The following is a 42,161-nucleotide window of genomic DNA, read 5'->3' as shown; positions in this document are numbered from 1 at the left end:
CCCGGGGGACGCGGAGGACCGCCGATGCCGGGAGGGCCGGGGGGACGAGGGCCGCCCATGGGGCCGCTCGAAGGCGGGAGGGGGTCCCGCTCGCCGACGTCCATGTACACGATGGACTGGATGCGCGACAGCAGCGAGCGCTTGGCGGGGGCGGGCTCCTCGGGCTCGGGCTCGACGACGGGCGGGGGCTTGGGGGTTATCTTCTCCCCGGTCCACTCCAGGAACTCGCCGCAGGACCCGCAGAACGAGTCGGCGTCCTTGTTGTGGAAACCGCAGCTCCGGCAGACGATCACGACGCAACCACCTCCACCCTGTGCACGACGTGCGCCGGCTTGGCGGCGGACACGACGGCGTCGACGGCACTGACGGACACGGACGACGGGTCGGCGACGGAGACCCGGACGGCCAGGCGGGGCTGGTCCTGGCCGGGGAACTCGGCGCCGGGGGCCATGGACCAGGCGACGCCGCCGCTGTCGGCGACACGGACGCGGCCACCGGTGAGGACCTCGAGATTGTCCTGAAGCCCGGACACGGTGCCACGCATGCGATACATCTGAGCGGCCTGGGCGATGGCGGCGCGCTGCCGCTCGACGGGCCAGCTCTCGTCCAGCTCCAGACCGACCCACCCGGCCAGCCAGGCCAGGAAGTCCTCGGGGGCCAACGCCGGATCCAAATAGGACGACAGATTATCCAAAGTGGACAGAACCGGGGCCAGGACGTCGTCGAAGCCGGCGACGAAACGAACGGTGAAGGGGTCTTCCTGGAAGATGCCGGGAAGCATCGCCGACAGCGGAACGGCGGTCGGCAGCCCGGGCACGGTGCCACGCATCAGTGCTGCTCCACTCTCACCTGGTGCTCATAGGAAAAGGCGAGGCTGCACGGGTCGAGCTCGATGCGCTGGCTCTCCCCCTCACGCACGCCGGTCACGGGGTTGGCCCCGAACAGGCGCACGTCCTCGACCATGTCGACGCCGCGAACCCGTTGCAGCAGACCGAAGATCTCACCGGAGGCGACGGGGCGGCCGAAGGGCCAGCCGGCGCCGTCGGGACCACCGCTGATGGGATTCAAGTAAGCGTACAGAGCAGCCAAGGCGTCGGTGCGGATGCGGGCAACATCGGTACGGGGACGAGCGACCAGGCGAGTGACGACGGTGATGCCACGGTAGCGCGGGGGCTCGACCAGGACACGGGTGCCGATGAGGCGCACCTGGTCGAGGTGGTCGGCGATCCGGCGGAGCATGGCTTCCTCGGGTACCAACTCCCCCAGCTTGATCCCGCCGTCCTCGGACGCGGCCGGCACGACCAACACCCGAACGGCCCCGGCCTGCACGTCGTCCTCGCCGGCGGTGACGCAGCGGACCCGGGCCAGCTCGGGGGCGATCTCCCGGACGATGGCCTCATAGTCCTCGGCGGTGACGGCACGGCTCCTGGTACGTAACAGGATCGGCCCGCGGGCCTTGGCCTCGTCGATGGTCTCGGCGTCCACGCCGCCCTTGGCGAAGTCGAGGTTCTCCACCCGGTCCACGAAAGGAATCGACGACTTCAGGGTACGGATGGTGCCGCGGCCGACGTTTCCGTGGCGGCCGCCGCCGGTGGCGTAGCGGCGAATCCGCACGGTCTCGCCGGCCGGAGGCACGGCGCCGTGCTGGCGGACGCTGCCGTCGACGTCACGAACAGCGGGGCCGAAGGTGACGGTGCCGGCGACCTCGTCGAGCACGTAGTGCTGATCGGAAGCGCCGCTCCAGGCGAAACCGCTGACCGGACGCCATTCCTGCCAGCCATCGTCGGAGCTGACCTCCACGGTAGGCGTGGCGACGCCGCCGAGCAGCGGGGCCCGTGACACACGGAACTGTTGCCCGGAAACGCCTTCGGTCATGCCCAGCAGCTCGACGTCGACGATCTCGGCGTGGATGGCCTCCACGGTGCCGCCTACGGTCGAGGCGGACAGACCCATGATCACCGGAGAGTCGCTGTAGGTCGGGAACTCGTCGGGAACGGCGATCACCCGAGCCCGTAACCAACCTGCCCGCTGTCCAACCAGGACCGACGCCTCATGGGTGTCCGGCACGTGCACGAGCACACCGCCGGCCTTGTTCAACGCGGCGGTGCCGTCGCTGCTGACCAGGCACTCGGTCCAGCCGTTGCCGGTCCACGCCTCCCATACCAGCGGCGGCTGATCGGGATGAACACCGACACCCTCGACGTGGCAGTCGAAGTCCAACCGCACGACGCACGAAGGCACCGGATCAGTGAGGCCGACCAGCAGCACGTCATCCACCTGAGGCGCGGGGCTGAAGGACCCGAAGTGTCGGCCCAGCTTGAGTTCCTCGGTCCGATCGACCGGGGAGTCGTCCGAAGTGGACTGGGTGGCGACCTGGCTCAGGGCGCAGGGCACGATCTGGAGATCACGCCGGGTGCTGAACAGGATCGACTCCTCCAGGTCGGTGCGAGGCGTCGCGACGCTGGTCCCCATGGCGACGCCGACCGAGGTGATCGCGGGCGCCGACAGCCAGAAGGTGACCGGGACCTCGGCCGGGGTGGCGGGAATCAGCCGCAGGCCGATCATGTCCAGGAACTTGACGTACAGCCGGTCCGGCACCTGGTTGAGGCGGAACAGCAGCTGGTCGGTCATGTACGCGAAGGTCTCGATCAGCGTCACACCGGGGTCGGACACGTTGTGGTCCGTCCACTCCGGACAGCGGCGCATGACCATGCGCTTGGCGTCGTCCACCAGGTCCTGGAACCGGCGGTCGTCGAGGTTGGGCACCGGCAGCGCCATCAGTAGTCACTCCCGTCCTCGGGGATGGTGTAGAACGGGAACACCAGGTTGCGGCGGTCGTTGGTGTGCTTGACGCGGTAGCTGATGTCGATGTACAGCACGCTGCGGTCGTCGCGGTCCGGCCGCACGTCGACGAGTTCGATGTCGACCCGGGCCTCCCAGCGCAGCAGCGCGTTGCGGACCTCCTCGGCCAGCTCGGCCGCGGTGGCGGCGTCGGCCGGCCGGAACACGAAGTCCCGCAGCCGGCTGCCGAACGCGGGCCGCATCGGCCGCTCGCCGGGATAGGTGGCCAGGATCAGCCGCATGGCCTGCTCCAGCTCCACCTCGCGGCGGACCAGCTCGATGCCGCCGCGCGGCGACACGTTGAGCGGGAACGCCCACCCGGCGCCGACGAAGTCCTGTGACACCACTGCCTCTTCTCAGTTCAGCTTGATCATCTGGCCCGACACCTCGACCAGGGCCGGGCTGGAGATCTTCACGCCGGCCTGGCCGGACAGCTCCAGCTGCCCGTCGCTGGTGAGCTTGAGCCCGCCGGCGCCGGCCTTGATCTCGATCTTCCCGGCGCCGGAGCAGTCGATGGTCAGCGTGCCGGCCGGGGTGCGGCTGGCCGGCGGGGCCGGCTTGCACGTCAACGTCACGGTGCCGCCGACCTGGTCGATGGCCAGCCCCAGGTTGCCGTCGCCGGTGCCGAGCGTGATCGACGACGTGGTCGGCGGGGCGGCCCCGGGCGGCCCGGGCGGCAGCTCGTCCTGCAACTGCAAGCCGTTGCCAGCCGGCGAGGTGATGCCCCGCTTGACCACCGCCCCGGAGCCGTTGACCGCGGAGCTCAGCGGCTCGTAGGAGGAGTTGTCGTTGGTCAGCCCGCCGATCACGTACGGCCGCCGCGGGTCGCCGAACTCGAAGCCCAGCAACACTTCGTCGCCGACCTCGGGCACGAACACCAGCCCGCTGCGGCGGCCGGCCCCGAGCTGCACGACCCGGGCCCAGTCGGACTCGTAGTTGGGCGACAGCCACGGCAGCGCTACCTTCACCTTGCCCTTGCTGTCCGGGTCCTTCGAGTTCGTCACGACCCCGCACACCAGGCCGGACATGCCCGAATGTGCCTGCCCGGAGCCGGAAGCGAGCTTGAACAGCGACCGATCCTGCCGCCCGCTGACGTAGAAGCGGGTGTGGTAGCCGTTCTCCGACGGGTCGAAGACGTGCTTGGCGTTGGTGACGGTCCAGCTGCCGGCGAACTGCTTGGGCACGCTGGCCACGGTCACCTTCACCCCGGCCTGGATGCGCGGGTCGCCGACGGCGGTTCCCTCGGCCTCGGCGAACGTGCTGGAGATGTGGTCGGCCAAGCCCTTCGCGGCCTCCTCGGCCGCCGAGTCGGCGTCCGATCCGGTCGCAAGTGGACGGTCCACGACCACGTAGGCGGTGTTGGACGGCGAAGAGCCGAAGTCGATGCGGGGCAGGCCCGGGATCGGCGGCAGCGCCGGGAGATGCGGCAGGGGCGGCATCAAGCCGTCGGTGAAGGAGTTGGCCAGGTCGGCCGGCGCCTCGCCGTCGATCGTGGCGGTGCCAGTAGAGGCCGACGCGGAGCCCACGGCCACCCGCGCCGACTTGGCGTCCCACACGCGGACCTCCACGTCCGGTGTGAGGTTGGCGGCGGAGATCCGGGGCAGGAAGGTGATCAGGTTGTCCTTGAACGTCAAGGTCGGACCACCCCCGATGCCGACCGCTGCGGCCAGCGTGTCGAGCAGGCCACCGCCGCTGGGCTGGCCGGATGCCTTGCGGAAGAAGAACTCCCCGCCCACGACGCCGGTCTCGAAGCCGATCTCCCGGGCCCGCGCGACCAGGAAGTCCCAGTCGGTCTGGGCGACCTGGGCGATATGCGTGTGGGTGGTGCTGGACTCGTCGACCGTGCCGACGTCGAGGCCGGCGTGGTTGGCCACCTGCCGCGCGATGTCGGAGTCCTTCATGTTGAGGAAGGTCCGGGTGCGCCGGGCCCGCTGGAGCCGGTGCGCCTTCTCGTAGCCGCGGATCACGGTGTATATAAGGGATTCCGCGCAGATCGCCTCGATCGCCGTGACCTCGCCCTTGAGCAGCGACGTGGTGCTGGTGCTGGTGGCGTCGCCGGCGAGGATCTCCACGGCGGTGCCGATGGACAGCCCCGCGTCGTCGGTGACGGTGCCGGACTCGTCGATGAAGGTCAGCTCGAACATGTCCGGCAGGTGCAGGTGCGTGTCCACGACGGCACGCACCAGCTTGCTCTGCACCAAGGGGGACAACGGCATCCCCATCACGGCACCGATCTTGATCGTGGGCCAGACGATCGCGGTGGCCTGGCCGTTGAGGCCGCCGGGCATCATCGCGGGCTCCCGGCCGTCAGCTCGTCGCCGTTGGGCAGGTAGATGGTGCTGCCGGGGCGCAGGCGGGTCGGGTCGTCGATGCCGTTGACCTCGGCGATCCGCCGCCACAGCGCGGGCGTGCCGTAGTTGGCGGTGGCGATGGACTGCAGGGTCTCGCCCTGGCCGACGGTGTGCGTGCGCCGCCCCGGCTGGCCGCCCGAGGTGGGGTTCATCGGCAGGCTGCCGAGCAGGCTCGGCACCTCGCGGAAGGTCAGGTTCAGCATGGCGCGGATCGGGATGCCGGCCGAGGTGAACCGCTCGTAGCTGATCTTGCAGTTGGTCATCCGCACGCTGTACATGAAGCCGATCATCGGCGGACCCCACTGGAAGGTCAGCACCGGCGGCTCGGTGGTGAGGTTGGCGCCGGCCAGCGCGGCGACCATGCCGACCAGGTTCAGCGCGCTGCCCGGGGCCATCCAGCCCAGCAGGGTGTCGCAGCGCATCTTGGTGGTCAGGCCCTCCAGCTTGACCTCGGAGATGGTGATCTCGGAGTTGCGCACGTTCTGCGTGACCATGGCGTTGCTGCTGCCGTTGGTCGCGGTCGGCGTGGACCGGTTGCCGTACGAGCCCTGCCGGGACATCTCGATCTTCTTGGGGTTGAAGTCGAACGGCACGATGCCGAAGTTGGCCGGGTCGGTGCAGCGCAGCATGGCCGGCACGCGCGCGCCGGCCAGCGCCGCCGCGCCGATGGCGACGCCGGCCGCCATGTCGACGGCGCCCGCGGCGCCGCCGAGCGCTCCCAACGCCCCGGTCATAGGAACCCCTCATGCACGAGTTGCAGGCTTTCGATGGCCACGCCGAGGGTTCGGGCGTCCAGCTCGGGGCCGTCCCACTTGCTCGGGTAGACGTTGCGCAGCGACCAGCTGGCCACCTTCTGCGCCTTGGAGTCGAACAGCGTGATCTGCGCGGTGCCCCCGCCGCCGCTGGAGTCGGCGTTCACCCAGCTCTGCGCCTTGCCGCTGAGCCACGCCTGCACGCGCGGCGTGTCCTGCGCGTTCATGGCCCGCTGCAAGGTGATCGGCGGGTACTCGATCTGCCCGGGCAGGTAGGTCGGGTGCTGGTAGTTGCCGCCCTCGTACCAGACCTCGGGCTTGAAGTCGACGCTCAGGCCCGAGCATCGCGCCCAGCCGCCGAGGTCGACGCCGTCGACCGTGACGTGGAAGCGGGTGACCAGGCCGAGCATCGCGGCCGCGTTCATCGGCATGCGGCTCAGCCCCCGTAGCTGACGTCGTCGTCGAGGAAGCCCTCGTGCACCAGCTCCAGCGTCTCGATGGCCACGTTGCTGCCGCCGGCCTCGAAGTTGGCGATGGCCCACTTGGCCGGCATGGCGTTCTTCAGGTGCCAGTCCAGGACCTTCTTGGTCGACGAGTCGTAGAGGGTGACCTGGATCTCCTGGTTGGCCTGGTTGTGGAAGGAGGTCTTGCTCAGCCAGTCCTTGACCTTCTCGGAGTCGCCCTGCGAGGCGGCCCGGGACAGCCGGACGTGGCTGTACTTGGTGTTGCCCGGGAAGAACCAGCGCTGGTTGCCGCCGTCGCCGGCCCGGTAGTCGGCCACGTCCCAGGTGACGTCCAGGCCCTCGGCCTTGGTCCAGCTGCCCAGGTCGTGGTCGCCCGGCGTCACCTTGACGGTGAACCGGTTCGCGAGACCGATGACCGACTGGTCGTTGAGTGGCATGACTTCTCCCCTATCGGTAGTCGGTCAACTGGCCGGCGCGTTCCCGGTCGACCAGCAGCTCCAGGCGCAGCCGGCTGCGCAGGCGGCTGTAGAGCCGGGCGGACAGCTCCTCCAGGTCGAGATCGTTGATGTCGACGTGGTGGTGGGCCGGCGCGGCGGTGGTGCTGGCCCCGGTGGTCGCCGCGTGCTCGGCGCCGTGCTGGGCGGTCGGCGACGAGGAGCCTTGGGATTGGCTCTGGGCCTGGGTTTGCGGCGTCTGGGACTGCTGGTCGTGGTGCGGGGTGTCGCGATGCAGGTGGTGTCCGTTGCGGCTGAGCCGGCCGAGGACCGCCGCCTCCAGGTAGCCCGAGGTCGGGTCGGGCTGCTCCTGGTCCTGCTGCTGTTGCTGCGTGCCCTGAGCAGTGCCCTGGGCCGTGCCCTGCGACGACTGCGGCTGAACCGTTGCCGCGGTGGTCTGCGACAACGGTCCTTGCTGCGTCTGGGTTGTCTGGGTCGTGCCCGGCGGGGTCGGTGGCGCGTGCCGGGCGGCCGAGGGTCGCAACCGCGACAACACCGCCGCTTCGAGGTAGCCGGCGGTCGGATCGGGTTGGTCCTGTTGTTGCTGTTGCTGGGTTTGTTGTTGCGTCTGTTGCTGTTGCTGTTGGGTGGGCAGGCCGAGGGCGCGGCGTTGTTCCGCGGTGAGCGACGGGTTCTGCCATTCCTGTTGCACGACGCGACGAGCGGTGTCGGTGGCCACGCGGTCGACCTCCTCGCGCACGCGGGCGTCGATCACCTGCTGGTGTTCCGACGACGACGGGGTGGAGGTCGAGGTGGCGGGGGTCGAGATCGGGTCGAGCTGGGTGTGCGACTCGGCGGCGTAGCCCGGCAGCACCGTGACCCGCGGCGAGTGGATCAGCGGCCGCGGGGGCGTGGCGGAGGACTCGCCGGCGTAGAAGTGTTCGACAGCAACGGCTTCGGCCTCCAAGGCCTGGCCGTGGTCGGACGACGGCGACGGCAGCCCCAACCCGAGGGTGCGCTGCTGGACGGCGTGCACAAGCTCGTGAGCGATGAGGCCACGGGCCCTGGGGGACGTCACCGGGCCGGCCTCGTCGGGCAGATGCACCTGGCCGCCGCGGGTGAACGCCCGCGCGCCACGGGATCGGGCCTCGTCCGACACGGCCTTTCCGCGCACGACAGGCACATCGGCCACGTCGACGTTGTGGGTCTGCCGCATCGAGGCGGCCAGATCGGTCGGCACCGACTCGTGAATCAGCGGTGCCGGCTCTTCGGCGAGCGGCGGCGAGACGGGGGTGACGACCGGCAGCGCAGGCAACACGGGCAGGGCAACGGCTGGGGCAGGCTCCTCAGGAGCCGGCTCTTCCTCAGCGGACGGCTGCTGGGGAATCGGCGCGCCCAGCCCGAGACGACGGCTCTGCGCCAGGTTGGCCCGCCGCTCCGGCCGCGGCCGCACCACCGGGGCGGGCGGCGGCGGGGCCGGCGTGTCCATGATCGGCAGGGGCAACGGCAGCGGCAGGTCCGGGAGGCCCGGCTCCTCGTTCTGCGGCATCGCCCAGGGCGGCGGGCTGTAGCGCAGCCACGCCGGGGCCCGGTGCGGAACCCTGGCCTCGCGGGGCTCCTCGACGTGCTGTTCGTCCACATAGGTCAGTGGCTCGGGCTCCGGGGCCGACGGCAACACCACTGCGCGGCGACGCGGCGGCCGGTGCACGACATCCGTTGCGGCGCGGTCGAACTGCACCGGCTTGATCACGGAAGCGATGCCCTGCACCGAACCGCGCAGCACCGGCTCGCTGGTCGGCAGCGGCTCGCGCCGGCCGGGCAGCGGCGGCAGCACCGGGGCGGGGCCGATCACCAGCGGCGCCTTGGCGCCGAAGGTGCCGGGAAGAGGGGGCAGCGCAGTCCACTCGCGCGCCTGCGGGCGTTCCACCGTGACCGACTCGGCAACTGCCGGGTCGGCGTCAGCGGTCCGCTTGCGGAACGGCCAGCGCATCTGCCCCTCCCCTTCCCCTACATCTCGTTCTGATCCGACAGCTGGGTGTGGATCTTGCCTATCTCGCTGATCATCCGCTCCCGCACCGGGTGTTCCAGGTCGAGGATCGACTCGAAGGTCCAGTGCAGGTAGTAGGCCACGTACGCGACTTCCTCCCAGATCCGGTCAGCCGCGCACGTCAGGATCCCCCCGGCGCATCACCGGCGATGTCGACCCCGAAGTCCTTGCCGCAGTGCGGGCAGCTGACGGCGACCTCGGTGTGGCCGTCCTGGTTGATCCGCCGGTACAGGTCCTGAAGGAACGCCAGGTCCGAGGCGAACAGGTTCTCGATGACGAACGTGTCCACTGCGGACAGATCGCCGAGCTCGGTGACCGTGCGCTCCAGCAGCAACACCGTGAGGTACGCGGGATTCTGCTTGGCGCGCTGGTCGGCCTGCGTGGTGATCTCGTCCCGGGCGGTGGCCAGGCGCATGACCCCGTTGCGGTGCAGCCGGCCGTTCTCATCCACATAGCCGCGGGGCAGCGAGAACGGGTACTCGGTGCGGAGGGTCTCCTGCACGGCAGTCACGGCGCCACCCGCTGGATGTGCTCGCAGACCAGCGTCACCGTCTCCATCAGCACCTCGCTGGCGCCGGCCTTCAGGCCGCCGATCTCCAGCTTGGACGGCCACGCGTGCTCAAGGTGGTAGCGGGCCACCGGCTTGCCGTCGGTGGAGTACATCACCAGCGAGCAGCTCTTGCGGGCGGCCACGATGTCGCCGTTGAGCACGGCCTCGTGCCACGCCCACAGCTCCATGCTGGCGTTCTTGCCCCGCTTGAGCACCAGCGTCGGCGGCTTGACCTTGCCGGGCAGCTTCTTGAGCACCACCGACTTGTCGGTGGACTCCATCAGCTCGACCGCCTCGACCTCGGTGGTGATGCCGAGCAGCTCCGCGAACGAGGCGATCTCGTAGCCGTCGATGGTGATGGAGAAGCGGGCCGCGGTGAGCGCGTCGCTCGGCTGGTTGGGACCGAGTCCGGAAGGCATCGTCGTGTCTCCTTTGTGGACAGTATGCGGGGACTACTCTTCGAGCGAAGCGCCCTCGGAGAACTGGGAGATGCGGAACACCACGAACTCGGCCGGCTTGACCGGGGCGATGCCCAGCTCCACGGTGAGGATGCCGGCGTCGCGGTTCTCCGGCGGGTTGTTCTCCTCGTCGCACTTGACGAAGAACGCCTCGGCCGGGGTGCGGCCGAACAGCGCCCCGTCCCGCCACACCCGGCGCAGGAACATGGTGATGGTGCGCTTGACCGAGTCCCACAGCTTCGGGTCGTTGGGCTCGAACACGACCCAGTTGGTGCCCTGGAGGATCGACTTCTCCACGTAGTTGAACAGCCGCCGCACGTTGAGGTAGCGCCACTCCGGGTCGCTGGACAGCGTGCGCGCGCCCCAGACCCGGATGCCCTGCCCGGGGAAGGAGCGGATGCAGTTGACCGACACCGGGTTGAGCGTGTCGTGCTCGCCCTTGGTGATGTTGAGCTCCAGCGTCACCGCGCCGCGCACGACCTCGTTGGCCGGGGCCTTGTGCACGCCGCGGGTGCTGTCATTGCGGGCCCAGATGCCGGCCATGTGGCCGCTCGGCGGCACGAAGACCTGCTTGCCGGCCACCGGGTCGGCGACCTTGACCCACGGCCAGTACATGGCGGCGTACTTGGAGTCGTAGCCGGTGAAGTCCATCCGCCATTCCTTGACGCGCTGGGCGTTGAGGCCGGGCGGGGTGTCCAGGATGGCCACGCGGTCGGACATCAGCTCGCAGTGGGCGATCATGGCCAGCTGCACGGCCTTGACGTCGTCCAGCGAGATCTTGCCGTGCTGGTAGGCGGCCATCAGGTCGGGCACGGCCAGCATGGTGACGTTGTCGATGGCCTCCAGGCCGCCGAAACCGGTGCGGTCGGCCGAGTTGCCGACGTAGTCGCCGGCGGAGACGACCTCGGCCCCGCCCGCGGGCAGGGCGACCTCGCCGATCTGCGGCACGGCGACCACGCGGCCGCCCTTGGTGTCCTCGACGGTGATCAGCTCGGACTGGGCCCGCACGACCGTGACGACGTTGTTGGCGCCGCGCTTGGTGGTGACGTTGTCGAAGGTCTCGACCGGCTGGCCGGCCCGCTTGACCACGAGCTTGAAGGTGTCGTCGGTGGGCTCGCCGGCCGGCTGCACCTCGACGCTGATGCCGGACTCGGCACGCTTGGCCGAGACGGTCAGCGCGGCGCGGCCGTCCACCGAGGACGGCAGCTCGGCCACCGGCGCCGCCCCGTCGCCGCCGGACGCCCCGCCGACGCGCACCACGTACGCGGTGCCGCCGCCGTTGAGGAAGTAGCCGTAGACGGCGTGCGCGAGGTAGTAGCCGTCGACGAAGTCGCCGAAGGCGCGCTTGAACTGGGTCCAGCTGGTGACCAGGACCGGCTCGTTGACCGGCCCCTGCTCGGCGAATCCGACGAAGGCGGCGACCGCGGTCCCGACGGCCTCGATCGGCCGCGAGCCCGATGAGACTTCCTCCATGTACACGCCGGGCGCGAGGTAGCTGCTTGGCATCGGGCCCTCCCTGACAGACACTTGCGACCACGTCATCCTGTCCAATCAGGGGGACAGGAGGGCAGCGGCTGCGGGGCGGGACGAAGGGCGGGCAGGTCTGCCCCTAGGGGCGAGACCGATGGGTCCGAAAGGACGCCTGTCCGCCACTGCGGCCGCCGGTGTCCGACACGGACACTCGATGCTGTGATCCCAGGAGTTGACCAGTCGCTGCGCGACCTGCTGCGGAAGCGGCTGCCGGACGGTACCGCCGTTCTGCTGGCCGCGCCCGACGACAGGCAGCCGGCCGTCTCCCTCACCCTGTTCGGGCTGCGGGACGACACCGGCGGCCGGTCGGCCGGCTGGGACGACGTGCGGGGCGCGGACGGCACGCTGCTCGGTCGGCGCGCGCCGACCCGCCGCTACCAACTGTCCTATGTGGTCCAGGCCCACGCCGCGGATCCCGAGGCCGAGCACGAACTGTTGGGGCAGGCCCTGATCGCCCTGACCGACGAGGACACCGGGCTGGACCTCAAGCTGGGCCAGGCCATGCCGTGCGAGCTGGGTTTCCCGCCGGTGGCGTCGTTCGTGCTGACGGTCAACGCGCTGCACACGCCGGCGCTCGACACCGAGCTGGCCAAGCCGGCCGAGGCGGTGCACCTGGGCGTGGCCAACACCGTGCGGCCGCTGCCGACCGCGTCGAACGGCAAGAAGCAGTGGTCCCGCAAGCGGATCGAGGAGACGTCATGAGCTTCGGGGCCAAGCAGGGGGACCAGGTCGTCGGCACGGACGTGCACATCGTGATGATCCCGTCGCCCGGCGGCCCGGTGCCGACGCCGCTGCCGAGCCCGTTCGCCGGCAAGATCACCGGCGGCTGCAGCACCAACGTGACGATCGGCGGCATGCCGGCGGCGACCGTGGGCAGCACGGCCACCAACTCGCCGCCGCACGTGCCGCAGGGCGGCCCTTTCCAGGTGCCGCCGACCAATCAGGGCACCGTCACCCAGGGCAGCTCCTCGGTGATGATCAACAACAAGCCGGCCGCCCGCGTCGGGGACCCGGTGACCACCTGCAACGACCCAGCGCCGTCGCCGACGAGCTCCATCGTCGGCGCGGGCACCGTGATGATCGGCGGTTAGACATGACAGAACCGTGGGAGCCGTTCAGCCACAGCGAGACCGTCGGCATGGTCTACCAGCACGACAACACCAGCTGCTGGGCCGCGGGCATCGCGATGCTGGTCGGCTCCGACCTGGACAGCGTGCTCGGCGAGAACCGGGACGTGGCCATGACCTGGGACCACATCGAGCCGATCGCCATCCAGTGGGGCGTGCGCGAGGTCTACCCGGCCTGCGGCTGGCCCTCGTACTGGGTGACCGAGCTGTCCGACCACGGTCCACTGTGGATCGTTATCAAGCAGGGCATGACCGGCCACGTCAGCCACGCCGTCGTCCTGTACGGCATCTACTCGGACGGCACGACGGCCGGCACCTGGATGTACTACAACGACCCGATCCACGGCCCGCAGCAGCTGGACTACGAGACGTTCGAGCGCTCGTTCGAGCTGGGTGCGAACTCGCGCGCCAACATCTTCGCGACCCGGTAGGAGACAACCATGACCGACACCACACCCCAGGTCAGCCAGAGCGACTTCGAACAGGCGCTCCAGGCCGACGAAGGCAGCTTCGCCGTGTACAACGCCAGCGACCAGCTGGCCGGCACCGGCCCGGGCGAGGAGACCATCGGCGGCGACAGCGCCGTCGACACCATCGTCAACGTCGGCAAGACCGTGATCGACCTGCTGCACAACTCGGCCAGCATCAACGCCACCGAGTACGCCAACGCCGTGCCGGCCGGGGTCGACCCGATGACGCTGACCGGCTGGGCCTCCGAGCCGGGCAACATCAGCCGGCACTACAAGGCGTCCAGCGAGTGGTGGCGGGTGTGGCAGGCCGACTACGACTTCCAGGTCGGCGTGTCCTACTACTACGGCGCCAGCCACAACGGCGTCGGCCGCTACCTCGACTACGTGGCGCCGTGGATCTCGGTCAGCTACCTGCCGCCCGACTTCTCCGTCGACGTGCGGGTGATCGTGCCCAACCACGCGATGAACCGCGGCGACGCCAACTCGGGGCCGATCGCCGCCCTGCCGATCCAGCTCAGCGTGACGCTCAACGGGTTCTTCTCGCACCTGGTGAGCTGGAGCCAGCACTACAACGCCGAGGTCGTGGGGACCGGCGCCGGGTACTGGCACTGACCCGGAACACGCTTCGAGGGGCGGCCGTCCGCGCCGCCCCTCGAAGTGTGCAAAACCCTGATCAGATAAGGCCTTCACGCAGCGCGTAGGCCACGGCGTGCGGGCGGTTGCGCAGGTGGAAGCGGTTGGTGATGTCGTGCATGATCGCCTTCACGGTGCGCTGCGAGTAGCACAGCTGCTCGGCGATCTCCTTGGTGGAGAAGCCTTCCGCGACCAGCCGCAGCACCTCGATCTCCCGGGCGGAGGTGCCGCCCAGGTGCAGGCCGCGCGGCTCCAGCACGTTGCGCTGCAGGCGGGCGACCCGGTCCAGCAGCCGGCCCAGCCGGTCGGGCGGCAGCGCGCCGTCGCCGGTGGCCACGGCTGGGCCAGCCGCACCAAACTGGTGGGCCCAGAACATGGTACCAGAGAATCTCTGTGACTCCCCCGGACATCCCGACAACTCAAAGAGGCGTGTCTGTTTTTACAGCCTCGGGGTGATCGATCGGGCACATCTAGTGTACAGAGATAAGCGGAAATGCTACTCCTTACGCTGTTAAGAAAGTGGTGCCTCCAAGCTCGATTTCGGCGAGTAAGGGCAAGCAGACCCCGTTCTCGACCGCGGTGAGGATCTCGTTGTCGTCGATCTGCCCCGCGATCAGCGCGACCTTGCTGTGGCCGCCGCACTGCAGCGTGCGCAGCAGCTTGACGGCCTGGTCGTCGAGCCGGTCGGCGACCACGAACACCACCGCCGATCTCGCCTCCGCGCTGTCCTCGTCGACCAGCCAGACCTCCGGCCGGGTGCGCAGCGTTACGGCGACCCCGCCCTGCAGGATCGGGTCCGTGGCCCGCACGAGCACCGGGACCCGGGTCAGCGTCGTTGCCGCCGTGTCAAGTTCCATATCGCCTGTCTCCTTCGGCTGTGGAGTGCGGACGCTCACAGGAGTGGGCTTCCGTTGCTGGGAGACCTGGGGAGATCGAGGAACAACAACTTTTTCCCAGAAAATTTCTGCGACTTCTCTGCGTCACGAGATGACGGGCCAAGTTGCACTCACGGTGATGCTCTGGCCGCCGGTGGCGGTGAAGGTCAGCGTGGACCCGCCGGAGCTGTCGAATGCCGTCTGCGCCACGGTGACGGTCACCGACCCGTTCGTCGCAAGGGTTCCGCCGCCGGGCGAGACCGTGACATGGGGGTTGGAGCTGCTGACGCTCCATGTGAGCGGTCCCCCCTTCGAGGTGATGGTGACGGAGGCCTTGCCCGAGTCGAGTCGGATCTCGCGTGGCGTGACGTTGAGTGCGCCCCGGGGGACGCTGCTCGACGACGTCGGCGGGGTTGTCGTGGTCGTGGTTGTCGTCGTGGTGCTGGTTGTCGTCCTGGTTGTTGTCGCACCGGTCGTGGTGACGCCCCTGGGCGGCGCGGCCGTTCGCGACGTGGTGGTCGCGGTGGTCGTCGGGTCCTCGGTCGTCGTGACGGTGGTGCTCGTCTCCCCGGTCGTGGTGAAGGGCGGCGGAGCCGACCCGGGATCGCTGGTGGCCAGCGGGGGCGGCAGCGCCTCTTTCTGGTCGGCCTGGATCGGCGCCAGGAAGGCGTAGGCGGCGAGCACGGCGATGCCCGTGCTGACCGCGGCGATGGTGACCCACGGCGGCCGACGCCAGAGCTCGTTGCCCACCGGGAACCCGTTGCGCCGGAACGTTCCGGCTCGGTCGGCCAGGTCGCGCCGGTAGCTGACCAGCTCGGGGTTCTCGATGTCCTGTGTGGTCCCTTCGAGGAGCTCGGCCCCGGCCACCAGCAACGGGATCAGCGTGAGCAGCTGCTTGGCGTTGACCCGGCGCTTCTTGTTCTCGCCGCAGGTCTCGCAGTTCTCGATGTGCCGGGCGATTCGCTTGCGCAGCAACGGAGTCAGCTGGCCGTCCCAGCCATGCAGCATGTCGTCCAGCACCGCGCAGGCCTCCCGGCCGGTGCGGGCGACGATCAGCGCGGCCAGCGACTTCTCGAACTGCTGCCGGGCCCGGGACAGCAGCGCGTTGGCGTGGTTGCCGGAGACACCCAGCGCCAAGGCCAGCTCGGGGCCGGACAGGCCGTGCGAGCCGGCGAGCTGGAGCACCTCGCGCTCGCTGGGGTTGAGCCCCTCGACGGCGTCGCGGACCAGCCGGCGCGTCTCGTCCAGGCGCAGCCCGGTGTCCACGTCCTCGACGGGCTCCGGCACGTCGCCGGCTTCCTCCAGCGCGACCAGCCGGCGGAGGCTGCGCCGGCGGCGGTGGCACTCGTTGCGGGCGATCGCGTACAGCCAGGGGCGCAGCCGCTCCGGGTCGCGCAGCTGCGACGCGCGTTCGGCGGCGACGATGAGGGTGTCGTGCAGGACGTCGGCGGCCGCGTCCCGATCCTGCAACTGAGCGACACAATAGGTGTAGAGGGGGTCGGCGTACCGCTGGTAGAGCTCGGCCCACCCCTGCCGGTCACCTTCGACGATGGCGCCGACAAGCTGCGCGTCCTGCACAATCTAGAACCGTAGGGGCGAAACGCGTGATTGACGATCAGCCGGGCGGCCCCATCGAATGCGGCCGAATCGCCGTTAGGGAAATCCCTATACAAGTGTTCAAGGGTCTCCGCTGAGCGACAGACCTGTTGACAGTGCCCATGCCGCGCGTCCCGCGCGGGGCGAGGCCGCTCGAACCCGACGCCTTCGCTTGCCGGATTTCGCCCGCCGCATCGGCTCCGGTGGTGGCTTGCGTCGAGTGGCGGCGATCGAAATCCGCCAACCACTCCAGGCGCCGGCGCGGCCTCGCGAAAGCTACCCAACGACTACGCGGTGACGAGGCCGGTGCGCCAGGCCCACGCGGCAATCTCCACCCGATTTCGGGCACCGATCTTGTGCTGCACGGAGGCCAGGTGGGTCTTCACCGTGGACAGGGACAGGAACAGCGCCCCGGCGATCTCCGTGTTGGTCAGGCCCCTGGCCACCTCCCTGACCACGTCCTGCTCCCGTTGGGTCAGCAGGTCCAGCTCAACGCTGGGCCCGGTTTCCGCCGTCGGACGGGTGAAGTGCTCAAGCATCCGCAGGGTGATTTCCGGGGAGATCAGGGCGTTGCCGGCGGCCGCCGCCCGCACCGCCTCCACCAGCAGCGCCGGCCCGGCGTCCTTGAGCAGGAAGCCGCAGGCCCCGTTCTCCAGCGCCGCGTAGACGTACTCGTCGAGGTCGAAGGTTGTCACCACAACTACTTTGACCGCCTCGGCCACCCCGCGGCCGGCCAGCTGCCGGGTGACCTCCAGGCCGTCGATGCCGGGCATGCGGATGTCCACCAGGCACACGTCCGGCCGCAGCTCGCGGGCCTTGGCCACCGCCGTGATGCCGTCCGGCACGTCGGCGACCACCTCGATGTCCGGCTGGTTCTCCAGGATCATCCGGAACCCCACCCGGACCATCTCCTGGTCGTCGGCGATCAACACCCGGACCTTGGTCACTTCTTCTCCTTCAGCGGCAGCTCGGCCAGCACCTGCCAGCCGCCGTCCACCTCGCCCGCCGAGAACAGGCCGCCCAGCAGCTCCACCCGTTCCCGCATGCCGATCAGACCGTATCCACCCGACCCGCCGACCGGCACGACGCGTCCCCCCTTGCCGTCGTCTCGCACCACCAGTCTCAACGCCTCGGGTGTACTGGTGAGTTCAACTGCCACCTCGGTGGGCTCGTTGGCGTGCTTGTGCACGTTGGTGAGCGACTCCTGGACCAGCCGCAGCACCGACCGGCCGACCTCCTGCGGCACGGTGTCCGGCAGCTCTATCAGCAGCCGGGCCGGGATCCCGGCCTGTCGGGCTCGCTCCACGGCGGCCCGCACGTCGGCGTGCAGGTCGGTGGTCGCGGTGTAGAGGGACTCACTTTCCCGCAGCGTGCCGACCAGCCGGCGCATGGCCGTCAGGGCGTCGGTGCCGGAGTTGACGATGCCGGGCAGCAGCCGGTGCGCGGCCAGCGGGTCGTTGTCGGACACGGCCATCGCGGCCTGGGCCTGCACCACCATGCCGGTCACGTGGTGGGCGACGACGTCGTGCAGCTCGCGGGCCAGTTCCACCCGCTCGGCCCGCTGCGCGTCGGTGACGGCGGCGGTCAGCTCGCGCTGGCGCATGCCGGCCCGGGCCCGCAGGTAGATGCCGACCAGCACGAAGATGGCCACGACCGCCACGAACAGCGCCATGTCGAGCTGGTTGGCCCGCGAGTACAGGCTGATGTCCCCGCGGAAGACCAGCGCGAACACCGTGGCCAGGGCGAGCAGGCCGAGTTCGATCACCACGGCGCCGGGCTCGGCGACAAAAACCACCGTGATGACGATGCACAGCAGGGCCAGCGTCTCCACCGGCGTGAGCGGGCCCAGCAGCGCCGTGTCGTCGGCGCGGAGCAGCCGCAGCACGACGGTGGTGACGCCGATGTCGATCGAGGCGATGACCACGGCCAGCACGGGGCGCTTGGCGCAGATCACCGCGGCCACCACGATCGGCAGCACCAGGACCTGGACGAGCAGGTGGCTGCGCGAGCCGTAGACCAGGATCGGCGCCGTCAGGAACACCCACACCGCGCCCAGTCCCAGCGCGATGAACAGCGGCACGCGCAGCGCAGTCAGCAGTCGGTCCACGAAGGACACAGTACGGCCGGACACCGGCTCACTGCCTCGGCCGACCGGCTCGGCGCGGCATCGGTCATTCGGCCGATGGACACCCGAGGTTGCGTGCTGCTCGGCCGAGGTGGCCGGGGGCCGCGCTGCGGCACCGTCTCATCCCGACGAGTTGAGGATCGATCGGGAGGCGACGGTGACACCGGTGCTCACAGGGCGGGGCCTGACCAAGAGCTACGGCGGTGTGCACGCGCTGGACGGCGTGGACATCGCGATCCAGGGCGGCGAGGTGCTGGCCGTGGTCGGGCCGTCCGGCTCCGGCAAGACCAGCCTGCTGCACGTGCTGTCCGGCATTCTGCGGCCCGACGGCGGCGATGTGTTCCTGGACGGGCAGTCCGTGGGCACGCTGTCGGAGTCGGCGCGCAGCGAGCTGCGGCGGACCGCGTTCGGTTTCGTGTTCCAGTCCGGGATGCTGGTGGCCGAGCTGACCGCCGAGGAGAACGCGGCGCTGCCGCTGCTGCTGGCCGGTATGCCGCGCCACCAGGCGGTTTCCACCGCTCGGGAGTGGCTGCACAAGCTGGGGCTGGACGGGTTGGCCCAGCGGCGGCCGGGCGAGATGTCCGGCGGTCAGGCACAGCGGGTGGCCATCGCGCGGGCGCTGGCCCACCGGCCTCGGGTGATCTTCGCCGACGAGCCGACCGGGGCCCTGGACACCCGCACCGGCCAGGACATGATGTCCGCCCTGCTGACTTCGGCCGCCGAGTCCGGCGCCGCCGTCGTCGTCGTCACGCACGACGCCGCCATTGCCGCTCGGGCCCGGCGTGTTGTCGAGCTGAGCGACGGCCGCATCTTGCAGGAGGTCTACTCGTGAGCGAGCTTGCGAGCGAACCATTCAACACTGCAGTGTGGACGCTCGCGTTGCCGACGAAGGAGGCAGCGTGAGTGTGCTGCGTATCGCGCTCGCTGTGCTGCGTAACGACTCTCGCAGCCGGGTAAGCGCAATCCTGATCTCCGTGGGCGTGGCCATCGGGGTGTCCCTGGTGCTGTGGCTGGCGTCGGCGCCGCACGCGTTGCAGCAGCGGGCCGACCGCATTGCCTGGCGGGAGAACGACAATGCGGTGAGCCAGAACGACAACCGCGCGCAGGTCGTGGTGGCCGAGAACAAGGACCAGTTCGACGGCCGCGTGATCTCACGCTTCGACGTGACCCGGGCCCACATCGGCGGTTTCGTCTCGCTGCCGCCGGGAATTCACACTTTCCCGGAGCCGGGCCAGATCTTGTTGTCCCCCGCGCTGGCGGACCTGGTGCGGGCCACGCCGCCGGAGCAGTTGGGCGACCGGTTCCCGGGCCAGCCGGTCGACACGATCGGCGAGCAGGCGCTGGAGTACCCGGGCGAGCTGGTGGCGATCGTCGGCCACCAGCCCGGCACGATCGACGGCACGGCCCGGAGCGGGCTCGGCGGCAATGCCGGCTACGCCGCCGACAACGCCGAGATGCTCTATCTGCTGACCCGGATCGGCATGGTGGTGCTGATCGTGCCGTGCCTGGTGCTGGTGGCCTCGGCGGCGCGGCTGACCGCGACCCGCCGTGAACGCCGGCTGGCGGCCTTGCGGCTGGCCGGGGCGACGCCGGCGCAGGTGATCGGCATGGCGGCCGTGGAGACGGTGGTCGGGGCCGTTCTGGGCAGCGTGATCGCGGTGGTGGCGGCGGAGCCGTTGAGTCATCTGACAGCGCAGATTCCTTGGGGCGGCGGCACTTGGCTGGCCGGGGACTTCACGTCCGGGCCGCTGTTCGTCGGCTTCGTCGCCGTGGTGGCGCCGGTGCTCGTGGTCGCCGCGGCGGTGCTGGGGCTGCGCCGCGTCGTCGACAAGCCCTTGGTGGCCGCGGCGGAGCAGTCGCGGCGCAAGATCAGCCCGGCCCGGCTGCTCGGGCTGGTCGTGGCTGGCGGTGTGTTCGTGCTGGGCCTGTCCATCGCCACCAGCGGTTACGGCGGGCGGGACCGGTTCACCGTCGTGCTGGTCGGCCTCGGAGCGGTCGGGGTGGGGCTGGTGCTGGCCGGGCCGATCGTGACGTCCATGGTCGGGCGGTATTTCGTGGCCCGGTGGCGTAAACCGTCCACACTGCTGGCCGGCCGGCGGCTGCTCGGCGATCCGGTGGCGTCGTTCCGTGCGGCGGCGGGCGTTGTGGTGGCGGTGTTCGCGGGGTCGATGGCGTTGACTATGCTGCCGGCCTTCGACAACGCCATGCCGGTGTTCAGCGGGCCGTGGCGGGACTCCGCCGTCGTGGCGGAATCGCTGGGCCGTAACACCGACGCCGTCGGGGAGCTGCGGGCGGAGCTGGACCGTCGCAAGCTGGACGCCCAGGTCGTTCCCCTCGTGGGCGGCAGTCTCCGGTCCACTTCGGACAAGTACCAGAGCAGCTACGAGGCCGTGATCGCGCCGTGCAAGGATGCCGCGAAGGTCCTGTCAGGACTGTCCGCAAGCGATTGCGTCGAGGGTCCGGCCGTGTACGCGCCGCGGGGCTACCAGGACATGCTGCACGACGTTTCGTTCGCCCTGGAACAGCACGGGCCCGACGCGGTGCAGGCGACGACGCCACTGCCGGCGACCGTGCCGATACACGAGGTGGGCAACGGTCTCCAGCTGATAGTCATCGATCCGGCGGTATTCCCCGCACTGGCCACCAAACCGACCGGGGCCGCCGCCACCACGACACCGTCCACTCGGGACGCCGTGTACACCGCGGTGGTGCGGGTGATGCCCGATGTCTCGGTGTCGGACAACCTTCGGGACATCGCCCGGGATGACACCCTCATGGGCGATCTGCGCCGGGCCACCGCCATCGGGCTGGCGTTGATGGCACTGCTCAGCGGGGCCAGCGCGGCCGTGGCGGCGGCCGGCTCGGTGATCGACCGGCGACGCACGTTCGGTGCCCTGATCGCGGCCGGCACACCGGTTCGAGTGTTGGCGCGGGCGTTGCGGCGCGAGGTCGTGCTGCCCGTGTTGGTGGCCACACTGGGCGCCTGCCTGGCCGGCATGCTTGTCGGGATAGGGCTTCTCACCGTGGCGCGCAGCATCTCCGGCCATCTCGACACACTGCTCAGCCCGTGGATTCTCGCGCCGGCCGCCGCCGGTTTCGTGGTGGCGCTGGCCGCCGCGGCCGCGTGTGGACCTGCGCTTCGCACGTTCAGCGCCAAGGACTACGCGTCCGAGTGACACGCATCACACCCAAACGGTGCAACACCACCACCATGCCGTGACTCAAGTCCACGTGGGGGTCGTCAGTCGGGGGAAGGAACTCGAATGTTGCTCAGGATCGACCCGGTCCAAAGCTGGCTGGTGGCCAACGCGCGCACGGTGTTCGCCGTGGCCGTGGCGGCCGCCCTCGTGATGGGCGTGCTGTGGCCCGGCGGTGGACTCATCGACATGCGGGTCTACCAGGCCGGTGCACAGACTTGGCTGCAAGGCGGGCCGTTGTACTCGCAGCCGGTGCTCGGGCCGATGGAGTTCACCTATCCGCCGATCGCGGCCGTGCTTTTCGCGCCGTTGGCGGTGCTTCCCCTGCCCATGCTGTGCGTGGTGTGGGTTCTCGGCAACGTTGCTCTACTGTGGATGATCGTCAAGCGCTGCGTGGAGGCCGTCGGCCTACCGCCGCAGCTGGCGTTGGTGTTCGCCGCGGCGGCGCTGTGGCTGGAGCCGGTGCGCACCAGCCTGTTGCTGGGGCAGATCAACATCGTGCTGCTGGCGCTGGTGGCGTTCGACCTGTGCCGTCGCAGGAGTTCCAAGTGGACTGGTGTCGGCGTGGGCCTGGCCGCCGCTGTGAAGCTGACGCCGCTGTTGTTCGTGGTGTACCTGCTGTTCGCGCGTCGCTTCCGTGAGGCCGCTGTGGCCACTGCGACGTTCGTGGCGACTGTCGTGATCGGACTGTTGATCGTGCCCGAGGCCGCGCACTATGACCGGTAGCTGGCTGGTGGCCAACGCGCGCACGGTGTTCGCCGTGGCCGTGGCGGCCGCCCCTCGTGATGGGCGTGCTGTGGCCCGGCGGTGGACTCATCGACATGCGGGTCTACCAGGCCGGTGCACAGACTTGGCTGCAAGGCGGGCCGTTGTACTCGCAGCCGGTGCTCGGGCCGATGGAGTTCACCTATCCGCCGATCGCGGCCGTGCTTTTCGCGCCGTTGGCGGTGCTTCCCCTACCCATGCTGTGCGTGGTGTGGGTTCTCGGCAACGTTGCTCTACTGTGGATGATCGTCAAGCGCTGCGTGAGCGTCGGCCTACCGCGCAGCTGGCGTTGGTGTTCGCGGCGGCGCTGTGGCTGGAGCCGGTGCGCACCAGCCTGTTGCTGGGGCAGATCAACATCGTGCTGCTGGCGCTGGTGGCGTTCGACCTGTGCCGTCGCAGGAGTTCCAAGTGGACTGGTGTCGGCGTGGGCCTGGCCGCCGCTGTGAAGCTGACGCCGCTGTTGTTCGTGGTGTACCTGCTGTTCGCGCGTCGCTTCCGTGAGGCCGCTGTGGCCACTGCGACGTTCGTGGCGACTGTCGTGATCGGACTGTTGATCGTGCCCGAGGCCGCGCACTACTGGCTCGGTGGCGTGTTCGGCGACTCCACCCGGGTCGGGCCGGTGCTGAACTGGTCCAACCAGTCGATCCACGGCATGTTGGCGCGTCTGTTGGGCGAGCCCGAGTCCAAGCTGCCGTGGATGCTGCTCGGCGGGGCCGTCGCGGTCGCCGCCACGTTCCTGGCCGGCGTCGTCGACCGTCGGGGCGACCGGGTGCTGGCCATCGGCCTGGCCGGCATGACCGCGTGCGCGGTGTCGCCGTTCTCGTGGGAGCACCACTGGGTGTGGTTCATCCCCGTGATCATCGCCCTGGCCGCCCGCGGGCTGCCGTGGTGGATTCCCGGCCTGGTGTTCCTCGCTGGCCTGGCCATGCCCACCCAGCTGCCGCCGGTCGACTTCGGGCACGGCATGAACACCGGCTTCCTGGCCTGGGACTGGCTCGACGGGTTCGGCGCCTTCGCCGTGCGCAACATGTACGTGTGGGTGTTGCTGGCGCTGCTCGTCGGGATCGGGATGCGCTATGGTCGGAGGCGGCTCGCAGGGAGCCTCCGGTCCGCGGAGAGGGTTCAACCCGCCTGAGCGGTTCCCTGGACGTGTGCCGACACCTCCTTTCAGCCTGGCTTCGCGGACGGCAGGCTCTGAAAGGAGGTCTCGGTGCCTTCGCTGCCCGATGACCCCAGTTTCGAGCACCTGCGCCACCAGGCGCGGGCCCTGCACCGTGCCGTCGCCGCCGGTGATTCCGAGGCCCTGGCCCGGGTGCAGCGGTCCTTCGGGACCTTCGACCGCTTCCCGCTGGCCACCGCCCAGCTCGTCGTCGCCCGTGAGTACGGGTTCGCCAGCTGGGCCCGGCTCAAGGAACACGTGGCGGTCATCGACCGCTACCGCTGGCCCCGGCGCACCGGGATGCCGGTGGTCGACTCCCCCGCCGACGAGTACTGCCGGTTGGCCTGCCTGAACTACACCTCCGACGACCCCGCCTCGTGGGCCCGGGCCGTGCTGCCGCCCGAGCCGCACATCTGGGCCGCCGCGGCCGCCGGCGACACCGCCCGCGTCGCCGCGTTGCTGGCCGCCGACCCGTCGTTGGCTCGTCGTGAAGGCGGGCCGCACCTGTGGGAACCGCTGGCCTACGTGGCGTACTCCCGGACCGGGCGGGGCGTGCCGCTGCTGACCGCCCGGCTGCTCTTGGACTACGGGGCCGACCCCAACACCGGGTACCTGTGGGGCGGGCTGACCACGCCGTTCACGCTGCTCACCGGCTGCTTCGGCGAGGGCGAGCAGGGGCCCGTGCGGCAGCCCCGGCATCCGCAGTCCCTTGAGCTGGCCGAGATGCTGCTGCGGGCCGGGGCCGATCCCAACGACGGGCAGGCCCTGTACAACCGCATGTTCGGCACCGACGACTCGCACCTGCGGCTGCTGTTCCGCTACGGCCTCGGCCGCGGTACCGGCGGTCCTTGGCGGGCCCGCCTTTCCCTGGCCTCGCCGGCCGAGTTGTTGGCGGCTCAGCTGCGTTGGGCCGTCACCCACGACCAGCGGGATCGGGTTCGGCTGTTGGTGTCCGAGGGCGTCGAGTTCCGTACCGGCTACGTGGAGTTGGCTCTGGTCAACGGGAACACTGAGATCGCCTCGTTCTTGCGCTCTGCCGGCGCTTCGGAGCCCGCATTGGATCCCGTGTCGGCTTTTGTCGCCGCCGTGCTGGTCGGCGACTCGTGGGACCCCGCCGTTGTCCCTTCCGCCTTGGCCGCCCGCCCCGGTCTGGTCGTGTGGGCCGCCGCCAACGGACGCCTCGACGCCGTGCGCCGCCTCGTGTCCCTGGGCTTCGACGTCAACGCCCTCGGCCGCGGCGACACCCCCATCGAGCAGCCGTGGCAGACCGCCTTGCACCAGGCCGCCGGCGACGGCAACTTGGCCATGGCCGAGCTGTTGCTGTCCCTCGGCGCGGACCCGTCCATTCGGGACAAGCGGTTCGATGCCACTGCACTGGGCTGGGCCGAACACCAGGGTCACCCGGAGCTCATCGAACTGTTGACTCCTTAGTCGCTCGCTCGGCGAGGCCCTGCACGAATCCCTCGGTGATCCGTTGCAGGGCCCGCCGGTAGAGCCATCCCATGCCGGGGACCTTGGCGCGGAAGGTGGTGTGCCAGTGGATGTCGGTGCCACCGTCGGACGGCGTGAGGTCGACGTCGGCGCGGTAGTCGCGCAGCGCCAGCCCGGACAGCAGGGCGTAGCTGAAGCGGCGGTCGGGCACGATCTCGACGATCTTCTCCCGCATGAGGTAGCGGCCGGTGCGGAAGTTCCGGATGGCGCCGACGCTTTCGCCGCCGTCGGGGCCTTCACGCTCAAGCGCGAAGGTCTCCACGGTGCCCCACTCCGGCCACGTGGCACCGTCGCGCAGCAACGCGTGCACGGCCGCGGGGCTCGCGGCGGTATGCGCCCGGGCGTCGATCTGCTGGACCATGAACCCACCCCCTCGTGTACCAAGTGGTACATGTACCATCTGGTTCAATGGAACGCAAGGACCCTCGACGCGACCTGCTCGAACGGGCCGTCGACTACCTGTCGGAGCACGGCGTCATCGCGCGCAGCCTGCGGCAGCTGGCCGCCGAGCTGGGCACCAGCCACCGGATGCTGATCTACCACTTCGGCTCCATGGAGGGCCTGCTGGTCGAGGTGGTGCGCGAGGTCGAGGCCCGGCAACGCGCCGTGCTGGCCGACCTCGACCCCACCGGCAGCCCCGCCGACGTGGCGAAAGCCTTCTGGCGACGGTTCACCGACCCGGCGCTGTATCCCAACGAGCGCCTGTTCTTCGAGCTGTACGGCCAGGCGCTGCAGGGCCGCCCCGGCACCGAGGCCCTGCTGCCCGAGGTGGTGACCGCATGGTTGGGGCCGCTGGTCGCCCTCGGAAAGAGTCACGGCCTTTCCGAGCGGGACGCGCTCGTGAATGCGAGGCTGGGCATGGCCGTCACCCGCGGACTGCTGCTCGACCTGCTCGCCACCGGCGATCTCGAGGCCGTGAACGAGGCCATGGACCGGTTCGTGGACACCTACGTGGCCGGGCTGCCGTGACGATGTCTCGGTTTACCCACGCCGCATGGGTAAGTTGACCCATTTTGTGAACAAGGTATGGCGCGGTCCCGAACGGTCACGTCAAGCTGCGAATCATGGGGAGCATTTCCGTCGTTCTCGCCGACATTCACGATGTGGTGCGCAGCGGCCTGCGCGTCCTGCTGGCGTCCGACACTGACATCCGGGTCGTGGCCGAGGCCGACGACTCCGCCGAGGCCGTGCAGACCGTGCTGCGGCACCGGCCCGACCTCGTGGTCATGGACCTCGACGCCGCCGCCGTCCGCGAGGTCCTGCGGGCCCTGCCCGGCGTGCGTGTGCTGGTCTTCACCCTCTCCGACGACGATGACGCCATCTACCAGGCCATCCGCGCCGGCGCCCGCGGCTACCTGCTCAAGTCCGCCCAGCAGGCCGAGATCGTCCGGGCCGTGCGGGGCGTCGCCGCCGGCGAGGCCATCTTCGGCGAGGGCGTCGCCGACCGGGTCACGGAGCTGCTGACCGCCCCGGCCCATCGGGCCGAGGACGCCTTCCCGGAGCTCACCCGCCGCGAGCGGCAGGTCCTCGACCTCATCGCCGACGGCCGCTCCAACTCCGTCATCGCCCGCCAGCTCCACCTGGCCCCCAAGACCGTCAGCAACCACATCTCCGCGATCTTCACCAAGCTCCGCGCCGCCGACCGCGCCGAGGCCATAGCCCGTGCCCGCGACGCCGGCATAGGCACCCGCCACCGCCACCTGACCTCAATAACCGCCTAACCCACTCGTGAGAGCGCTCTCTCAACCCCCGCGAGTCACGCTCTCCGGCACACCGAAATACGGTTTCAGGCAGACTGCCGCACCCGATTCCCTGGATCGGCGACGTCGAACACCGTTGCCGCGACGGCGAAGCGGGGGTCGAGGCAGGCCCAGAGCTCGGCCAGAAAATCCTTCCCCGCCCGCCGACGTGCGGAAGCGCCGGTGACGGGGCGCGGTAGCGACGGCATCCCCGTCGGACTCGTACGTGGTCATCAGCGCGACGTCGCCGACGGCCAGGGAACCCACCTCCACCGCGCTGACGCCGTATCCGGGCCAGGGCGACGACCCGGCCCGGATACGGCGTCAGCGTCACGAACTGAAGGCGGAGTCGAAAGACGCCTCGGGCGGCTCGATGCGGGTCATGGAGCGCACGAAGGCCAGGGCGTCGGGGGCGCCGGTGAGGCGGTCCATGCCGGCGTCCTCCCATTCCACGGAAATGGGGCCGTCGTAGCCGATGCTGTTGAGCATGCGGAAGCAGGCCTCCCACGGCACGTCGCCGTGCCCGGTGGAGACGAAGTCCCAGCCCCGGCGGGGATCGCCCCACGGCAGGTGGGAGCCGAGCCGGCCGTTGCGGCCGTTGAACCGCTTGACGGACTCCTTGCAGTCGACGTGGTAGATGCGGTCCCGGAAGTCGTAGAGGAAGCCGACGGGATCGAGGTCCTGCCACACGAAGTGGCTGGGATCGAAGTTCAGGCCGAAGGCGGGGCGGTGACCGATGGCCTCCAGGGTCCGCACGGTGGTCCAGTAGTCGTAGGCGATCTCGCCGGGATGGACCTCGTGCGCGTACCGGACGCCGACCTCGTCGAAGACGTCGAGGATGGGGTTCCACCGGTCGGCGAAGTCGGTGTAGCCGCGCTCGATCATCGAATCGGGCACGGGCGGGAACATGGCCAGGGTGTGCCAGATGGAGGAGCCGGTGAAGCCGACGACGGTGCTGATGCCCAGAAGTGCTGCGGCGCGGGCGGTGTCGGCGATCTCGGCGGCGGCCCGTTGGCGCACACCCTCGGGATCGCCGTCGCCCCACACGCGGGGATGCAGGATGTTCTGGTGCCGCTCGTCGATGGGATGGTCGCAGACGGCCTGGCTGGTCAGGTGGCACGACAGCGTCCAGCACTGAAGGTTGTGCCGCGCCAGGGTTTCCTTGAACCTGGGGATGTACGAGCCGTCGGACAGCGCGGCCTGCACGTCGAAGTGATCACCCCAGGTGCAGACCTCCAGGCCGTCGTAGCCCCAACCGGACGCGAGCCGGCAGACCTCCTCGAACGGAAGATCGGCCCACTGACCGGTGAACAGCGTCACGGGACGAGCCATCACACACCCCTCAGTGAAATGCCCTGTTGCACGGCGTCGAGCACCCGCTGCACCTGAAGTCCCTCCTCGAACGACGGCGAGAGCTCCGTGCCCTCGACCACTCCGGTCACGAAGTCCCGCACCTGGTGGATGAACGTGTGCTCATAGCCGATGATGTGCCCGGGCGGCCACCAAGCGTCCATGTACGGATGCGTGGCCTCGGTGACGAGGATCCGCCGGAAGCCGGCGGTGCGAGGGTCCTCGGCCCCGTCGTAGAACCGCAGCTCGTTCATCGATTCCTGGTCGTACGACAGGGTTCCGAGCGAGCCGCTGACCTCGATGCGCATGGCGTTCTTGCGGCCGGTGGCGAACCGGGTCGCCTCGAACACACCGATCGCGCCGCCGTCGAAACGGGCCGTGAACAGCGCGGCGTCGTCGACGGTGACGGGACCGCGGCCGGAGCCGTCCGGTCGGGGCCGCGAGTCGACGAAGGTCTCCAGCAGGCCGCCGACGGCGGAAATCCGTTGCCCGGTCAGGAACTGCGCCGCGTCGATGCTGTGCGCGCCGAGATCCCCGAGCGCGCCGGAGCCGGCGCTGGCGGCGTCGAGCCGCCAGGTCAGCGGGAAGTCGGGGTCCACCAACCAGTCCTGGAGGTACTGGGCTCGAACCTGGTGCACGGTGCCGATACGGCCGTCGGCGATGAGCTGCCGCGCCAACGCCAGGGCCGGGACGCGGCGGTAGTTGAACATCACCATGGACCGGGCGCTGGACGCCTTGGCCGCGGCGGCCATGCGGGACGCCTCCTCGACCGTGTTGGCCAGGGGTTTCTCGCACAGCACGTGCTTGCCGGCTTCTAGCGCGGCGATGGCGATCTCGGCGTGGCTGTCGCCCGGCGTGCAGATGTCGATCACGTCGATGTCCGGCCGGTCGACCACCGCCCGCCAGTCGGTGGCCGAGTCCTGCCACCCGAACTTCGCCGCCGCGGCGGCGACCTTGTCGGCCGAACGGCCGCAGATCACCGCCATTTCGGGGCTGGCGGGCAGGTCGAAGAACCGGCCCGCGGTCCGCCACGCGTGTGAGTGCGCCGCCCCCATGAAGGCGTAGCCGATCATGCCGATCTTCATGCCGTCACCGCCGCCGGTCGCTCGCAGGTGCTGCCGATCACCACGGACGTGCCGGTCTCGGCCGCCCGCAGCAGGCATTCCATCACGTCGAGCACGTGATACGCCAGATCCCCGCTCGCCCGGTGCGGCGTGCCGTCCACAATGGACCGAGCCATGTCCGACAGGCCGACGCCGCGCCCGGCGTCCGGATATCCACCCAGCACCGGCAGGTCGACCCAGTCGTCACGGAAGATCTGCACGGTGCCGTCGAAGTTGTTGGGATCCGGCACCGACAGGCTGCCCTCGGTGCCGTACACCTCGATCCGCGGCAGCTGTGCGCCCCGGATGTCGAAGCTCATCATCAACGTCGACAGCTCGCCGCCGACATGCTCCAGCACACCGGTCACATGGGTGGCCACCCGCACCGGAAACGTGGTGCCCACCCGGGGTCCGCTGCCGATCACCCGCGTCGCCCTCGGCGCCGACGACATGCCCACCACCCGCCGCACCGGCCCCAGCAACGTGACCAAGGCCGTCAGGTAGTAAGGCCCCATGTCCAGCAGCGGGCCACCGCCGGGCTCGTAGTAGAACTCCGGGGACGGGTGCCAACGTTCGTGTCCGGGCGTCGTCATGAACGCCGTGGCCGCCACCGGAACGCCGATGTCGCCTGAGTCCACACTGGACCGTGCCGTCTGCACACCTTCACCAAGCACGGTATCCGGCGCGCATCCGACCACAACACCGGCCGTCATAGCCGCCTCCAGCACGGACTTGGCCGCCACAGTGTCGGCCGCCAAAGGTTTCTCGCCGTACACGTGCTTGCCAGCGGCGATGGCGGCCAAGGCGACCTCGGCATGGGCCAAGGGAATAGTCAGGTTCAGCACAATGTCCACATCGGACGCCGAGAACAGCTCCGAAGGCGCGCAAGCTGGTACATCGGCCTGTGCCGCCAACGCGGACGCCTTGGCCGGGTCGATGTCGGCGACTCGGGTCAGCACGACATTGTCCAGGCGCGGCAGCGTCTTCACGTACTGGCCGCTGATGTTGCCGGCGCCGACCAGCCCGATCCTCAACGCGTCGCCCATGTCAGCCCCTCGGTGATCATCCGGTCCACTTCCGGCACGTCGAAGTCGTCCACCTTGTGCCCGATCGTCGTGACGAAAACCCGGCCGGAGCCCCACTTCCGGGTCCACGTGACCGGCAGCGTGGTGCCGTCCTCCACGAAGTCGGTCACGGCCAGCACCTCGATCGCCGGATCGGTGTGCACGTAGTACTGCTCGGTGTGCACCGTGAACGAGGAACCGCCGGTGCGCACCGAGTATTCGACGAACTCCGCCGGGTGGTACACGAACTGGCCGCCGGTCATCAGCTGGTACCGCGTCTCGTCCCGGAACGAGTCGACGATTCCCCCGTGCCAGCCGGCAAACCCGGTGCCGGCCCGGACGGCGGCCGTCAGACCCTCCACCTGGGCCGAGGAAATGGACCCCATTGTCCAACACTGCACGATGAGGTCCGTGCGGGCCAACAGCTCGGCGTCCAGATAGCTGTCCAGGCTGTCCGATACGGTCACCTCGTAGCCGAGGGAACGCAGCTCCCCGACATAGCGGTCGCTCGCCTCGACGGGCACATGCCCGGGCCAGCCACCACGAACCACGAGCGCGGTCTTCATGTGCCCCCAATCGTCGGACGCCACTGGTGCACGGCCGTGAAGCCCAGCAGGTCCTGGCTCAGCTCCAGGGAGAACGGTACGGCGAACCCGTCGAGAGGGCCATCCAGCCGCGTCGTCGGATGGAACCGCCGCATGAGCTCGGCCGTCGGAACCGGCGACGTCGTGTCCGGCGCCGCCACGTTGACCAGGGCATATCCCTCGACCGGCGACGTCAGCGCGGCGATCACCGCCCGGACCGCGTCCCTGGTGTCGATCCAGCTCCACAGCGACGCCCGGTCCGCGCCGGGATCCCCCCGCACGTGGTCGAGCTGCCGCTGGAGCCGGTCCCCGCTGCCGATGAACGGGAACCGCAGGCTGATCACCTCGCTGCCCCACCGCCGGCTCACCGTCTCCCCGATGAACTCCCCGACCAGCTTGGACAGCCCGTACACGTCGTCGCCGACGTACGGATGCCCCTCGGTCACGGGCGCGAACAGCGGCGACACCGGCCGCGACGACCAGGCCAGCCCGAGCGCGGAAAGGCTTGACACGTAGACGATCCGCTTCACCCCGGCCCGGCCGGCCGCATCCAGCAGGTGGAACGTGACGTCCACGTTGTTGCCGAACACCACCGGCTCCGCCGCACTCAGCGGGGACGGTAGGGCGGCGGCGTGGACCACCGCATCCACACCGTCCAACAGCGGCTCCACCTGCGCTCGATCCCGCAGATCGCCGACGTTCCGGTCGTGGGCCAGGACTTCGTGAGAGCCGGACAGCTGCTCGGCGATCTCCGAGCCGAGCATGCCGCCCGCCCCGGTCACCAGAATCCGCATCAGCCCTTCACCGCGCCCTGCAACCCGTTCACGAAATACCGTTGCAGCAGCACGAAAAGAATGATCACCGGGATGACGATGATCAGCGAGGCGGCCATCAGCACGTTCTCCTGCGGTGAGGTCGAGGAATTGAGGTTCTGCAGGGCCAGCGGCAGCGTGTACTGCGCCGCGTTGTTCAGCGAGACCCGGGTGAGCACGTACTCGTTCCAGGTCGGCACGGCCGTGAGCAGCGCGATCGTGATCAGCGCCGGCCGGCCGACCGGCAGGTAGATCGACCAGAAGGTACGCAGCTCCCCCGCGCCGTCACAGCGGGCCGACTCCTTCAGCTCGGCCGGCACGACCCGGAAACTGTTGGTGAGCAACATGATGGACAGCGGCGCGGTGCCGTTGACGAACGGCAGGATGATGCCGGGGAAGGTGCCGATGAGCCCCAGCTTCTGCTGGAGGATCACCACCGGCAGCAGCATCGTGATGCCAGGCACGAACAACAGGGCCAGGAACATGCCGTAGAGCACCCTCCGCCCGGGGAACCGCAGCACCGCGAAGGCGTAGCCGGCCAGCGAGTAGACCACCAGCACACCGACCGTCGTCAGCCCGGTGACGATCAGGCTGTTGCCGAAGTAGGTGAAGAAGTGCAACTCGTTCCACGTGCGGGCGAGCGTGGACAGCGTCGGGTCGGACGGGATGAGATGCCCGTCCAACCGGATCTCCGCGGCGTCCTTCAACGCCCCGGACACCATGAGCAGGAAGGGATACAGGCTGAGCACCGCGTAGGCGGTGAGCAGCGCGTACACGATCACGCGGGCCTTCACGCGCGGCTCCGCAGCAGTCGCAGGTTCAGCGCCGCCAGCAGCAGCGCGACGACGAACAAGATCCAGCCGAGCGCGCTGGACAGGCCCAGGGTCGGTTTGAAGCCGCTGACGAAGGCCAGGTTGTACGACTCCAGCCCGAGCACCAGCGTGTGCCCGCCGGGGCCGCCGTTGGTCATCAGCAGGAAGGTCTGGAAGTCCTGCAACGCGAAGCGCAGATTGAGCATGACCACCGCGCCGGTGATGGGCAGCAGCAGCGGCCAGATGATCGAGGTCATGGCCCGCAGGCCGCCGGCGCCGTCCACTTTGGCCGCATCGAGCACCGACTGGTCGATGGACTGCAATCCGGTGAGGTACAACAGCATCGCCACCGGCACCGAACCGAGCACCATGACCACGATCAGCGTCGGCAGCGCGGTGCCGGGATTGCCCAGCCAGCCCTGGGGCTGGGCGATGGAGCCCAACCCCAGGTGGCGCAGGATGTAGTTGAGCGAGCCGTCCGGCTGCAGCGCGTACGTCCAGGCGTAGAACAGCGCGATGCCGGCGGTCACCTGCGGCAGGAAGAACACCGTGCGAAACGTGGACCGCAGGCGCGTGATGTGGTTCAGCGCCGCGGCCAGCGGGAAGCTGACCAGCACGGTCAGCACCGGCACCGCGATCATCACCACCAGCGTGCGCAGCGCCGCGCCCTGCACGACCGGAGCGATCGCCGGGTCCCGGTAGATCAGGTCCAGGTAGTTGCCCAGCCCCACCCACGTCCAGGTCGGCGTGAACCCGTTCCACCGGGCGAAACTCAGCGCCAGCCCGTAGCCGACGGTGTAGAGGCCCATGATCGCGAACAGGGCCACCGCCGGCAGCACGAACGCATAACCGGTCAAAGCCTCCCGGCTGCGGAAACGCGACGCCACCGGCTACTGCCCGCTGTGCACGCTGTTGTTGTAGACCGCGAGCTGCTGGTTGGTCGCGGCCGGGTCGAGCTCCTTGAGCGGCGACATCTTGACCAATATGTCGCCGGCCACCTGGATGTCCCAGGTCGAGCCCTTGAACGTGCTGTCGCCCGGGTTCCAGGCCGAGTCGCCGGCGCCGAACGCCGCCTCCATCGAGCTCAGGTACGGCCCGACCAGCTTCTCCGCGTTCGCGCCGAGGTCGGTGCCCGGCAGGTCCAGCGCCGACTGCGCGAACGCGCCGGCCTGCTCCGGCTGGGTCAGGAAGTCCAGCCACTTCAGGGCGGCGTCGCGGTGGGGCGTCTGCGCGGACACGGCCAGCCCGGTCAGCGCGAACGGAGCGAGCTTGAAGTCCTTGGCCACACTGCCTTCCGGCGCCGGGATCGGGAAGGACAGGATCTTGGCCGGGTCCATGCCGTTCTGCTGGATGGCCGAGATGGTGAACGTGCCGCCGATGTCGAAGGCGGCCTTGCCCTGCGCGAAGGCGCGGTCGGCGTCGTCGATGCCGAGCGTCTGCGTGCCCGGCGTCCAGTACGGCGTGAGCTGGTTGTACTGCTCCAACACCTTCTGGCCGTTGGCGCTGCCCCACGCCTTGGACTTGTCGGCACCGTATAGGTCATGGAAGGCCTGCGGGCCCAGCAGGGCGAAGGCCAGCGGCTCCATCGCCCAGTCCAGGCCGGTGGACGAGCTCTTCAGGCCGATGGTGATGCCGCCGTTCTGGGCGTCCTTGGCGTGCGTGGCCGCCAGCCAGGAGATCAGCTCCTGCCAGCTGGCCGGGGCCTTGCCGGGGTCGATGCCGGCCGCGGTGAGCAGGTCCTTGTTGGCGTAGATGACGCCGAAGGTGCCGGCGGTGAAGGGGATGCTGAGCAACTGTCCCTTTTGGACGCCGGGGTCGGTCGACTTGGGCTTCAGCGAGTCCTGGTACACCTGGTCGGTGATCAGGCCGGTGTCCGCGGTGCCCTTGAGGAACCGGCTCTTGTACTGGTCGTTGACGTCGCCGGCCAGGTCGCTGGTGATGCCGGCGCCGCCGAGCACCCGGTCCTCGCCGGCGGCGTGCACCTCCAGCACGTCGGCCACGTTGTGGCTGGCCGCCGCGCTCTGCACCTTGCTGGTGAAGGTGTCGTCGGGGGTGTAGGCGCTGACGTTGACCGTGATGCCGGTCCGCGCCTTGAACTTGGCCGCGGCGGCCTCAAGGGCCTTCACGTGGGTCTGTTTGAACGTCCACATCGACAGCGTGGTCCCGTCGCCGGAGCCAGTGCCGCCACCGCACGCGGTGGTGACCATGGCCAGCGCCGCCACGACCGCTAAAACTCTTCCGCCGCACCACTTTGTGCCCATGCCGTCCTCCGCCAAGTCGGCTGCCGGGTCGAGTGAGCCAGACCATAGGCGCGGCCGTTTAATAGGTCAATAGGCCAAACTATGTCGGTCCAGTACCGGTCAAGGCCGGCCTCACGGCGGGTTGGACATGTTAAAGTGGCCCGGTTCCAGCCAGGTGATCTCGAAGGGCGAACCGGGATGGCAGCGGCGACCGGCGGCGACAAGCCCCCGCTCTACCAGCAGGTCAAGCACGAGCTGCTGGCCGCGATCGCCGCCGGCGAGTACGCGCCCGGCCGGCCGTTCGTCACGCAGCGGGAGATCTGCGAGCGCTTCAACGTCAGCCACGCGACGGCCGTGCGGGCCCTCAACGACCTGGCCAACGAGGGCTACGTGGTGCGCCGCCGCGGCCAGGGGACCTTCGTCGCCGACCGGTCGCCGGCCGCGCCGTCGCCCGACCGGACCATCGCCTGCGTGCTGCAGAACCAGGGTCCGCACGTGGGCCAGATCCTCACCGGCATCGAGGAGATCTGCGCCGACCTGGGCTACCGGCTGTTCCTCAACCACTGCGAGAACGACCCCGCGCGCGAGGAGAAGGTGTTGTGGGGCGCGCTGGAACACCAGGTCAGCGGCATCATCGTGTATCCGGCCGAGGGATCCGTGGCGATCGCGCCGTACGCCGAGGCGCGGCGGCGCGGTGTGCCGCTGGTGATGGTCGACCGGTACCGGCCGGACCTGGTCGCGGACGCGGTGGTGGCGGACAACATGGCCGTCGGCCGCGAGCTGACCCGGGCGTTGATCGAGTCCGGGCACCGGACGATCGCCACGCTGTGGGACGAGATCGACGTGACCAGCATCCGGGACCGGCTCGCGGGGCACGTGCAGGCGTTACGAGAACACGACATTCCGGTCCGACCGGACCTGACGGTGCTGCGCCGCTACCGCGATCAGCCGACCGAGGCCCGGCGGGCCATGCTCAGCGAGCTTCTGCGTGGCAGCCAGCCGCCGACGGTGTTGTTGTGCTCCAACGGTTACGCGCTGGCCATGGTCGCGCAGGACCTGGTGGCACTGGGCCTTGAGGTGCCCGGCGACATCGACCTGGCCTGCATGGACGACGCCGGCCCGTTCGACGTGCTCCCGCTGACCGCCGCGGCGATCTCCCTACCGGCGCGGGACATGGGCCGGCAGGCCATGACGTTGCTGCACCAGCGCGTGATCGGCACGGCCACCGAGACGCAGCTGATGGTGCTTCCGGTGACCATCCAAACCAGACAGTCGTCGGTCGGCTACATGCGCATTTCCCGGTTGGAACAGGGGGCGTCGTGACGGGGTTGCCGGAGGTTCTGCCGCCGTGGGAACCGCGTGACTCGGTCCGAGTCACGGGGGTGCGGGCGATTGTCACAGCCCCGGAAGAGATTCCGCTCGTCGTCGTCCGCGTCGACACGTCCGAGCCCGGCCTGTACGGCCTCGGCTGCGCCACCTTCACCCAGCGGTTCGCCGCCGTCGCGGCGGCGGTGGACGAGCACATGGGGCCGCTGGTGGTCGGCCGCAGCCCTGCGGACATCGAGGACATCACCCGGCTGATCCACTATTCGGCCTACTGGCGCAACGGTCCCGTGTTGAACAACGCGCTGTCGGGCATCGACCAGGCGCTGTGGGACATCATGGGCAAGCGGGCCGGCATGCCGGTGCACGAACTGCTCGGCGGCCGCAGCCGGTCGGCGATCGAGGTCTACTCCCACGCCGCCGGCGCGACGATCGACGAGACCCTGGCCGGGGCGGAAGCCCTGATAGCGCAGGGGTATCGGCACGTCCGGCTCCAGGTCGGCGGTCCGGGGCACGGCACGTACGGAGCGCCGGGAACGCCCGGCGGCTATCCCCGGTCGCCGCATCCGGATGGCTGGGACGTGCGGCAGTATCTTCGTGATGTGCCACGGTTGTTCGCCGCCGCCCGGGAACGGCTCGGCCCCGATATCAGCCTGATGCATGACGTGCACAGCCGGTTGACGCCGAAACAGGCGATCGTGCTGGCCAGGGCGCTTGAGCCGTACGGTCTGTCCTTTTTGGAGGACGTGATCCCGCCGGAGCACTACGACCAGCTGCCGGCCGTGCGGGCGGCCTCGCCGGTGCCGATCGCCGTCGGCGAGCAGGTCGGCTCGGTCACCGATGCCGCCCGGCTGGTCAAGGACGGCGGCGTGGACCTGTTGCGGCTGCACACTTCGGCCATCGGCGGCCTCACGCCGACCCGGAAGCTGGTGGCCCTGGCCGAGTTGCTGGGCGTGCGCACCGCCTTCCACTCCCCCGGCGACGTCTCACCGGTCGGCGTGGCCGCGAACCTCGCGGTGGACGTGTCCACGCCGGCGTTCGGGTACCAGGAGTCCCACACCTACAACGACGCCACGCACGAGGTTTTCCCCGGCACGCCGGTGGTTCGCGACGGCCACATGACGCCGTCCGACCGGCCCGGCTGGGGCGTCGACCTCGACGAGGCCGCGGCGGCGAAGTTCCCGCCGACGAAGTTCCGGCACGAACGCTGGTCGGCGCGGGTGCGCCGGCCCGACGGAGGTCTCGAAGCGCCCTGACCCGCCGGTATGGAGGGCACCCCGCATGCACGACGACCGCAAGGCGGCCGAGGAGCGCGTCGCGCGTTTCCTCGCCGAACGGGTCCGCCCGGCCGTGTACTCGGAGCGGATCGCGATGGACGTGTCGCCGCTTCAGGTCGGCGACACGTGGGGAAGTCCGTGGTCCACCACCAGGTTCGAGGTCGCCGGCCGGATTCCCTCTCGGTGGACCGGCCGCGTCGAGGCGGTGTTCGACCTGGGCTTCGACCCCACGCGAGGTCCGGGCGGACAGGCCGAAGCGCTTGTCCTTGACCTGGACGGCAATCCACTTCAAGGCTTGCACCCGTACCACCGGAGCCTGCCGGTCAGCGGCCCCGAGGTCCGGCTGGTGGTCGAGGCCTCGGCCAACCCACCGATCGTCGCCAGCGCTGGCCGCGGTACCCACTTCGGTTCGCCGGACACTGCCGGCGACGAGCACCTTTATGTGCTGCGACAAGCGGATCTGGGCCTGCGCGACGAGGACGCCTGGCATCTCATGCTCGATGTCGAGGTGCTGGTCTCGCTGATGCGCACGTTGCCGCCGGAATCGCCGCGCCGGCACCATATTCTCCGCGTGCTGGACAGCTGCGTCGACCTGCCCTTCGCCGAGGCGTGCGGATTGACCTCAGGGTTGTTGTCCCGCAAGGCCCACGATTCCGAGCACACCGTGGTCGCGGTGGGCCACGCGCACATCGACTCCGCCTGGCTGTGGCCGATCCGGGAGACGATCCGCAAGTGCACGCGGACGTTCACCAATGTCCTGGCCCTGGCCGAGGAGTATCCGGAGCTGGTGTTCGCCTGCTCGTCGGCCCAGCAGTACGCGTGGATCAAGGAGCATCAACCCGTTGTCTACGACCGGATCCGGCAGGCGGTCAAGGCCGGCAACTGGGTCCCGGTCGGCGGCATGTGGGTCGAGGCCGACGCCAACCTGCCCGGCGGGGAGTCGCTGGCCCGTCAGCTCGTGCACGGCACCCGGTTTTTCCTCGACGAGTTCGGAGTTGGTCCCGATGGCGTCTGGTTACCGGACTCTTTCGGCTACACCGCCGCCTATCCGCAGCTGGCCCGGCTGGCCGGGGCCGAGTGGTTCCTGACCCAGAAGCTGTCCTGGAACGAGACGAACCGGCTGCCGCACCACACGTTCTGGTGGGAGGGCATCGACGGCACGCGGATCTTCACCCACTTCCCGCCGGTCGACACCTACAACGCCGAGCTGACCGGCGAGGAGCTGGCCCATGCGGTCGCCACCTACGCGGAGAAGGGCGTCGGCACGATGTCGTTGGCGCCGTTCGGCTTCGGCGACGGCGGTGGCGGGCCGACCCGGGAGATGCTGGAGAAGGCCCGGCGGCTGCGTGACCTGGAGGGATCGCCGAAGGTCCGGATCGCCGCGCCTTCCGACTTCTTCCGCGAGGCCCGGGCCGAGCTCCCGGACGCCCCGGTGTGGCGGGGCGAGCTGTACCTGGAGACCCACCGCGGCACCTACACCAGCCAGGCCCGGACCAAGCGCGGCAACCGGCGCAGCGAGGCTCTCCTGCGGCACGCCGAGCTGTGGGCGGCCTCGGCTGCGGTCCGCCTCGGCACGCCTTATCCGTACGAGGAGCTGGACGCGCTGTGGAAACGCGTGCTGCTGCACCAGTTCCACGACATCCTGCCCGGTTCCTCCATCGCCTGGGTGCACCGGGAGGCCGAGACGGCGTATACGGAAATCCACAGTGGACTTTCCGATCTGATCTCCGCCAGCGCCGGGGACGGCGAGTCCCTGCTCAACGCCGCGCCGGTCGAGCGCCGCGAGGTGGTGATCGTCAACGAGTCGCCGCCGGTGGTCGGGCAGCGCCTGTCCGACGGCCGCCACGCCGCCTTCGGCCGGGCACCGGCGCTCGGCGTCGGCGGATACCTGGAGTTCAACGCCCATCCCGTGCGCGCCACCGGGGCATTTGTGCTGGACAACGGCCTGATCACCGTGCACGTCGACGCTGACGGCCTGGTGCGGTCGGTGCGGGACCACGCCACCGGCCGCGAGGCGATCACCCCCGGCGCGGCCGGCAACCTGCTCCAGCTGCATCCCGACGATCCGGTGAAGTGGAGCGCCTGGAACCTGGACGCGTCCTATCGCCGCCACCGCCGTGACCTGGACGCCGCCGTGTCGGTCGAGCTCGTCGACGACGGTCCGCTGCTGGCCGCCGTGCGGGTGGAGCGGCGGACCGAGCGATCCGTGATCGTGCAACAGCTTCGGCTGGCCGCGGGTTCGAGATTGCTGGAGGTCGACACCGACGTCGACTGGCAGGAGCGGGACACGGTGCTGAAGGCGGCGTGGCCACTGGACGTGCTGGCCACGGAGATCACCGCCGAGATCCAGTTCGGGCACGTCAAACGGCCGACGCACGAGAACACCAGCTGGGACGCGGCGCGGTTCGAGGCGTGGGCGCACCGTTTTGTGCACGTCGGCGAGCACGGCTGGGGTGTCGCCCTGATCACCGATTCCACGTACGGCTACGACGTCAGCAGTGACGGCCGCTCCACCACCGTGCGGCTGTCTCTCCTGCGGGCTCCGCACAGCCCCGATCCCGTGGCCGACCAGGGCCGACACCGCTTCCGATACGGCCTGCGGCCGGCCGCCGACATCGGCGACGCGATCACCGCCGGCTACACGTTCTCACTGCCGCTGCGACCGGCGTCCGACCGCCTGCGCGGCAAGCCTCTGGTGTCGGTGGACAATCCGGCCGTGATCGTCGAGGCGGTCAAGCTGGCCGATGACCGGTCCGGTGCGGTGATCGTCCGCCTGTACGAGTCCCGTGGCGGCCGCGCCCGGGCCGTGCTGTCTGCGGATTTCCCGGTGACCTCGGTATCCGAGGCAGATTTGTTGGAACGGCCGTTGCGGCCCATGGCTTCGGGGCGCAACGCGACGGCGTTGTCGTTGCGGCCCTTCCAGATCATCACGCTGCGTTTGGAGAGGTGATCGTGCTTCCTGCCCCGTCCCGTGCCGAGTGGGAACGCCTGGCCGACTCGATGCTGCTGGCCGTGCGGCCCTGGGCCACCGACACGCACGCGCTGCTCCACCTGCCCGGGCCGATGAGCGCCAGCGGTCGGTGGAGCGACGGGCTGGAAGGCTACGCGCGGACCTTTCTGCTGGCGGCGTTTCGCCTGGCCGGGGCGCCGGGCGACGATCCACATCGGACGGCAGAGTGGTACGCGCAGGGCCTGGCGGCCGGCGTCGATCCGGCCAATCCCGACCGCTGGCCCCGGTTCGGCGAGTGCGGGCAGGCCAAGGTGGAGGCCGCGTCGATCGCCCTCGGGCTGCACCTGACCCGACCATGGCTGTGGGATCGGCTCAGCTCGCGCACGCAGCAACGGCTGCTGGACTGGCTGGCGCCGATGGTCGGCGACGACATGCCGCAGAACAACTGGCTGTGGTTCCAGGCCGTCACCGGCGCGTTCGCCCGCAGTGTGGGCGGGGCCTGGAGCCAGGACGATTTCGACCACGCGATCGACTCCACCGACCGTTGGCACGCGGGCGAAGGCTGGTACTCCGACGGCCTGTCCGGCGGCTCCCACCGCAATTTCGACCACTACAGCGGCTGGGCCATGCACTTCTACCCGCTGCTGTTCTGCGACATCACCGGGGACGCCGAGCTGGCACTGCGCTACCGCAAGCGCTTGCGGTTGTGGCTTTCCGACTACGCCCGGCTGATCGGCGGCAACGGCTCGCCGCTGATCCAGGGCCGATCCCTCACCTACCGGTTCGCCGCCCTGGCTCCACTGTGGATCGGCGCCCGGTGCGACGCCACGCCACTGGCCCCGGGGCTGACCCGGCGCATCGGCGGCCTGATGCTCGACCACTTCGTCAACGCCGGGTCGATCGACTCCGACGGCCTGTTGACCTTGGGCTGGCACCGCCGGTTTCCGGCCGTCCGGCAGGTGTATTCCGGCCCGGCGTCGCCGTACTGGGCCAGCAAGGGCTTCGCCGGGCTGCTGTTGCCGGCGGACCACGAGGTCTGGACCGCGCCCGAGGCGCCGCTTCCCGTCGAGGAGGAGGACTTCGAGTTCTACCTGCCGGCACCCGGTTGGACGGTCTCCGGCACCCGGTCCGACGGCGTGGTGCGGGTGCTCAACCATGGCAGTGACCACATCGATCCCGCCGAGTTGGCGACCGACGATCCCGCCTACGCCCGGATCGCCTACAGCACCCATGCCGCGCCGGAGATGACACCGCCGTTGGACTCCTCGGCGACCTTGGTCGACGCCGACGGCCGCGCCGCCCACCGTCGCCCGCTGTCGGCGCTGGAGCCCGGGGTGTCGCGCAGCCGTGCGCATTGGCCCGCCGATGAACAGTGGAATCCCTTCCACAGTCCCGAAACCACGTATAGGCTGGGCCCTTGGATCACCGCCGCCTCGGTGATCCAAGGCGCGACCGAGGTTCGGATCGTCCGGGTCGACGAGTCGGACGAGGCCACCCATCCCGGGCCGTGGCGGCTGCGGATCGGCGGCTGGGCAACGGTTCCCGACAGTGGGCTGCATTCGTCGCTGGTCGGTCTCGCCGGCCTGGAGGTCGCCGAGACCGTGCTGGGCAAGGACACCAATCCTCTGGGGCCGGTGTCGTCGGTCCCCGTGCTGTGGAGCGCGGGCCCCGTCGAGTTCGGCCGGATCTATGCCGCCGCCGTGCATCTCGGCGGCTCCCCGCTGACCGCGTTGCCGGAACTGGACATCACCACCGCCGCCGTGGACGTGCGGTGGCCGGACGGCCGTGTTGACCGGGTGGCGATGCCGCCCGTCTGACAGCGTGGCCAAACAAATCTGGGAGGTCAACGATGACCCGCCGCTTATGTGTCCTGTTAGGACTGTTGCTCGCGTTGGTCGCCGCGCCGGCCGTGCCGGCCGTCGCCGCGCCCGTGCTCTATCCGAACGGGGTCGGCGCCGATCTCGGGCCGACCCCGCTGACGCTCGGCGTCACCGCCACCGCCGGTGACAACGCCGCCGGCCTGCGCACCGGCAGCGTCGACG

41 protein-coding genes and 3 pseudogenes are annotated in these 42,161 nt (G+C 69.8%); 17 read left to right on the top strand and 27 right to left on the bottom strand.

Going from position 1 to position 42,161, the window contains the following annotated elements; translation table 11 throughout:
• The 13 genes and pseudogenes from KUTG_RS62230 to KUTG_RS40635 form a co-directional block, all read right to left on the bottom strand.
• Window positions 1–293 (bottom strand): annotated as a pseudogene (locus tag KUTG_RS62230) (hypothetical protein); the annotation flags it as partial.
• Window positions 290–829: a phage tail protein gene (locus KUTG_RS40685; RefSeq protein ID WP_043724673.1), complete on the bottom strand. Its 540-nt coding sequence runs from the start codon at window positions 827–829 to the stop codon at window positions 290–292. The pseudogene KUTG_RS62230 and the gene KUTG_RS40685, both read right to left, overlap by 4 nt.
• Window positions 829–2,778 carry a putative baseplate assembly protein gene (locus KUTG_RS40680; RefSeq protein ID WP_043724671.1) on the bottom strand — a complete coding sequence of 650 codons (1,950 nt, stop codon included), beginning with the start codon at window positions 2,776–2,778 and terminating at the stop codon, window positions 829–831. Before KUTG_RS40680 ends, KUTG_RS40685 begins: the two co-directional genes overlap by 1 nt.
• Window positions 2,778–3,185: a GPW/gp25 family protein gene (locus KUTG_RS40675; protein ID WP_043732340.1), complete on the bottom strand. Its 408-nt coding sequence runs from the start codon at window positions 3,183–3,185 to the stop codon at window positions 2,778–2,780. The genes KUTG_RS40680 and KUTG_RS40675 overlap by 1 nt, the downstream gene beginning before the upstream one ends.
• Window positions 3,186–3,197: 12 nt before the next feature.
• On the bottom strand, window positions 3,198–5,132 hold the full coding sequence (locus tag KUTG_RS40670; protein WP_043724669.1) for a phage baseplate assembly protein V: 1,935 nt from the start codon (window positions 5,130–5,132) through the stop codon (window positions 3,198–3,200).
• Window positions 5,129–5,926 (bottom strand): CIS tube protein, encoded by a 798-nt coding sequence (locus KUTG_RS54545; RefSeq protein WP_052395985.1) that lies wholly within the window; start codon window positions 5,924–5,926, stop codon window positions 5,129–5,131. Before KUTG_RS54545 ends, KUTG_RS40670 begins: the two co-directional genes overlap by 4 nt.
• The gene (locus KUTG_RS40660) at window positions 5,923–6,375 is read right to left on the bottom strand and encodes a phage tail protein (protein ID WP_043724666.1); all 453 of its coding nucleotides are present in this window, start codon (window positions 6,373–6,375) and stop codon (window positions 5,923–5,925) included. The genes KUTG_RS54545 and KUTG_RS40660 overlap by 4 nt, the downstream gene beginning before the upstream one ends.
• Before the next feature lie 5 nt (window positions 6,376–6,380).
• On the bottom strand, window positions 6,381–6,845 hold the full coding sequence (locus KUTG_RS54540) for a phage tail protein (protein ID WP_052395984.1): 465 nt from the start codon (window positions 6,843–6,845) through the stop codon (window positions 6,381–6,383).
• A 10-nt stretch (window positions 6,846–6,855) separates the two neighbouring features.
• Window positions 6,856–8,832, bottom strand: coding sequence for an eCIS core domain-containing protein (locus KUTG_RS40650; RefSeq protein ID WP_043724664.1), 1,977 nt, complete (start codon window positions 8,830–8,832; stop codon window positions 6,856–6,858).
• A 17-nt stretch (window positions 8,833–8,849) separates the two neighbouring features.
• On the bottom strand, window positions 8,850–8,993 hold the full coding sequence (locus KUTG_RS65465; RefSeq protein WP_363899653.1) for a DUF6760 family protein: 144 nt from the start codon (window positions 8,991–8,993) through the stop codon (window positions 8,850–8,852).
• 17 nt (window positions 8,994–9,010) lie between these two features.
• Window positions 9,011–9,400, bottom strand: a complete 390-nt coding sequence (locus KUTG_RS40645) for a hypothetical protein (RefSeq protein ID WP_043724662.1) — start codon at window positions 9,398–9,400, stop codon at window positions 9,011–9,013.
• On the bottom strand, window positions 9,397–9,858 hold the full coding sequence (locus KUTG_RS40640) for a phage tail protein (protein ID WP_043724660.1): 462 nt from the start codon (window positions 9,856–9,858) through the stop codon (window positions 9,397–9,399). Before KUTG_RS40640 ends, KUTG_RS40645 begins: the two co-directional genes overlap by 4 nt.
• Window positions 9,859–9,891: 33 nt before the next feature.
• The gene (locus tag KUTG_RS40635) at window positions 9,892–11,403 is read right to left on the bottom strand and encodes a phage tail sheath family protein (protein WP_043724658.1); all 1,512 of its coding nucleotides are present in this window, start codon (window positions 11,401–11,403) and stop codon (window positions 9,892–9,894) included.
• Between the two features lie 183 nt (window positions 11,404–11,586).
• On the opposite strand from KUTG_RS40635, the gene KUTG_RS40630 reads away from it, so the two are divergent.
• Genes KUTG_RS40630 through KUTG_RS40615 form a run of 4 tightly spaced genes read left to right on the top strand, consistent with a single transcriptional unit; the run spans window position 11,587 to window position 13,636 of the window.
• Entirely contained in the window at window positions 11,587–12,129 is a 543-nt protein-coding gene (locus tag KUTG_RS40630) for a Pvc16 family protein (RefSeq protein ID WP_043724657.1), read from the top strand.
• Window positions 12,126–12,518: a PAAR domain-containing protein gene (locus KUTG_RS40625; protein ID WP_043724656.1), complete on the top strand. Its 393-nt coding sequence runs from the start codon at window positions 12,126–12,128 to the stop codon at window positions 12,516–12,518. Before KUTG_RS40630 ends, KUTG_RS40625 begins: the two co-directional genes overlap by 4 nt.
• A gap of 2 nt (window positions 12,519–12,520) precedes the next feature.
• Window positions 12,521–12,985 (top strand): papain-like cysteine protease family protein, encoded by a 465-nt coding sequence (locus KUTG_RS40620; RefSeq protein ID WP_043724653.1) that lies wholly within the window; start codon window positions 12,521–12,523, stop codon window positions 12,983–12,985.
• Window positions 12,986–12,994: 9 nt separating this feature from the next.
• Window positions 12,995–13,636, top strand: coding sequence for a hypothetical protein (locus tag KUTG_RS40615; protein WP_043724652.1), 642 nt, complete (start codon window positions 12,995–12,997; stop codon window positions 13,634–13,636).
• A 61-nt stretch (window positions 13,637–13,697) separates the two neighbouring features.
• On the opposite strand, the pseudogene KUTG_RS40610 reads toward KUTG_RS40615, so the two are convergent.
• The 5 genes and pseudogenes from KUTG_RS40610 to KUTG_RS40590 all read right to left on the bottom strand — a co-directional run.
• A pseudogene (locus KUTG_RS40610) lies at window positions 13,698–14,026 on the bottom strand (response regulator transcription factor); the annotation flags it as partial.
• Between the two features lie 134 nt (window positions 14,027–14,160).
• Window positions 14,161–14,514: a hypothetical protein gene (locus tag KUTG_RS40605; protein ID WP_052395983.1), complete on the bottom strand. Its 354-nt coding sequence runs from the start codon at window positions 14,512–14,514 to the stop codon at window positions 14,161–14,163.
• Between the two features lie 123 nt (window positions 14,515–14,637).
• A complete protein-coding gene (locus KUTG_RS54535; protein ID WP_052395982.1) occupies window positions 14,638–16,110 on the bottom strand; it encodes a sigma-70 family RNA polymerase sigma factor in 1,473 nt (490 codons plus the stop codon).
• Between the two features lie 305 nt (window positions 16,111–16,415).
• Window positions 16,416–17,075 carry a response regulator transcription factor gene (locus KUTG_RS40595; RefSeq protein WP_255360971.1) on the bottom strand — a complete coding sequence of 220 codons (660 nt, stop codon included), beginning with the start codon at window positions 17,073–17,075 and terminating at the stop codon, window positions 16,416–16,418.
• A complete protein-coding gene (locus KUTG_RS40590) occupies window positions 17,072–18,235 on the bottom strand; it encodes a sensor histidine kinase (protein WP_157495133.1) in 1,164 nt (387 codons plus the stop codon). Before KUTG_RS40590 ends, KUTG_RS40595 begins: the two co-directional genes overlap by 4 nt.
• A gap of 184 nt (window positions 18,236–18,419) precedes the next feature.
• On the opposite strand from KUTG_RS40590, the gene KUTG_RS40585 reads away from it, so the two are divergent.
• From KUTG_RS40585 to KUTG_RS40565, 6 genes and pseudogenes are all read left to right on the top strand, one after another.
• Window positions 18,420–19,085 carry an ABC transporter ATP-binding protein gene (locus KUTG_RS40585; RefSeq protein WP_052396800.1) on the top strand — a complete coding sequence of 222 codons (666 nt, stop codon included), beginning with the start codon at window positions 18,420–18,422 and terminating at the stop codon, window positions 19,083–19,085.
• A 67-nt stretch (window positions 19,086–19,152) separates the two neighbouring features.
• The gene (locus KUTG_RS40580) at window positions 19,153–21,429 is read left to right on the top strand and encodes an FtsX-like permease family protein (protein ID WP_043724650.1); all 2,277 of its coding nucleotides are present in this window, start codon (window positions 19,153–19,155) and stop codon (window positions 21,427–21,429) included.
• A gap of 87 nt (window positions 21,430–21,516) precedes the next feature.
• Window positions 21,517–22,176, top strand: a complete 660-nt coding sequence (locus KUTG_RS40575; protein WP_052395979.1) for a glycosyltransferase 87 family protein — start codon at window positions 21,517–21,519, stop codon at window positions 22,174–22,176.
• Between the two features lie 59 nt (window positions 22,177–22,235).
• A pseudogene (locus tag KUTG_RS66665) lies at window positions 22,236–22,424 on the top strand (hypothetical protein); the annotation flags it as partial.
• Window positions 22,425–22,453: 29 nt separating this feature from the next.
• Window positions 22,454–23,350: a glycosyltransferase 87 family protein gene (locus tag KUTG_RS54530; RefSeq protein ID WP_232241219.1), complete on the top strand. Its 897-nt coding sequence runs from the start codon at window positions 22,454–22,456 to the stop codon at window positions 23,348–23,350.
• A gap of 75 nt (window positions 23,351–23,425) precedes the next feature.
• Entirely contained in the window at window positions 23,426–24,805 is a 1,380-nt protein-coding gene (locus tag KUTG_RS40565; RefSeq protein WP_043724649.1) for an ankyrin repeat domain-containing protein, read from the top strand.
• On the opposite strand, the gene KUTG_RS40560 is transcribed toward KUTG_RS40565, so the two are convergent.
• Complete coding sequence (locus KUTG_RS40560; RefSeq protein WP_043724646.1) at window positions 24,783–25,226, bottom strand: SRPBCC family protein; 444 nt, start codon at window positions 25,224–25,226, stop codon at window positions 24,783–24,785. The genes KUTG_RS40565 and KUTG_RS40560 overlap by 23 nt on opposite strands.
• A 47-nt stretch (window positions 25,227–25,273) precedes the next feature.
• On the opposite strand from KUTG_RS40560, the gene KUTG_RS40555 reads away from it, so the two are divergent.
• Window positions 25,274–25,834, top strand: a complete 561-nt coding sequence (locus KUTG_RS40555) for a TetR/AcrR family transcriptional regulator (RefSeq protein WP_043724642.1) — start codon at window positions 25,274–25,276, stop codon at window positions 25,832–25,834.
• A 95-nt stretch (window positions 25,835–25,929) separates the two neighbouring features.
• Window positions 25,930–26,586: a LuxR C-terminal-related transcriptional regulator gene (locus KUTG_RS40550; protein ID WP_043724639.1), complete on the top strand. Its 657-nt coding sequence runs from the start codon at window positions 25,930–25,932 to the stop codon at window positions 26,584–26,586.
• Window positions 26,587–26,934: 348 nt separating this feature from the next.
• Here the strand turns inward: KUTG_RS40550 and KUTG_RS40545 are convergent, their stop codons facing one another.
• From KUTG_RS40545 to KUTG_RS59550, 8 genes are read right to left on the bottom strand one after another with little or no spacing between them, the layout of a single operon-like run.
• Window positions 26,935–27,936, bottom strand: coding sequence for a sugar phosphate isomerase/epimerase family protein (locus KUTG_RS40545; protein ID WP_043724638.1), 1,002 nt, complete (start codon window positions 27,934–27,936; stop codon window positions 26,935–26,937).
• Complete coding sequence (locus KUTG_RS40540; RefSeq protein ID WP_043724635.1) at window positions 27,936–29,039, bottom strand: Gfo/Idh/MocA family protein; 1,104 nt, start codon at window positions 29,037–29,039, stop codon at window positions 27,936–27,938. Before KUTG_RS40540 ends, KUTG_RS40545 begins: the two co-directional genes overlap by 1 nt.
• The gene (locus KUTG_RS40535; RefSeq protein WP_043724633.1) at window positions 29,036–30,103 is read right to left on the bottom strand and encodes a Gfo/Idh/MocA family protein; all 1,068 of its coding nucleotides are present in this window, start codon (window positions 30,101–30,103) and stop codon (window positions 29,036–29,038) included. The genes KUTG_RS40540 and KUTG_RS40535 overlap by 4 nt, the downstream gene beginning before the upstream one ends.
• Window positions 30,088–30,687: a ThuA domain-containing protein gene (locus KUTG_RS40530; RefSeq protein WP_043724630.1), complete on the bottom strand. Its 600-nt coding sequence runs from the start codon at window positions 30,685–30,687 to the stop codon at window positions 30,088–30,090. The genes KUTG_RS40535 and KUTG_RS40530 overlap by 16 nt, the downstream gene beginning before the upstream one ends.
• Window positions 30,684–31,499: an NAD-dependent epimerase/dehydratase family protein gene (locus tag KUTG_RS40525; RefSeq protein WP_043724627.1), complete on the bottom strand. Its 816-nt coding sequence runs from the start codon at window positions 31,497–31,499 to the stop codon at window positions 30,684–30,686. The genes KUTG_RS40530 and KUTG_RS40525 overlap by 4 nt, the downstream gene beginning before the upstream one ends.
• Entirely contained in the window at window positions 31,499–32,311 is an 813-nt protein-coding gene (locus KUTG_RS40520) for a carbohydrate ABC transporter permease (RefSeq protein WP_198047479.1), read from the bottom strand. Before KUTG_RS40520 ends, KUTG_RS40525 begins: the two co-directional genes overlap by 1 nt.
• Window positions 32,308–33,216 (bottom strand): carbohydrate ABC transporter permease, encoded by a 909-nt coding sequence (locus KUTG_RS59555; RefSeq protein ID WP_063753631.1) that lies wholly within the window; start codon window positions 33,214–33,216, stop codon window positions 32,308–32,310. Before KUTG_RS59555 ends, KUTG_RS40520 begins: the two co-directional genes overlap by 4 nt.
• 3 nt (window positions 33,217–33,219) lie before the next feature.
• On the bottom strand, window positions 33,220–34,590 hold the full coding sequence (locus tag KUTG_RS59550) for an ABC transporter substrate-binding protein (protein ID WP_198047478.1): 1,371 nt from the start codon (window positions 34,588–34,590) through the stop codon (window positions 33,220–33,222).
• Window positions 34,591–34,767: 177 nt separating this feature from the next.
• On the opposite strand from KUTG_RS59550, the gene KUTG_RS40505 reads away from it, so the two are divergent.
• The 5 genes from KUTG_RS40505 to KUTG_RS62225 form a co-directional block, all read left to right on the top strand.
• Window positions 34,768–35,892 carry a LacI family DNA-binding transcriptional regulator gene (locus tag KUTG_RS40505; protein ID WP_043724623.1) on the top strand — a complete coding sequence of 375 codons (1,125 nt, stop codon included), beginning with the start codon at window positions 34,768–34,770 and terminating at the stop codon, window positions 35,890–35,892.
• A 59-nt stretch (window positions 35,893–35,951) separates the two neighbouring features.
• Window positions 35,952–37,148, top strand: a complete 1,197-nt coding sequence (locus KUTG_RS40500; RefSeq protein WP_198047477.1) for an enolase C-terminal domain-like protein — start codon at window positions 35,952–35,954, stop codon at window positions 37,146–37,148.
• Between the two features lie 25 nt (window positions 37,149–37,173).
• Window positions 37,174–40,119 (top strand): alpha-mannosidase, encoded by a 2,946-nt coding sequence (locus tag KUTG_RS40495; RefSeq protein WP_043724618.1) that lies wholly within the window; start codon window positions 37,174–37,176, stop codon window positions 40,117–40,119.
• Complete coding sequence (locus KUTG_RS40490) at window positions 40,116–41,936, top strand: DUF2264 domain-containing protein (protein WP_043724616.1); 1,821 nt, start codon at window positions 40,116–40,118, stop codon at window positions 41,934–41,936. Before KUTG_RS40495 ends, KUTG_RS40490 begins: the two co-directional genes overlap by 4 nt.
• A gap of 32 nt (window positions 41,937–41,968) precedes the next feature.
• On the top strand, window positions 41,969–42,161 hold a 193-nt coding region (locus tag KUTG_RS62225), incomplete at its 3' end, for a hypothetical protein (RefSeq protein ID WP_198047476.1).

The sequence above is a fragment of the Kutzneria sp. 744 genome, from assembly GCF_000568255.1.
Classification (GTDB): domain Bacteria; phylum Actinomycetota; class Actinomycetes; order Mycobacteriales; family Pseudonocardiaceae; genus Kutzneria.
Note: the sequence above shows the minus strand (reverse complement) of the source record. Positions and strands in the feature narration are given on the sequence as shown.

What these genes read in the sequence shown, in the direction of transcription:
- KUTG_RS40685 (WP_043724673.1), bottom strand. Translation starts at nt 829, where the DNA reads ATGCGTGGCACCGTGCCCGGGCTGCCGACCGCCGTTCCGCTGTCGGCG.
- KUTG_RS40680 (WP_043724671.1), bottom strand. Translation starts at nt 2,778, where the DNA reads ATGGCGCTGCCGGTGCCCAACCTCGACGACCGCCGGTTCCAGGACCTG.
- KUTG_RS40670 (WP_043724669.1), bottom strand. Translation starts at nt 5,132, where the DNA reads ATGATGCCCGGCGGCCTCAACGGCCAGGCCACCGCGATCGTCTGGCCC.
- KUTG_RS54545 (WP_052395985.1), bottom strand. Translation starts at nt 5,926, where the DNA reads ATGACCGGGGCGTTGGGAGCGCTCGGCGGCGCCGCGGGCGCCGTCGAC.
- KUTG_RS40660 (WP_043724666.1), bottom strand. Translation starts at nt 6,375, where the DNA reads ATGCCGATGAACGCGGCCGCGATGCTCGGCCTGGTCACCCGCTTCCAC.
- KUTG_RS54540 (WP_052395984.1), bottom strand. Translation starts at nt 6,845, where the DNA reads ATGCCACTCAACGACCAGTCGGTCATCGGTCTCGCGAACCGGTTCACC.
- KUTG_RS40650 (WP_043724664.1), bottom strand. Translation starts at nt 8,832, where the DNA reads ATGCGCTGGCCGTTCCGCAAGCGGACCGCTGACGCCGACCCGGCAGTT.
- KUTG_RS40640 (WP_043724660.1), bottom strand. Translation starts at nt 9,858, where the DNA reads ATGCCTTCCGGACTCGGTCCCAACCAGCCGAGCGACGCGCTCACCGCG.
- KUTG_RS40635 (WP_043724658.1), bottom strand. Translation starts at nt 11,403, where the DNA reads ATGCCAAGCAGCTACCTCGCGCCCGGCGTGTACATGGAGGAAGTCTCA.
- KUTG_RS40625 (WP_043724656.1), top strand. Translation starts at nt 12,126, where the DNA reads ATGAGCTTCGGGGCCAAGCAGGGGGACCAGGTCGTCGGCACGGACGTG.
- KUTG_RS40620 (WP_043724653.1), top strand. Translation starts at nt 12,521, where the DNA reads ATGACAGAACCGTGGGAGCCGTTCAGCCACAGCGAGACCGTCGGCATG.
- KUTG_RS40615 (WP_043724652.1), top strand. Translation starts at nt 12,995, where the DNA reads ATGACCGACACCACACCCCAGGTCAGCCAGAGCGACTTCGAACAGGCG.
- KUTG_RS40605 (WP_052395983.1), bottom strand. Translation starts at nt 14,514, where the DNA reads ATGGAACTTGACACGGCGGCAACGACGCTGACCCGGGTCCCGGTGCTC.
- KUTG_RS40575 (WP_052395979.1), top strand. Translation starts at nt 21,517, where the DNA reads ATGTTGCTCAGGATCGACCCGGTCCAAAGCTGGCTGGTGGCCAACGCG.
- KUTG_RS40560 (WP_043724646.1), bottom strand. Translation starts at nt 25,226, where the DNA reads ATGGTCCAGCAGATCGACGCCCGGGCGCATACCGCCGCGAGCCCCGCG.
- KUTG_RS40555 (WP_043724642.1), top strand. Translation starts at nt 25,274, where the DNA reads ATGGAACGCAAGGACCCTCGACGCGACCTGCTCGAACGGGCCGTCGAC.
- KUTG_RS40550 (WP_043724639.1), top strand. Translation starts at nt 25,930, where the DNA reads ATGGGGAGCATTTCCGTCGTTCTCGCCGACATTCACGATGTGGTGCGC.
- KUTG_RS40545 (WP_043724638.1), bottom strand. Translation starts at nt 27,936, where the DNA reads ATGGCTCGTCCCGTGACGCTGTTCACCGGTCAGTGGGCCGATCTTCCG.
- KUTG_RS40540 (WP_043724635.1), bottom strand. Translation starts at nt 29,039, where the DNA reads ATGAAGATCGGCATGATCGGCTACGCCTTCATGGGGGCGGCGCACTCA.
- KUTG_RS40535 (WP_043724633.1), bottom strand. Translation starts at nt 30,103, where the DNA reads ATGGGCGACGCGTTGAGGATCGGGCTGGTCGGCGCCGGCAACATCAGC.
- KUTG_RS40530 (WP_043724630.1), bottom strand. Translation starts at nt 30,687, where the DNA reads ATGAAGACCGCGCTCGTGGTTCGTGGTGGCTGGCCCGGGCATGTGCCC.
- KUTG_RS40525 (WP_043724627.1), bottom strand. Translation starts at nt 31,499, where the DNA reads ATGCGGATTCTGGTGACCGGGGCGGGCGGCATGCTCGGCTCGGAGATC.
- KUTG_RS59550 (WP_198047478.1), bottom strand. Translation starts at nt 34,590, where the DNA reads ATGGGCACAAAGTGGTGCGGCGGAAGAGTTTTAGCGGTCGTGGCGGCG.
- KUTG_RS40505 (WP_043724623.1), top strand. Translation starts at nt 34,768, where the DNA reads ATGGCAGCGGCGACCGGCGGCGACAAGCCCCCGCTCTACCAGCAGGTC.
- KUTG_RS40495 (WP_043724618.1), top strand. Translation starts at nt 37,174, where the DNA reads ATGCACGACGACCGCAAGGCGGCCGAGGAGCGCGTCGCGCGTTTCCTC.